The organism is Moritella sp. PE36 (assembly GCF_000170855.1).
Taxonomy (GTDB): Bacteria; Pseudomonadota; Gammaproteobacteria; order Enterobacterales; family Moritellaceae; genus Moritella.
Map to the genome: position 1 here is coordinate 57,672 of NZ_ABCQ01000014.1, position 42,790 is coordinate 100,461.

Genomic DNA, 42,790 nt, shown 5'->3' on the forward strand with positions numbered 1-42,790 from the left:
AGGAAGAGTAACGCCAGCAATTGAAGCCGCAGCGACTGCAGCATTTGCTTTAACAAATGCACGTCTGGTTAATTTCATAGATCATCCTCACATGATGGATCAATAGTTTCAATTTGATGAAAAACAAGAGAAGTACTTAAGACATGTTCGAAATTATTAATTTTATCAATAATATCGGTAACAAATTTCTGATTAGTGGTTTCTAATACAGTGATAATTTTTCCCTCTTCACTATCTCCGTAAATTTCAGCGTCTGGGATCGCTGCGATTTTATTTTTCACGATTTCCAAAAATTCTGGTTTTACGTGAATAATTAAACTCGATATATGAACTTCTTGTTCTGCCATTTTATGACCTTATAATTATTATAAAACATATTCTTAATAACTTGATTTAACGGTTAGCGCTCACTGTAATTGCATTGACAGGGCAACTCGATACACACGCACCACAACCGTTACAATCAGCTAATACAACATCAGGACTCACAAACGTTGTAGTAGTAAAATTAAATGCTAAAGCTTCGGATTCGCATGATTCCGCACAACTTCTGCAATATACTGACTCAATATTTAAGCAGCTATTGGAAACAACGGCTTTATTTGGCCATGCTTGTGTTTGGGTTAAATCAAATAAATCTTCTTTACAGTGATTTACACATTCTTTACAAAAACTGCACTCAGATACGCTAAAATCAATCTCAGGGAATCCACCGTCCCCAACTATTATTATTTGTTCTGGGCAAGCTGTCTGGCAATCACCACAGCGCGTGCACTTATCTGTAAAGTCTAAGTCTGCTTTTAACCAAGGTAGACGTACAGCATTGTCTTGTTCTTTACGACGAAATAACGCACGTCGTGCTAGGTTAATACTCATCAAAACTACCTTATGAAAATAACTTTTCTAATGTGAAAAAATGAAGGCGCACATCAGTCTATAAAGATATTGGATTCATGATGATACAAATAGTGTCAGTCTAAAATACTCACTAATGGGTAAGATGAACAAAACTTAATTTAGATCAATAATTACGGCCGTATTTAAGACAACTTAAGTCAACTTATGACAGCCCAAGCCAGTTTAAGACAACTTAAGTCAAGAAATGCTTAAAATTATAGCTAACAGTTGCAATATTCGCCTTTATTATGGGGATTAAATATAGCGTAAGCTTGTATTACGCTATATTTGAAAAATATTAAGAAAGAAATAAAGAAAGGATGATTTTGTATATATTCGGTTTTTTAGCCACCAATAGACGCAAGATGTGGTGTATTTGCAGTAATACCTTGCTGAAGGAAATGAGTCGACTTCTTATCTGACATATGTTCAACAACACGCGCAATCAGTGCAGATTGTTGACTGTCTTCTTGTAGTAAATCTCGTAATTCAACACCCTCCTCACCAAACAGACATAAATGTAAACGCCCTTTAGTCGAAACGCGTAAGCGGTTGCAAGTTGAACAGAAGTCTTTCTCGTATGGCATAATCAAGCCAATTTCGCCAACATAATCAGGATGTACGAATACTTGTGCGGGGCCGTCCGCCTTGCCTCTTACTTTACCAACCCAGCCTTGTAGCTTTAATTTGTCACGAATACTGACACCGGATACGTGGTGTTTATCAAACAATGCCTGGTTATCACCCGTTTGCATTAATTCAATAAAGCGTAATTGAATTGGTCTCGTTTTGATCCAATTCAAAAAATCACCAAGCTCAATATCATTTAAATTACGCATTAGCACCGTATTGACTTTTACGGTTTCAAACCCGGCAGTAAAAGCGGCATCAAGACCCGCCATTACTTTATGGAACATATTTTTACCGGTAATTTGACGGAACATGCGAGGATCTAAACTATCAATACTGACATTTAATGCGTCTAACCCCGCATCACGCCATTGTTGAGCATATTTCTCGAGGTTGAAACCATTTGTGGTCGTGGCCACTTTATTAATTTTGGGGATCGCGGCGATATCCGAAATTATATCCGTGAAGTCTTTTCTTAACGAGGGCTCACCACCAGTAATACGGACCTTTTCAGTACCCATTTCAGCAAACCCTGTCACGATACGTCGTAATTCATTACGCTCTAGAAATTCAGGTTTGCCTTCGGCTTTATAACCATCCGGTAGGCAGTAGTTACATTTGAAATTACAGACGTCTGTAATTGATAAGCGTAAATAATAAAATTTACGCGAAAACTGATCTTGAAGTTGCATAAACACCTTTCCAAATACGGGAGGCCTAATCATTTCTGATTAAACCCTTATAGCAAATTTAAAATGCTATGAGTCCTTAAGATCATATTTAATTTTATAAATTTAGATCGTTAAGGATCGGAGTTTGATTAATATTAGTTTTAAATGGTCGTTAAACTTAAACTATTTTTTAGTAAATTTAAAGGCATAGGTAGATTAATTATCGTGGTAAATGATAAATCATTGATCGAAATTAAATTGCCCTGTAAATTATAGACCTATTCACGGCTTAATTAATCAAATAGAAAAAACTCAATGATAAAAAATATAATCCCTTCCCATCAGTCTATTATCATTTTAATCGGCCGTGGTATGTTTAGTATATTAGCGCTTGCCTCAATGCTAACCTTTATTTCCTTAGTGGCGTTATCACTCAGCCTTTCAGATGCCTCATCGATCAATAAGGCAGGTGCATTAAGAATGCAAAGCTATCAAATTGCTTATAACTTGTCCCGTGATGAGTCTGAACTCATGCGTCAGGGTCATATTGATACTTTCAATCAATCACTTGCACATATTAAAAATAATATTGTCGATAATTGGGATATCTCATCCAAATTAAAACAAGAGTTCATTATTGTTGAGACCCAATGGCAAAAACAATCAGACATTCTCCATAGTGATAATCCTGAGCAATTTTTATTGTATGTAGATGAATTTGTATCCGAAATTGATACCTTTGTTCAAAACCTACAGAACCACTCTGAATATAAAGTCAAAGTTATCACCCTTATTAAAGGACTGGGAATCGGCCTGATTTTTGCGGTCTGCATTATTACGATTCGCTTGATGCAAGTGCAGGTATTAAAACCATTACAACAGATATTTGCTGCATCTAATCGTATTAGGAAAGGTGAATTTGATGTCTCGTTTGATTTTTTTTATGAGAATGAAATAGGATCATTAGCGAGTAACATTTCGCATATGGCTAATGATTTAAACCAACTATACAGTACGCTAGAACAACAGGTAGATGCTAAAACAAAGCAGTTGAAAGAAGCAAAAGATAAAATTAATTTTTTATATACAACATCACAAAAATTACATGTCACTCACCTCAATGCAGACATGCTCGAGCAAACATTGCAAAGTGTCTCAGAACTTAATGGCCTTAGTTTTTATAACCTTATACTAACGGGCTCAGAAGTAGAGACTATCTACCTCAATGCGGGTGCCGATAACGGTGAGCAAACAATTGATTTAAAATTAGAACTCGAAGAACAATCCTTTGGTACGTTAACCGTGCTAAAACGTGAAGCAAATGATCAAGAACACTTACGCAGTTATTGTCGTATTATTTCGCGAGCACAGCATCGTTCTCAAAGTAATTTAGAAGCACAACGTTCATTATTAATGGAAGAACGCGCCGTTATTGCCCGTGAGTTACACGACTCACTCGCACAAGCCCTCTCGTACTTAAAAATACAAGTTGCCTTATTGAAACGTCATTTAAAAAATCAAGAAGTCACGCCAACCACGAATGAAATAGTGGAAGAAATCGATGTCAACCTAAGAGTCTCTTATACACAACTGAGAGAATTATTAAATACATTTCGTTTGACACTTGATGATGCGAACCTTTCTGAAGCCATTTCCATCATGCTCGCACAACTGCGTCAACGCACAAAATCAAAAATTCATCTAAGCTACGAATTAGAAGAACATTTATTTAAACCCAACCAACACATACATATATTACAAATAATTAGAGAAGCTGTACTAAATTCCATCAAACATGCGAATTCAAACGAAATAATGATTGACTGTGGCACGAATAAAAATGGTACTATTGAAGTATCTATTTCGGATGATGGTGACGGCATACCTGCTGATCCAACTAAATCCAACCATTATGGCTTAACGATAATGGATGAACGCGCTTCAAAACTGGGTGCTAAGCTAGAAATTAAAAACAATATAATAAAAGGCACCTCGGTATTACTTACCTTCGATAGGGAAAACAAACATGCTTGACAATAGTTACACAATTTTAGTTGTTGATGACCATCCACTAATGCGTAAAGGGATCGTTCAACTGCTTACATTAGAAGAGAAATTTAATGTGATTGGTGAAGCCAGCGATGGCGTGGAAGCGATCACGCTTGCCAAACAACATGAACCAGACCTTGTACTACTCGATTTAAACATGAAAGGTATGTCAGGCTTAGATACCTTAAAAGCACTTCGCGCAGAAGAGTTAAGCTCTCGAGTTGTTATTTTAACGGTTTCTGATAACAAACAAGACGTGATTAAATTAATCAATGCGGGCGCAGATGGCTACTTATTAAAAGATTCAGAACCTGATCTGCTACTAGAGCAACTACACGATGTATTATCTGGTCAACAAGCACTTTCTGAAAGCCTGGTAGGCTATTTAGATTGCCTGCATGAAGATAACAACTTTGAAGAAAAGCTAGCTAAGCTAACTAAACGTGAAAACCAAATCTTACTCGAAATTTCAAAAGGCTATAGCAACAAACATGTTGCAAGTAACCTACATATTTCTGAAGGTACAGTAAAAGTTCACGTTAAGAGTTTATTAAAGAAACTAGAAGCAAGTTCACGTGTAGAAGCTGCTGTTATGTATCTTGAATTTAATCAAACTAGCGCATAATCAAATATTAGAAGTAAAAATATAGACGTCCTATATTTTTACTTCTATTTTACTTCTATTTTAAATATTCAATTCAAAATCCATGGTGCAGAGTATTTAAACAAGACTATTATTAGTGATACTTCCAATGACGAATGGTCCACTCTTTGCAATCTACTCAAATCGCACTATTCCCACTGCCCTCTCATATTTTACCTAGCGGTAGGCTTCCTTTACGTATTATTGAAGCTCGTTACATTCGCATGATTAAAGAAAGCGCGAAAGCGATGACTGGATTTGGCATTGTCATGATTGAACCCAATCAAGACGGACCATTTGAACATATATCGCCGATTGGTACTTTCGTTAAAATCATTGATTTTTATACACTAGACGACGGATTTCTCGGCATTAATGTCGAAGGTATCAAACGATTTATTATCGACGATATAATGACTGAGTCTGATGGGTTAAAAACCGCCAACGTTCACTACATTACCAACTGGCCGGATCAACAAATAACACCAAAAGAATATTATTTAGCTGCAAAATTAGAAGAGATATATGTACAACACGCAGATATAAACCAGCTCAATTCATTAAAAGAAATGGAGAATATAAGCTGGGTGTCGCAACGATGGTTAGAATTATTACCTCTATCAGTAACAGAGAAGCAGCTTTTATTGCAACAGCCTGATTGCAACAGCACTGTAGCAATACTTAAAGAGTTAATGCCAATATAAATATACCCAAGCTACTTCAATATGCCCGATCACTCAAAACAGTTCATTCTTTTAAAAGGTTGCTTGTTAAGTAAACAAATCAAGATAACGTCGTACCAAAATATTTATTTTAAAGATATGATGATGTCATCTAATTCACTTAAGTTTGATTCATAGTATGTTACAAAAATCACTTTCAGACCTCGATAAAGTTGTCGCTATTGGCGGTGGTCATGGACTAGGCCGTGTACTTTCTTCACTTTCCTTTTTAGGTCCAAGATTGACTGGTATTGTGACCACAACCGATAATGGCGGCTCGACAGGTAGACTCAGGCACTCAGAAAATTGTATCGCTTGGGGTGATCTTCGCAATTGTATTAATCAGTTAGTCACTAAACCTGATATTGGTTCTTTATTGTTTGAATATCGTTTTCAAAACGAAGGTGAATTAAAAAACCATAACCTAGGCAATCTAATGTTAGTCGCTTTAGATAACCTCTGTGTACGCCCACTAGACGCGGTTAATCTTATTCGTAATATGTTACATGTAGAATGCCAACTTATCCCAATGTCAGAACAGCCTAGTGACTTAATCGCTGTCACACCTTGTGGTCATAACGTCCATGGCGAAGTATCCGTGGATAAAATGCATGAATTCCCCAATCACTTAACCGTTCAACCTAATGTTGCTGCAACATTAGAGGCCGTACAGGCAATTGAGAAAGCTGAATTGATATTATTGGGGCCGGGCTCATTTCTAACCAGTATCATGCCACCACTTTTGCTTCAAGATATACAAAAAGCCTTACGCAGAACAAATGCAAAAGTGATTTACATAGGTAACTTAGAGCATGAGATAGGACCGGCATCCACAATCTCGTTACAAGAGCGCTTACAATGGTGCGAAACTACACTCGGCTTCCCACTCATTCATGCCGTAATACAAGATGTCGATAAACAATCAGCGTTGACTTACCCTACCTATGTTCACGACTTACGTGAACACGTTAATAAAAACTATCACGACCGGGTAAAATTAAAAGAGGCAATTGAATCGGTTGTTAATCGCATCTTAACGCCAGTGCGTTAATCGCATCCTGTAGACTACTTATTAGTAATGGTAATTTCAGTTGCACTTCACCCGTACTATTTGATTTTGCCATTACTTCTAATTCTTCAGCATGCTGTTGTACGATTAACGCACCATATGTTCCCGCACTACTCTTTATGCTGTGGCAACTCTGCGCTACTTTATTATTATCGATATTCACCATTAAATTTTGTAAGTCTGAAATTCGTTCTGTTGTTTCTTCATTAAACACAGCAACTAGCGCTGGTAACATTTCTTCGCCTACATCAACGAGTAATTGAGAGAATACTGATTCATTTATAATTGTGCTTTCCATTTCACTACCTCATATTTTGATATTTACACTTCTAACTTATTTATTATTTAGATCAATGACAATTGCCGTTGCATCGTCATTGAGCTGTTCTGGTGAAAGAGATTCAAATCGTAACCATAACTGATCCAGAATATTCTGAGCTGTTGTTCCTTTAATCCCAGTGAGTATGCAGTCAATACCATCACAATTTCTATCTATATTTTCAAAAATACCATCTGAATAGAAAAAAAGTTTTTCATCTGGTTCTAATTGTATCGTAACAGCTGAATATTCTTCGTCAGGCAAAAGCCCTAATACTGTACCTTTACAATCAATTACCTCATAACCCGTTTTGTGTAACAAGTAGGGTTGAGGATGCCCTGCGGTCGCGATTTCGCATTGGTTGCCAGTTAATTTTACAACAATACACGTCAGCATACTGCTTTCTAGCAGTTGATTTAGAAATAACCTTTTTGACAAACCCGACAGTAATTCAGTGGGCGATTTAGGCGTTGATGTGATCAGACCTTCTAAGTAGCCCATTATCGCAAAGCTATGGAACTTAGCGACAGGACCATGCCCCATAATATCACCTAAAATAAGTAACTTACTATCTCCATAATCATGAAAGAATACAAAATCCCCACCACCTTCACTCGCTGGAGTATGGGCTAATGAAAAGTGCCAATCACCAGCCATTGATGGTAATGAGGGTTTGAATGGCCGACTCAGTGATTCAACAACGCGCTGTTGATAATGTAGTGCAAGCTGGTTAGTTCGCCGTATTACACGAGTACAAACTGCTAATAATGCAGTTTTGGTGATCGGTTTAATTAAATATCCATCAATCGATACCTCAGCGGCCTGCTCTTGTATTGATACGTTATCATCGCCAGTTAAAAATACAAATGGCGTTAAAACTCCCTTATCAAAGGATTCAACTTTAAGCCGAAATTCAAATCCGGACATTTCAGGCATATGAATATCTGCAATAATGAGATCACAGCCTTCGTGTTCAATGAATTTAAGTGCCAGAATAGCCTCCGAAAATATATGCACCACAAAATCATGTTGCAGAAAACTTCGATATGCACACAATAGGATCCGATCATCATCAACAACAACCACAGTTAATTTTTTGGTCTGTTCTGTTAATGGACAAATGAATTTATTAATTCCATCATGACTCGTATAACTACCAGCACGGTTATTCTTTTGAATTAATGCTAACCCCATACCACCGGTGAGTAATTGACCGTTGAATATGTCATTAACATCCACGTTATAGGGATTAAAACTATCACCACTATCAGAAACTGCAAAATACCAATGTCCTTTAACACCTGCCAGCTGAATGCGAAACCAATTAGCAGAACCTTGATTATGGAAATACAAGTTAGAGAGGTACTCTGCTAACACTAATGTAACGCGATCTATTTCAGCTTGTTCCAGAGCGAGTTGGTGGCACAAAGTGGATAACAGGCGCCGAACCTCACTAATTGAATCAAGCTTTAATGGATATTGCTTGGCGAATAGTTGTGTTTTCATCAGCGACCAAGTTTTCCTTTTAGTAAATCAATATTAGAAATGCGATTAAGCAACCATTGTTTAAGCATCGGGAAACGTTTGAGTCGCCTGCGCACTGAGTTTCTTAATTGCATATCGAGCGGTGGGCACTTAACATCATTGATAACTGCTCCAAGTAATTTCACATGATTGTGCTTAAAAATATCAATTGTTTTTAATACGTTACTCTCGAGCGAAATACCGGGTGCGACAACCAGTAAACTTGCATCACAACCCCTAGCAATAACTTCTCCAGGTATGTTCGAAAAATTTGTTCGAGTAATTGCACATGTATCAAATATAATAAAATTATAGTGTTGTAACCAAAATTTGATCGCATTTTTGATCTTTATTTCATCGCGGAAGGTAATATTTTGATCTTGGCCACTTTCTGGGGCAGGTAAAATATCTATATTGGCCGAAAATTCAGTGATGCGGGCCTTTTGTAAATCAGATTCATCAAGGGACCATAACTGCTTTGCTTTAACATATTCATTTGTAATTGCGGGTTTAAATGTATTGAGATCGACAATGAGTACTTTACTGCCTGACACTTTATGACGCCGAGCAAGCGCTAAAACCAACTCAGTAGTGCCCTCCTTTCCTTGAGCGCAATTTACCGCTAAAGACTTAATATTTTCATTCATAATCAACTGATATATTTGTTCTATTTCTATAAATGTTTCCGGTAATATATTCATAATGAAGAGCCTACGATAAAGAGTGTAACGACACTCAGTGCACTCCCTAATATATCCATTAACTGACTCCAATTAGACTCTTTTTCATTCGGAATATAAATGGTATCGCCTGCATGTATAATTGGAATATCACGATAGTCTGGCTGGATAAAATAATGCTTCATATTAAACGTACGTGCCGTGTGTTGCATTTCCCCATGTTTAGTAACAATGACAATGCGATCGATATAAGCTTCTGTAGTTGGACCTCCGGCCATGGTTAATATGCCCACTATATCGAGTGAAGGATCATATTTGTAACGACCAGGGTTATGCACAGCGCCTAATACCTGCACTATATTAGTCGTATTATTTAATACCCCTTGCTGACTCTTCGCGGGAATATAAATCGTATCCCCAGGTAATATTTGTGGTAATAGCGTTTCATCTCCCGTCTCAAAGTACATATCAAGATCGAGTGTTGATGTTTTTGCATATCGTCTATTTCGATGTGTCACTTTAATGTGTTTGATATCAGCATCATTAGTTGGGCCATCAGCAGCAGATAATAAATCAAGGAAGTCTAACCGACTGTTAAAAGCATACCGTCCAGGCGATCCAACCGCGCCGAGAATGTAAATAGAAGATTCAGATTCTTGCTTAATCCATCTCGATTTATTATCAGTTGGATCATCCGGAAGCTCTGTGAACATTACCGTGTCACCCGCCGATAACTGTGGCAGAGTTAAATAGTCACCACCAACTTTCATGAATTGCTCTAAATCAAAAAGCTGGCGCTCACCTAAACCATCATTACCAACAATAATTATTTTTGCTAAGTCTGCCTTTTCAGTTGGGCCTTCAGCGTGTCCTAATAGATCAAGAAATGTCATATCATCATCCCATTGATAACGACCGGGGTTTTTCACTGCACCAATGATTTTAATTGCTTCATTATGTGCTTCAATTAACCATGACTTCTCAATCATGTCCGCCTTTTCAGGTAAGAAAATGACATCCCCCCCGTCAATGTCAGGAAAAGGGTTGTTTGCAGGATCATCAGAATATTTTTTTAAATCAAAACGGAACGTTTCACCATTCAATTTAAGCACTCGAATTTGCTGTGTATCGGCATATCGATTAGGACCACCTGCATTGGCGAGCATATCCATAAAGGTAATACCCTCACGGCCTTCATAAGCCCCCGGCTTGTTGACTTGCCCCATGACGTAAACAACTTGCAAACCAACTTTGATATCTTCGACCTGAATAGGCACAAAAATAGTCGTACCGGGTTTTATTATCGGTAGTTTAGAGACATCCCCAGTATCTAGATAATGTTTTAAGTCGAAGACCTGTGGTTCTTTAGCCCCTATAATCCTGATTTTACCAACGTTGCCATATCGCGTCACACCATTTGCTTTCATCAAACTTTCGATGATAGTCATCCCGGGCACATAGGAAAATGTGCCGGGCGTATTCACCTCACCGAAAACAGTCACCGCTTTCTGAGTATCACTTGCATCTCCACCTAGTTTTAATGACCTGGCATCAAAAATCATCTGCACATTACCTGTCAATGGTGACGAAGGTACAAAGATAATATCCCCAGATCTTAGTGCTGGCAGTAACGTTTCATCGCCTGTTTCCAGATAACGCTTAAAGTTAAATATGATAACTTTACCACCGCGTTGTAACTGCATGTTATCGAGTTGAGCGCCAGCTAACATCCCGCCAGCTTTATTTAACGCCATCTGTACATTCCCAAGTTCGGGCAGCACAACCTCGCGAGGGTCATTTACATAACCTAATACTGTCACTAGTTTTTCTCGTGCTCTAAATTCAATATACAGCTTTGATATATCACGAAATACCACACTTAAAGATTGCTTTAACTCTTCTAATACTGCCGTTAATGTTTTGCCTTTTACATGTATTCGCCCGACTTCGGGGAGTTGTATAGATCCACTTGCATCTACTTGAAACGGTTTTTCAAAATCTTTTTCGCCCGGCATAAAAATAAACAGTTGATCTCCCGAATCGATAATGTCACCTTGGGCAAACGCTATTGATGATGCAGACAAAAAAGTAAAGCACAACATAAGGCAGCAGAATAATTTCATAAAGTGACCCCTTTCGGCAACGCCGCATCACTAAATAATTCACCATTGTTCAACAAAAACCGCCAGTTTTTAACTTTATGGTCTACCTCTTTATTATTCTTTGATTGCCAGATAAGCGTGCTAATTACTGGCGCTAATGGTGGTGTAGCACCAAGTCTTAGTTCTTCATATACCACTTTGTTTTGAGTTGGGTTTGCAGCTAGACCCGAGACATAATTGAGGATCACATCTGTGCGTAAATTAAGTAATTCGACATTACCTAAACTGGTAGCGAACCTCCCCTCGGCATAATTAGTAGGCTTAGTATTAGATATACGAATTTCATGAATTTGAGCTGGGGTATGTTGTTGTTCAATGACTAACTGTGATCGAGATAATTGCTGGACGTTCACGCTTGGTATCTGGTCAAAGAGTAAATACTGACGCATTATGTCATTATAATCTTCATCACTACTCTTAGCTGAAACAGCTATCCCTTCACTCGAGCTATCTATGATGGTATCAACGTTATGAACAACAATATTTTTGCTGTAATTAATTGTTAACGCGTCTATTTTTGGACTTGTGGGATCTTTAAGTAAGTTATATTTAGTATATTCAATAACAATTTTAGGATTATCTAACAGTAAAAAACTGACTTGGCGAAGGCACACTTTGTACAATTCAGTCATAATTGCATTACCGTCTTCAAATTGCGGAGCGCAATATAACAAGAGATCAAGTTGATAAATCAAAGGGTGTACAAAATTAGACGTAAATAATTGAGGGGGCTGTGCACAATTAGTATTACTACTTGTCGTATTTAGATTAACAATTAAATCAGTAATATGTTGTTCTAGGATAGCCATTTCGACTTTTACATGTTCCGGATCTTCAACCGAAATTGATTTCTCCACACGACTATTAATACTTTCTACTTTTTTTACATATGCAGGTATACACGTTTTTGCGCCTCGTAAATTGGCCACTGAAAAATGTAGATTCAAATAATCATAATGTTGTTTAAAATAAATTCGTTCCTCTGTATGTATTGCAACATTGTCAAAATAGCCCTCTTTAGGCCAATTTGTGCATGCCGATAAAGACATGCAAATAGCTATCCATAGCAATAATTTGTTCATTCAATACCTTACGGCATTTAATTATGCCGAGCGATTACTCTCACATTCAGTAATATTTTCGATAAAAGGAATTGCATTTTCAACACGTAACATGGTCATTAATTTATAAGGCTGGCCAGATACTTTGAGTAAGGAGAGCGTACGACGTTGTGAGGTGAGTCTTTTGAATAAAAAAACAATTGCACCAATACCGGTTGAGTCGATAAAGGTCACATTGGTAAAATCTAAAATTATATTTTCAGCATGTTCATCAACTAATGCTTCCAACCTTGGCTGTAAGCTAACAACGTTCTCAGTATCAAGATCGGTAGCTATCTTTAAAATTATGATTCCATTATGAGGTCGTAACATTTCCATCACTAATGCTCCTAGATAATACAGAATTGATCCTGAGGGCGAATTATTAGCGAAGATAAATTTTTAATATTTTCAACCTCATTATTAATAATATAGACAATTAAACTAGAAAATGCACAAATAAAAAAACCACCCGAAGGTGATTTAGTATCACACTTAAGCATTTGAATTTAATATTTTATTATTTACCAGTGTCCACATCTCGACCACATGTACGTTAATAAGCTAAAAATAAGACCTCATTGAGGTCTCTTTATTTACAAGTAGTTACCTATTCTTTAGCTAATTTGGGGTAACTTATTGAATTACCCCTTCTTCGCATATAGCCAAATGTGGTTGTGTATAGTCACCAATTGACCGTCATTTAATCGCCTCTGCTCAGTCTGTCATTATGTTTAATAGAGCTAAGAGATATGAATTAACGCCGCAAACAACAGCGCGTAGGTTGGCGTTGTTTTTGCTGGCTTTTTGTTTTAGCAAAAACGGCGACAACCGTTATGCGTCTGATTGATTTGCTTTGTTAAGCATTGCAGCCTAAGACTCCAACCCTGTGCTCAAACCAACCACTCTTTTCTTGTTCATTAATATACTCGAGAATTACGTTTTGCTTATCACTGGAAACTGATTTCAAATGCCGGTTGAAAGTTTTGATCACACTTTCATGTTCAGTACCCTCACCATTTGCAATTGATACCATAAAATCACCAGCCCAATCAGGAAATGTTTTAATTAGTCTAGGCAACTCTTGTATAAGTGACATGCAGAAATTATCTTCACCAAAAAGCCACGCAGCACGACCAGCCGTTTGGTAAGCACCATAATCATGCTCTGCTTGAATAGATTCAAAAATTGCCAACGCATACTCAGAGCCTTCAGTGCCGTCTAATAAGTCGAGCATTTCGATGTACCTATTAAACCCTTGTTCAGATTCGTCGGGCGAAACGGAATTATCAGAATCTTGTACAATATTCCCGACATGTAACAACTCTTTCCTCCACTCGTCGAAATTACTCATATGACTTCCTCGTAATGCCTAACGTTTGTATAGTAGGACTGCTCAATTCCCCAAATCTGTTCACCCTAGTCAATATTGACTAATCAAATGAAAAATAAGATAAAACGCCAATCTGACATTAAAACCTATTTTGAGAAAGTGTGCATTCCTGTTATTTATTTTTCAAGTCTTGTTAATTATGAAAAAAACTTAATATGCGACTGATTCTATTAGCTATTTTTATTTAATGCAAAGGAAAAAAGACTAACCTCAGACAAACTGTGACTAAACTGAAAAATAAACAAATTATACTGTATAAAATCATAGTTTCTGGTTATAAAACGGCGACAGTATTTAACAACCTTAATTTTTACACAACCTTATACTGTCCAGCCGAGCTACCACCCGGTACCACAACCAACGCATTCGCGGTTATCTCATCAACAACCGCATTAGCGATGGCTTGTGCTAATACCGATGCCTGGGCATGTTCCCCATCAATAACAATTCCGCCCTTAACCATTTCAGCTTCAATTTTACTTTTTAATCCTGACTTACTTAATGCCATATTATTTCCCTGCAAAAACGGTAGTGGAGCCATCAACATGCGGTTTACCAGTAAAAGGACAAATGCTTGCACAGGTGATCACCCCTTTACCGCCATTAAGTTTAATCGTGTCTGCATCTTCGGTTATATTCTTGGCTTTAATGATCAGTGATTTTGCACTGTCTAAATGCATGTCTTCTGTGCTTTGTATTTTAACTTCTTTGTTACTGCCTAAAAGCAGGTTATCCAATGAGGTAATAATCGCCTTTTCACCGACGAGTATTTTTAATGCCCCCATAATTTCATTTACCTGGTTACCGTCTATTTTATTAATGTCGTGCGTAGCAACCTTAGTACTGCGTTCGTGGTAATTCTGTTCGCTGGTTTGGGCATCCACTATCGACTTCTGACAGCTTTGTTTTATTTCACCATCTGTCTGCAGGTGCCAATCACCATTACTACCGACTAACTTACTGCGATGCGATTGCTGTAGACTCACATCGGTTGCGCGGTTATCCGGTACCAACGTATGCCAGGGTAAAAGCGAAGTGATCACCGGCAATGAATCAAGACCATCAATATATTGAATTAAGCACTGCATGCCTGGTGTTGGTTCAACGAACAGACCATGTTCATGTCCCTGCCCTGACGCAATACTCACTTGCTCAAAGACAGGAACGGCTAAGGGCTTACCTGTTACCGCATCTAATAACTGGATATCAGCCGCTTTATAGGCGCGAAATGCACTGCTTACACTGGCGCCACTAACCGGCATATCATAAATTTTCTCTATTCGAGCCAATTGCGGTAAGTGTTTACGCTGTCCTAATTCAGGAAAGTAACGTAATACTAAGCGGCGTATAGCGTTTTTGACCATCTGATAACCTGCTTATTTCCTGTTAATGTCACTTCACTAAGGTAACGGCCATTGAGTTTGAGTCCTGGACGTAATTTAGGGATGGCAATTAATTCACCGGTCGTCGCACTGATCGGTTTGATTGGGTGTTCTGAAAAATCAGTGATAACCGACTTGGCCCAACCCGAATCATGCCAGCTGCCCACGTAGATTTTGCCATCAGGACGTTGTTGAAAAATATAATCCGGTACCTGGTATATTTTCCCCAGCTGACGTAATACCGATATGCCATCACCTTGATGATAAAAACAAGGCACGAGTTGATTGATGTATTCGGCATCTGGATAGATAAATTGAAGACCGGTCAGTGATAACTGGTCCAGTACATCTTTCATCGTCGCAAAACGAATGGCCATGTTAGCCGGCAATGACAACGCGCCAAGTAATTCACGGCAAGTTAGGTACCAACGACCTGATGATTGATACTTAGATTCAATGACGCCCATAAAATAAGGCTGCAGTTTATCGACCCGATAGCCAAGGTGTAATTCCACGATGCCTTTAGGCTCTTGCTCACAGGTAACAATAAAGCTAGCACGACCAGGACTAAACAAATCAAGCTGCACACTGTTATTGATAATATTAACCACGGGTTCACCACCAATGGTTAATACGGTGGTGAGTCGGGCCGAATCGGGCTTATCCATACCTTTAGCCATAAATTAAGGACCCTCTACGTTTTCAAATTGCTGTTGCAGTGAATTATGGCCATCGGTACTTTGCGGGATTGTATTGTTATTGGCTTCGCCATCTAGCTGCAGTTGTTCGCGTTCTGACTTGCTCATAACTTCGAGTAAATTAAAACTAACAACCCAAGACTTCACTTCGTCATCCTCGGTCGCACTCATTTCACCATCAAATTTGGCTTTACGAACCTTGAATGATTCTGCAACATCACAATTCACCGTGCGGATAATTCTGGCGCCGTGTTCGTCGAGCTCTTTAGCTTTCGATATTAACTTGGCTAACGCGGATTTTTCGTTAAAAGGGATCTTGGTGGTGACAGATAATATGGCAGGTTTAACGCCGTTATCCGATGATAGAGTCAACGAACCGTAGCCACTTAAATCTTCGCCGGCTAATTTGAAGCTGCATTTTATTTTGGTTTCATAACCTGGTACCTGCCAACCATCGAGCGCTATCATAAAAACAGTTCCTTCATCGGTTCAAGTTCACTGCTACTGCCCACGAACGCACAAAAAACCCAATACGCTTTGTCATCACCAATACCTTGCAGCTTATCGGCTAAGCCTTTAGCTGTATTGGCGCTGATGTTTATGCAATTTAAACCGGTATTGATGGGGTTGAATTCAGTTGCCGTTAAACGTGTATTACGCAGACGCTTTAACTGCTTACATTCTGCTAATGCGCTATCAATATCACTAATCAAACCTTGCCCTTGGTCATTAACCTGAGCTAATGAATCAGCCTGATATTGCAGCTTAAGCGCTGGTATCGACCGCTTATCACTAAATACCGTCCACTCTATTGATTGCTCATTTCCTTTAGGACGAATGAGTTTGTCTGAATCTAATGTTGCTAGGCTCGTTGCATAACGACCGCATTCAACAAAGCCGGTTAATGGGCAATATTCATTTATCGCCGCCAAACGCTTGGCTAAATCCTTCGAGCTATCACTGCTCACCCACAAGACCAGGGCATTAAAAACCGCAGGTCTAAACTGGCGGCTTTCATCCTTAATAGCGTTTGCCAATAAGACCGCGCCCTCAGCAGCAGTGCAAAAGGTCGCGGTTTGATGGGACGCAAGGCTAATACTCTGCATTAGCTAATAGCGGGCTTCAGTGGCCAAACGATATCATCAACATTTTGAAAGTTTTGAGGAATATCTCTTAACTCTTGGCGATATGCTCTAAATGGCGCTACATCCAATGATAGGTCTAGAGCCTGATTCACTAATCTATCCGCTGTAGACAATAAACGATCACGTTTTTCTATCGCGACAAGCCAGTTTTCATCAACCAATCCACGACGTGTAATAACTTGCATCATATCTATACCTCAAACTTTCTAATGAGTTCTGTTTTAGGATTATATAAATTCCCATGTTTTTTTGATTTCGGAAAATGCCCGACGGTAATTGTAGGAAGCGCTAAATAAAAGATATCGCCGACCTTCGCATTCTGAAAATTAATATCGATATGCGTATAAGAACCTGGGTTATCCGTTGAATGGTGATCGACAATCTGCTGCCATTCATTATTAACCGCCCCTCGCCAACGCATATCACCTACAGATTTGATATAAGCCATAAACGAGGCGTTAGGGCTTCTTTTTACATGCTGTTGAGGGATGAAAAAATCATAACCACCTAAATCCATGAACGAAGCATCCAACACCGTTAATTTTAGAATATTAAAGGCGCTGGAAAAATGAAGTGATGAACCAATCCCCATAAAGGTTAATAGCTCTTTTACGTCAACATCTCTGCTGCTTGGTTCTGAGCCACTGACAACAGAAATCATTTCAGATTTAAAACAGTCATTACGACCGCCACCAACCCCCATGCCTATAGGATAAGTATTCTCAGAACCAAGTGCATTTTCAGCTAGGGTGTGAACATCTAAAAAATCAGAGTTATAATTAAGTGCAACAAAACCCAAATTAGATATCAGCTCATCATTAAGCCCGTTAAATTTCTGTTCTGCAGACGTGACCTTACTATCAATTTCTTGTATTTTTCCATCAACAACCCCGGTGAGGTTATTGCTGGCTTGCACCAATTCTGCAATGTTTTGTTCTATTGTCATGTTCTGTTCCTCTTACCCATAATTAAGCCGATGTAATTTGCTTCACCTGTCGGTACATAGTACTGACTTGTGCGGTTGCCATTTTCGCGAGTGAGGTTTGCACCTCACCATCGCGTTCCTGACGTTGCTTTATCATTACTGATTGTGTGTGCTGTAGTGTTTGCCCTTCTTGCTCTAGGGTTCCAATGTGAACTTGCTGCAGTTCGATAGTATTTCGTAAGCTGGTGACGACGTCTTTTAAGCCTAAATGGCGCGTCATGTTGTCTATTTGCGCCGTGGCATTGGCCACAATGGCCAGTTGCATGCTGTCGAGCCTTGGGCTGTAATCAAACATCCAACTACTGGCTTTTATCTCAATACGGGTAAGCGCTTTGGCGGCAGCGAACTTCAATACAAAACTGCGGTTGTGTACGTTGTTCACGCCCTGGCGTTTACGCTGCAGAGGTAAATAATCCAGCGCTAACAAAATGCCGGTACTGGTCACTAGCCCAATCCAGTTGTAATCAAAGTCACCGATGTCTTGATCTAACACCGTCGCCCAGGCAACAGTATGTTCATCAATAAAACCCGTAATTAACTCATCCGTTTGATAGACAATCTGAGCTTGTGCAGGGATCGCCATATTAGGATCTCGCGCTGCGTTATCACTTAAATTAGGGACATTCGCTAACACCAGTGTTGAGACATTTAGCCCCGTATTTTCAAGTGCACAGGTGGTAATGTGCTGCTTGCCAGCATTAGTAAGAATGCCGGTTACCTGTTGTTCTGACATAGAAACTTACTCCGTTGCAGTACTAATGCTGCTTTCTTTACTCAAGAATCCATAAAGTGGTTGCAGTGTCAGTGGATGTTCTACTGACATATTCAGTGGCAACAATGGCACGTTCTGCACATTGTATTGACCACCGAGAAAACCACTCATGGGGTTAAATTCAATATCACTGCCTTGCGTCAGAGCTAAGCCCAAATCCACATGAACACTGTCCCACTGCACATCAAGCCAACCTGGTGCTAACCCAACATCGACCACGCTGTGCACGGTAAATTCATAACGTCTGCAGGTGCGTCCATAGAGCTGGATCAACTCGGGCATCAGTTCGCCGTATTTCGATACGGTATGACTGCTAAAATCGATAGCAATAATGTCCCAATCTCGGTTATCAATACGTTCGCTCACTTTGATTACATCGATACCAAGTCGATTAAAGATGGCTTCAATCGTGGCTATTTCTCCCGCATCAACGCTGTTAACAAGTGCATGCTGGACCCGTTTTCTAAAAAATTCCGCCGGTTCGAAAGGCAGTCTTTCAGTCAAACGTTCCCAGGCTAATAAACCTAAAAAGGGTTCTTCACTTTGTTGCTCATCTTTTTGTGCAACTGCCCACATCACCCAATCTTTGGTATTACTCCAGTATTGCTGCGCGGCTTTCATTAATTGCTCGGCATGGCCTTTGTTTAACCAGGTCGCAATTTCGGGTTGTGGTGGTTGCGGTTTGTGCTGAGAACTACCCATGTTGCACAACCAACTGCGTGAGTCTCGGCAACCACAAATCCGTTTTAATATCACCACAATCAAAATCGATACTGCGTAATGCAGGGAATTTATTATGTAACTGCGCTTGTAATAGGCTCATGCTAAATGACGAGTTCGGTCGCGTTCGCGTAGGTTGATACGCATCGTTTAACCGAAATGCCGCCTGAATAAAGGTCTTTATATCTGCGCTAATATCGACACTATTTACATGTAGCGAATACGTGGCAGTTATCATTTTGTCTTGTGTTGGCATTGCATACACTTGAAAATCATCACCGTGGCCATGATGACCGTCATCACGAATATGCTGGTTAATGACCTTTAATAATCCGGTTGATACTTGGCCAACATTTAAGTAAATAAACGCATTCGCAGTACCTGGTCCACGCGGCGCCTGATTTACAATTTCAATATTTTCGACCGGTATTGCAAAGTCACTGATTATCGATTTGTACACGGTATTGATGTGCCATTTAGCGGCCGTGCCGAATACGTTTCTTATCCTGTTACGGTATGCTTCTGTGCTTTCTTCGTTAGCACCTGGGATAAGCAACCAGTCTTTTTCATTACGAACAGTCACGCCCTCAATTGGGTTAACCAAGCGGTAATAACTACCTACCGGTAAGTTATATGCCTGCCCTGCAGTCACCGCTTGCGCCAACACCTCAATTACTGGCTCACCTTCTTGAAATACCACAGCGCTAAGCGTACGTAATTGATATACCACGCCGCCAATACTGTCACTTTCCACCAAAGCACCGGCGGCAATACTCAATACACCATCACTGTTAGCGCGTGTTAATGTCAGCATGCCTTTGGCGTTGATTGCATCCACAATAAAGACATTGCGACTCGGGCCATGCAACCCGATTAAGGCGCTGCGACTTGCCGTCATGATAAATAAATCAGGCATCAATACTCGAGCAATCCAATCGAGTAAACTAACCACAGGCTGTGTGATTAATGCTTTAACGGTACGCCAAAATGGACTAAACGGACTGCCATTTTCAATCGTGATTTGCTGGTCAGCGAGTACCTGGTCCCATTGCTGCTTGGCAACTGTTTCATTTACCGGTAACCCAGCATCGGCCATCATTTTTTTAAAGTCAGGCACTATGTCCGGTGTTCTATTTTCATTGCTCATGCTATGCCCCTGCCCACTTCATTACGCCGTATTGCTTTGTTTCAGCTTCAATCGACAAGGTTTTATCACTGTTGTAGGAGATCAAGATTGTCCCTGGTTTAAGTCGGTCGTCTTGCTCCACTTCCAGTTCTAAATCTGTCAGTACCGGCGCGATACCATTGGTGTTGCGCTGCTTCACTAACTTAACCAGTAGGCCACTTTCAAGAATGCGGTGTTTAACGTCTTGGCCAATCACCTTGGCTGCAGATAACTTTTCCACACTGAGTGACGGATTAAACACAAAATCCCCATCGATAATGTTTAAATCAACATGCATATTTATCATTAGCCGGCTAACTCCATTAACTGTTCAAAATCATGCGCGAGGTTGTCACTTTTCATCACTACATTATCGATATACACCCGCTTGCTATTATCGGCGCTGCTATTACTCTGGTTATTCGCGCTTTGTTTGCTTTGCTGAAAATACTGCGTTCGCTGTATCCGCGGGCGACTTACCTTCGCTAGCTGCTGGTTATTTTCTTGATACTGTTGAATACGCTCGCTATGCGCTGTTGTTTCATTAAACGTTTGGCTTTCAACAAGAGAAGCAGCAACTGGCAATAAACCACCAACCTGATTGAACTGCGTATTTGCATTAGCTAAGTTGTTCGTTACATAAGCCTCAGTGCTCAATGCTTGGTTTGTCGCAACCGACGCGAAACTACCAACCTGATTAATACGCGTATTTGCATTCGTTAGATTATTTGCTGCGAACGCCTCAGTATTCAATACCTGGTCTGCAGCAACCGGCGCGAAACCATTAACCTGATTAATACGCGTATTTGTATTCGCGAGATTGTTTGTTGCGAACGCCTCAGTATTTAATACCTGGTTTGTAGCAACCGGCGCGAAACTACTCACCTGATTGAATCGCATATTTGTATTGGCTAGATTGTTTGCTGCGAACGCCTCGGTATTTAATACCTGGTTTGCAGCAACTGGCGCGAAACCGTTAGCCTGGCTAATTCGCGTATTCATGTTCGCTAAATTGTTTGTTGCGAATACTTCAGAGTTCAATACTTGGTTTGCAGCCATCGGTGCTATGCCACTAACCTGATTGATCTGCGTATTCATGTTTGCAACATTCTGTGCTGCAAGTGCCTCAGCGCTAAATACTTGGTTCTCATTTAATGCTGTCGCATTGAGCTTCGTTGATAGTGTGTTTTCAGTTGATAGTGGTGCCGTTGTTTTGGTCACCTCTTCAACTTTTGAGTTAATGGTCATTTCTTTACCGTCCATCAATCCCAGTGCTTCAAGCACCCATTTCACATTATCAATCAGACCACTGAACACCGACATGACACTGTCAAATATGCTAATCAGTGCTTGACCCCAAGATGAATCTTTAAAGGCGGCAACAATGGCATCCCAATAAAAGATAAGTCCCGCAACGGCAGCAACTAAGGCAACAACCCCTGCGATAACGAGCCCAATTGGATTGGCAAGTAAAGCCGCATTGAATAACCAAGTCACGCCCTGCGCCGTTAACATCGCACCACGATAGAGACCAATCGCAGCAAGGTAAGCCCCCATCGCGGCAATATTGCCCAAGAACCCCATCACGCGCAGTGCAACCAAACCAACCTGCCATAGTTTTGTTGAGACAGCGGCGGCATTGCTGACAACACTCAGCCCAATCAATGCAAAACGATAAATACCGATGATCATGTTCATCGCACTGAATGCCATCATTAATGCAATGACGCCAACAGCAGCTGCGCCGAGTACACCCGTTAATGTTGGGAATTCTTGGGTTAGCCATATCACGCCACCTAACATAGCAACCAGCATATCGACAACCGGTTCAATAATCGGTAACACTGCTTGACCCATCGCCGTTGCTGCGCCATTTAACGAACCGCTAAATCGATCCCAAGGACTGGCAATAATATTGGCCATTTCACTGGCCTTGGATGCATCCGTTATATTGGTCAGTTCGCTAATACCCTGTTTTAACTTGGCGGTTTTGGAACTTAAAATATCAACCACCGAGGCGGCATTTTTAGACCCAAAGGCTTTATTTAAAATATCGCCTCTGGCCACACTGCCAATACCCGCCAGCTTTTGGTTAATTCGCGACATGACCACATCAATACCGAGCATATCGCCCTGGCTGTTAGTGAGTTCTATGCCTAATGCTTTTTGCGCTTTACCAATGCCATCAATAAAGGCGGCGTATTGGGTACCCGCGACCGAACCCGACTTAACGACCAGCTGCAGTTCGCCAAGCACCGCGAATTGCTCTGCCGCGTCAATGCCACGATTAGCCGCTTTTGCACCTAACGCACTAAAGGCCGATTGCATTTCTGCGCCGGTGGTTTTATACATTTGCACGGCTTTCGCTGTTTGCCCTGCAATCTGATTCACCCAGTCTGACTTGCCCATTTTGTTGGCGGTTTTTTCAAATATCCCGTACATGGTGCCCATATAACTGGTGATCGTGCTGGCATCCGCTTTAGTCGCAACCGCTAATACATTGGATGCTTTGGTAAAGGAAGATAGCTCATCACCGGTTAACCCGGATATGGCTGATTGGATATCGTAAGCACTGCGCACGAACTCTGCCGAGTTACCGCCGAACTGCGCGGTAAATTCAAACGCTGTTTTGGTGAGTTTGGTTAAGTCTTCGCTTGCCACACCCAGTGTTTGCACTTCACCAAGCGCAGCCACATGATCAATGGCAGGTGACAAACTACTGACCAGCGCCATGGCGCCGCCAGCTGTGCCCATAAAGCCACTCATCATTTGGTTTTGAGCACTGGCAGTTTGGCTGCTAAGTTGGTTTATCTTGTCCATGATCTTATTCACTGGCCCTGTTGCTTTATCAACAACGCCAATGGTGTACATGAGTTTTTCCAACTTGCTTAATGAGCTCATTCATCCCCCTCAACCTGCGACTTAACCACTGTCTAACGCCATGCAAATACCATTGTTGATGGCGATCTGCTGCTTCTCTTGATTATCATTTTCCAAAAACAATGCCTGGGCTAAACTGTCTTCGGTGGTTGCGCTGTGTGGCAGCCATTTTTGCTGATAGGCGAGCAACTGATCTAAGCGATTTTTGCCTATCTCTTTTGCTCGCTGTTCTATTTTTTTACGGTGATATTGAACTCAGGTTGATACTCTTCAACAACACTGCCGACTAAGTGCAGCGCGGCGCCTGGCAAGGCTAGCATTTCTTTTAATGCTGCTTTACATTCACTGTCCACAACCGTCATTAAGAAGTTGGTCGCAGGTTGAATTTTATTAACCTGGTTACTTTGGTTTAAAAACTTGTTGTAAGCCGTCACGTTCACATTGAAACTCAGTTCAATATCATTCACTTCTAGGATGATCTTTTGCTCTAACGCCATGGTCACTCTCACTCTTTATTTGGAATTAAATCAGCTTGGTTTAACAGGGTGTATGTAAAGGTACTGCCCCATTGCTGACTACTTTGATGGCAAAGGGCCATCAGCTTATTAAAATCATTCGGGTTGGCTAATACCTGGCAACCTGCAGACCATTTGTCGACTTGCTTTGACTCATAGTTGGCATTCGCGCGATGGCAATTAATACCGAAATAACCACGTTGTAAGTTATTGTCACAATCGAGTTGATTATCATTGTTGTTGTCTCTGTAAACAGTGACGGGTTTATGCTGCACTAACGCTGGGTATTTTCCCTGGTGATAACCAAAGGTCCATAAACTGCGATGCTGCATGGCGGCAAGTACCGCGGTACCATCCACATTGCACGGGTTTTCACGATAATAAGTGCCGGCGTCGGTGGTGCACTTAAAACTGACTAGCTGCCATTTACCGTCTTGCTGATACAGGACACAAAGCAGATCGTTAAAGCTATTTGCCTTGGTGTCAGTGTTACGAACGCCAATAATGTTCAGGTTTAATTCACCTTCAAATACTTTGTGCTGCTTAGCCTGCATTGCCTTAAGCAAGCTACTTGCAGTCAGGTTTTTAATTGCTGCCATTACAGGTCCCTCACTTCTTCTGCAGTCAGGTATGGAATACCATTGATTTTGACAAAATCAGTCGAGGTAACTAGGCCCTTAATGGTGGTGGTATCTTCTTCACCACCTTCCGCTTTGATATTTAAGATCTCGTCTAATTGCGGTAATACCCCAAAGGCTTCAATGTTCTTGGTGCCGGCGGCAACTTCCGCTAAGAACGAAATATCAAAAGGTTCGATACCTTTCCAACTGCCGGCCGTTTTGGCTACGTCTTGCAGAATAAGAAAGTTTTCGTGATCTAATTTAAACGTAACTTCCGCGTCTACCGGACCATCAATGTAACCTTTGGTGATACCTCGTACTTTTTTTACTTTGCGGCCATCTGTGATCTTGACGCTGGCTTCAATGACATGCACCATTTTGTCACCAATGAAAATATCAAAGTCTTTACCGCCTAATGCTTTTACTGACATGTGTTGTTCCTTATTCGTCTTTGTCTAACATGATGCCGACAAGGATTTCACTTGGTGAGTCAATCGGCTGTATTTTTACTGTGACTCGCAGTTGTCGCGCGTTCATGAAGGTTAAAGTGATTGAATCATCTTTCGGTTCACGAATTTCACCAGGGAATTTATCCGCGCCAATGTTGATGCTTTTTGACATGTCTCGCAGTGGCTTACCCAATACACGTTTGCCAAAACCAATGCCTGTTGAGCTATTATTAAGTCGGCGGTTTTTAATTTGATAAATCGCGATAATGCGGATTTGTCGCGCGGCTTTATCGACGATACGACCGGCTTCAATTTGCTGATAGTCACCGCCTTCTGCATCGAGCATATTGACGTCACCAAAGTAGATGCCATCAAAGTCAGGATAAAACTGCACACAGCTAAAACGAATAGCATCCAGTGCGGCGGTGACTGCATTGGTGATCGGTTGACCGGTACTGTCGTGTGGTGTCGGTTGCAGTGCCATCGACCCTGTTTGCACGCGCATTGGTGAATCAGCAATAGTCACTGAACGTTTACAAAGTCGCCCTGTTACTGCGCCAAGTTCATCACCATAAAGCACAGGAATAACAGCCACACGCGCGGCAACAACCCCATCCGTTAATGGGGTAATAGCGGCAAGATGTTCCGTCCATGTTTGGCTATCACTCAGACCAGGTGCTGACACCAGAAAACGAACACGGCGCGAATACTTGGCTAAGATATCAAGTGCTTTGGCTTGGTATGCTTCAACTTGTGCCTTGCCCGTGACAGGCGTTGTGATCACGATAATTTCAGGGCTGATGTTCTGGTCCATGGCTTTATCGATAAGTGAAAATTCGTCATCACCTTTGTTGATAGGGATAGCCCAACCAGACACCAATGCATCACCATTACGAACCCATGCTGTTAACTGTGTTTTCAATGCAGAATCATTGGGTGAAATCAGTTCATCAAAATCTGACTGTGCATTAATCGGTACTATGCTGTTTATGTTCAACGCACCAACACCGATAAATAATGCTGAACGCTCCACTTCTTTTGTTGCTCCGCTACCCGTATTTAATGCGGTAACTAAAACCTTGCCCTGTGCCATATATTTACCCTTTTAGCGGAGGCGAAATGCCTCGTCCAACATGTAGTTTTTTAATTCTGTTTGTTCATTTCTGTTTTGCCCCATGAACGAACGGGCTGGTAACTTAACGTCCCAACTGGATTTAGCCTTTTTATTACCGCGTAAAATACGCAGTATCAAACCGGCTTGTCCCACAGATATATTTTCGGTTATCCATTTAAGCGACGGTGCTTTCCAGCCTTTACCGCGCTTCTTTCTGATCTTATAACCACTGTCTCGCAATGATTTCGCTTGTCTGCGTGATGCCTTGGCGTTGTAATCAGGTGTGCCATAGGCTTTTTCTGCCTGCTGAGCGGTTTGCGTTAATGTGATCCCTTCTTGATGGGCTCTGGCTATTTGCCCTAACCGTTTATTGCCAAAGGTAATCGTCGCGTTATTGGGTGTGGTGTGTACCTGAATACCTTTACCCAGTCGCTTTAACATGCGTTTTTTACGACCATCAGAGCGGCCTTGCCAATTGGTGCCGGATAATCCTTTCTGCCCTTTTAATCGCGCCTTGGTGTCTCGTCTCACTTGGCGACCTGCACCACGTAAAATACGGCGACGCTTATTAGCATCGAGCGTTAATAGGTTTAATTGCTTTAACGCGTTATCAGTGGAGATACCAAGACTAAGCATGTTCTACCCCGCCACACACTCGGCATCTAATTCAAATGCAGCTGCAATCCAAAGACTCTGTTCACCAAAATCAAAGCGTTTCATTTCACCTTGAAACTCCAATTCAAACGGTCCGTTCATGTCTTCAACCAGCATCACATCTTCTGCGAACCGCTCGATCGTCAACTCGATTTCAGCACTGTTATCGTCATTAATATCCAGGCTAAATTCCACATCATGGCTGTCGTCTTTCTCTGCATTTGTCATTAACCAAAAACTCACATAAGTTGCGATCAATTCAACAGGGGCATTGCATGGGTTAATGCTGATCACCCCACTGTAAAAAAAGCGCGCGGCGAGCAACCCTGTTCCGTTTATTCGTTTACTGGCGTGTTCAATTCGTCCGCCTTCAATCCAACTATCAAACTCGCCAGCCCTGGCTAAATGTCGCCCCTTATAAGTGGTCGATACCAGGTACTGCACTAAACGTTGTAATTTGCTTTGGTTCATATCAATTCAACGCCTGAATTCGTTACCTTCATCATTTGACGTAAGGCGGTGTCACTTTCCAGTAACCAGTATTCTTGATTGTCACTGGCCATCACTTGCTGTGCTGCACGTTGGTCGCGATGCGTTTCACCTAGTCGGCTGATTAATAATTTAGATTTAGCGCGGCAATACACTGCCCGTTGATACATGAGGATTAATGTATTTACGCCATCAATCTCATCAACGCTCACATCTTGTAATAGTTCGACCTGTTGCCAATGACGTAACCGGTATCTTGCCAGTGCTTGGTTAACATCGAGCATGGCGAGCACTAATGTGCGTTTAACCTGTTCGCTGTTGTTGGCGTATTCCGTCGCAATCGCGTAATCAGTGATAAATTCAGCACTGCCAAGATCAGGATAAAAACCGTTGTTGATTACATTTTCATTGCTTACCTGTGCCAGTGGCATACCGGTTAAATTCATCACATTACTCACTTCTAATAGGTCGGCTCTAGCCACTGCGATAAGGAACCCATTTCACTACTGTGAATAAGTCCAACGCAGCCGAGCCGGTGGCGCGAGAGTCGTTACAATTCGTTTTACAAAGTCGGTCAATAAACTAAATTTCGGTTTCTTTGCCGATAACCGTGGCGATTTCTCTGACCATTTTTTTAACGCCCGCTTTATCGTTTAGTGCTGTGGCTTTCACGCCGTAGGTATACGCATTACCGAAGTTAAAAACGACTTGTTCTAGCTTGGCAGTCATGGCGTATAACTTGCCGCCAATCAATTCGCTTAACGACCATTTATACAGGCTTCGCAACTGGATAAACTGGGTGAATAAGTGAATCACTTGGCTACGCTCTACCGCGTCACGGCCTTGGCTTAAGTGTTTAGCTCCTTCGTCATACAACTGGTCTATCAAAAAGGTTGGCCAATCTTGTGTACTGAAACGACCAGGTAATCGTTGATTTTGAGCGACTAACAAAGGCACAAATTCAAAGGCCGTTTGCCAGTGTCCAAGGTCAACAAGCCAAATGACTACCCAAGCAAGCACCATGTTCTGATGGTTGGTGCCTTGCGTTTGATAGCGGCGTAAATAGTCCAGGTATTGATGGTTCTCAATTGCCTGTGCTTTGTATGCAATTTTGTCTTCCATGTGAGAAAACTTTTTAAGTTGAGCAAGGTCGGAATCCATCGCAGCTTTGAAAAAATCAAACTCTTCCATGATGCCCTGAGCGCGACTTGGTTCAGTTGCGACAACCTTGCCATTTTTCACTGTCGAAGTGACCGATTGATCAGGACCACTTGCTAGGTCCACACCGATAATAGAGGCATGGGTTTTACGCTGATTACGTTTTACAATGCTCATTTCAAAAAACTCTCTGCTGGGTAAATAACTGGCTTACCGCAATAAGCCAGTGCTCGATTTAGGTTATTGGTTAAGACCAAACCCAGTGCGCAGGATTATCGGCATCAAAGTCACCGGCATCAACGGCAGGGTCTTTCACCTTATCCAGCTTTATACTGCCAGCTTCGAAAAAGGCGATCTTTTCCATGTCGTTGATGTAATAACAATCGTTACGTGATTGATAATCTTCGACACGTTTCTTCTTGGCATTATTTTCAATCGAGGTGCGCGTTGAACCTGATTGCACGTAATGGCAAAGATTATCGAACGAGGTAATTAAGATGCCACGGTCAGGAAAGAACGGGATCTTATACGCCTTCAAACCACCGAATGTTTCAATGATCTGTTCCAGCTCGATTTTGTCTTTTTCACTGGGGGTATGCGCTTGCTTGGCATAGAGCTTGTTCTTTTCTTTGGATAACAGCTCATCACCAATAATGGCCACTAAGCCAATACGCTTATGGGCCGGAATGGCTTGCAGTAAATCATGTACGGCTTGATCAAGGTTTTCATAATCACCGCCTGCGCCAATACGAATTTCACCGTCTTTTTGCTCACCATCGGCAAATACATTGGCGGCATTGTCACGACGAACCAGCTGTAACCAACCGATGTTCACATCTTCCATCATTGGGTATGTAGCGAGATCGGTAACTTTCGCAGCGCTGGTACCGTTCCAGCCAATTTTAATCATGTCCAATGCAATCGCTTGGCGAACATGGGCACGAAAACGACTGTGAAAATCTGGGAATTTAGCCCACATATCCATGCGCTGCCAGGTAATGTGGGTATCACATTCAACCTCATAGCAACGGTATTCACGGTCAGTTAAACCCAGCGGGTCTTTGGTGCTACGACTTTTAGTTTCATCCGTTTCCACACCAGCGCGACCAGTCACACCGCCACTGATACCAGCCGTAATTGAGCTGCCGACTAAATCATCAACCATTTGCGTATCAATGCGCTGTAAGAATTCAGCACTTTGATATACTTGGTCATACAACGTCTGCTCAATCGACGGCTCGACACTGAACTGTTCAGATACGGAGGCAACCCCGTAATTGACAGCCAATGCAGACACCACCGCGGCAAAAACTTGTGTTGTTTTAAGCTTCATTAATATTGTTCCTATTGCTAAAGAAGGTTGTGGTACTTGCCATTCTCACCGAGGTGTTCTTCTTCACCTTCAGTGGTCGTTGATGCGGGGTCTTTGATTGCATCATTCACGGTTTTAGTCAGCGCTTCAATTTGCTCAACCAAACCATTAACCTTGCCATCAATAGCCGAAAATTCAGCCGTTGGTTTATCAGCACCCGTACTTTCCTGAGTATCTGTATTCCCATCGTCAACCGGTGCAGTGGTCGAGCCTTGTTTAGCCAATAAGGCTTGCGTTGCTTGGGTATTCGCTTCCAGTGCTTGGCTAAATTGCAGCAACGGCGCACCGAGCGCGTCGGTCATTGCGGCGGCAAATTCTTCGCGTTTCATGTCGTCATCATCCTTATTAAAATTAAAGAGTTTTTTAAACAGGCTCTTGGTTGGTTTGGCCGCTTCGTCTAATGCTAATGACACCTTTAATAGGTCAGTATCTGAAGGTGTGTTATTTGCATTTGTGTCCGCTGCATCTGTACTCTCCATCTTGTCTTTGTCCTGTTGGCCAAAGTGAATACGGTCGGTGTAGGTACTCGCGGGATAATCCGTCACGGCTAATCCGGTTAAATAGGTTTGCCCTGACTTCATAAAATCACGATTAATTTCAATACTGAAATACACCGCTTGGTCGGCTTGGTTCAACTGCACAAAGGACGCATTAGGCGATAACACGGCATATAAGACTTTAATGCCTTCATCATTTTTAGCGGTGGTCAGTTCAATCACATCACCCAACATGCCGCCTTGAATATCTACGTTTAAAAGGTTCTTCGCCGCCCAACCAGACCAATTAAATTCGTGGTCTAAATTGATACGAGCGCCGTACTTTTTATAGTTGTAAGTAGTAACAATATCGTCGATATCTTTTTCTGATATTTCGCGACCATCTACCGTTAACCCCATGGCGGCAATGGCAAGTGGAATAGTGCGTAATTGAGCCATGTTGTTTCCTGTTTAATGTCAAAGTGAATCTAAGTGAGACCAATTTTGCCCGCAGAGCAGGCCTTAATCCATCACATTAAATCCGCTAAATTCCGATCTTGGCGAAAGCGGAATAACACGGAAATCTTCTTAAAGAATTACGTGATTTAGGGTTATAAACTTGGCGCTTGTTCTTCTTTACAGGCCAGTTATGAAACCGAGGACTCCCCGATATACAACCGAAATTATTAAAACGGCGCGCGACCATTATGTTTTTGGTGGGCTGACGTTTGATGAAATTTCAGAAATCGACGGTATGCCGAGTGCAAGATCATTACGACGTTGGGCGGATGATGGCAGTTGGAATGAGTTGTGCCCGTCACTTAATGCCGAGACAGCGATTGCACGACGTATTGTTTTATTGGCAGATCGTGACAATAAAGATGACGCGGACTATAAAGAACTGGATTTTCTAACCAAACAGCAATGCGCGTTAAATCAGTCACGCTTGCCCAGTGCCGGCATCACTAAAAAATACGGTAATACGCCTGCAGCTGCTGCGCCCCAACATGAACAAACCAGTGAGCGAACCAGTAAGAGTAAGAAACGTCAGAAGAAGATTAAGAATGATGTGTCTAGTATCACCAAAGAAATGCTGGACGAACTCAAAGACAACCTGCTCTACCCGCACCAATTACACTGGTTTGAACATCAAGATTACCGTAGCCGCTTTATTCTGAAACCACGTCAGATTGGCGCGACTTTCTATTTTGCCTTTGAAGCGTTTTATGATGCGGTGGTGAATGGCCGTAATAAGATCTTCATTTCAGCATCGCGGGACCAGGCGGAGATATTCAAAGCCAATATTATTGCCTTATGTCGTGAACAGTTTGGTATTGAGCTAAGCGGCTCACCACTGACCATGCGTAACAAAGGCAAGACAACAACACTGTATTTCAAATCGACCAATGCCCGCACAGCACAATCGGCATCTGGTGACTTGTATATTGATGAAGTGTTTTGGATCCCGAAGTTTAAAGAGTTACGCAGTCTTGCCCAGGCAATGGCAACCCATAAAGATTTTCGTATTACCTATTTTAGTACCCCATCGGTGACCAGCCATGAAGCTTATGATTTGTGGAATGGTCGCTGGTACCGAAAAACAAAAGCCTGTAATGATCCCGAATTTGCCATCGATGTTAGCCGCAAAACCTTAAAACATGGCTTGCTTTGTGATGATGGTATCTGGCGTCAAAAGCTCAATGTTTATGATGTGGTGGAACAAGGCTTTGACCGCATTGATATCAGCATGCTGGAGAATGAATACTCCAAAGAAGAGTTTGATAATCTCTTTATGTGCAAGTTTATTGATGATGCCCACAGTGCGTTTAGCCTTAAGCAGCTGATGGCTTGCGTGGGTAATAGTAAGAAATGGACCGACTTCGATCCAACTTGGTCACGCCCTTATGCCATGAAGCCGGTTGTTATTGGTTTTGACCCTGCGCGAACGCGAGACATTGCCTCGGTAGTGGTCTTGAGTTTACCGCTTGGCCCTGATGATAAGTTCCGGTTGTTGGAATCACTTAATTTAAGTGGTAACGATTTTGAAACCATGGCCAGTGAAATTAAAGAACTCACCCTTAAATACCATGTTGTACATATTGGTGTTGATACCACCGGTATGGGCTTGGGTGTGTTTGAGTTAATTCAAAAATTCTTCCCGCTGGCGATGCCTATCCATTACAACCCACACAACAAAAACAAGATGGTGATTAAGGCGCTTAATGTCATTGGCAAGAAGCGTTTTGAATTCGATGAAGGCTCAGTAATGGTTGCCAGCAGTTTTATTAATATTCGCAAGAAAGTGGTTGGTGACCAAATCAGCTATGCAACCAACCGCACCGCCGCCACAGGCCATGCTGATATTGCCTGGGCAATCATGCACGCCATGATTTACGAACCATTATCTGGTGACAGCTCGAGCACCAGAACATCAATAGGATTAGATGCCGCATAATGAATTCAACTAAGAGTACGACCACTGAACCGGTTAAAAGCAAATCTATCGACACCTTTAGCTTTGGTGACCCTGAGCCGTGTTTAGATAATCGCATGACCGAATACATCGGGCTTTACGCTGATATGGACGGGTTATATTCACCGCCCGTGAGTTTAGCCGGCTTGATTAAATTGCTACGGGTAAATGCCCAACATGGCCCTATTTTATATTTTAAACGCAATATGATTTTAAAATGGTTTAAGCCTAATGCGCTATTAACCCAGCGCACCTTTAAGAAGTTTGCGTTTGATTATTGTTGGGCTGCGAATGCGTATTTGCAGATCATTAAAAATGCATTCGGTAACGTCATTAAATTAAGGCATTTGCCTGCGCTATCGATGCGCTATACCTCCACGCCTGGTGTTTATGCGCAGCGCTTAAGTAATGGCAAGGTTCTGCGTTTTAAAAAAGGCGAAGTTATCCACTTGAAAGAATACGACCCGAACCAGGGTATCTATGGTATTCCCCAATATTATGGCGGTATTCAGTCTGCGCTGTTAAATGAAGATGCCACCCTATTCCGCCGTAAATATTACAAGAACGGTGCACATATGGGGTTTATCTTTTCGATGGCGGATCCCAATTTATCGACCGAAGATGAAGATGATTTGAAAGCAGCGATCAAAGATTCTCGCGGTGTGGGTAATTTTCGCAGCTTATTTATTAATAATCGCAGTGGCAAGGCTGATGCAGAGAAGGCAATTAAGATTATTCCGGTGGGTGATATATCGACCAAGGATGAATTTGAGCGCATCAAGAAGATGACGTTAAACGATATGTTGAGTATGCATCGTGCCCAAGAAGCATTAAGCGGGCAAACATCCGGTGATAGTCCGGGCTTTGGTGACCTAGATAAAATCACCCGGGCTTATTACAACAATGAAGTGGTGCCGATGCAGCAAGACATGATGGAAATTAACGAGTATTTACCCGCGGCACTGCATATTGAATTTTCAGTGCCTGAGTATTCCGACTTAAACCCGAGGAGTGAAGATTAATGGAAGAATTGATTATTTTTATTCGCCAATGGGGGCAGCTGTGTTTGTTGTCGTTACTGGCCGCGGCAACGCAAATGTATATGTCTGGTACCCGTATTACCTTTTTTCATTATTTTATGTCGGTGCTGATGGCAATTTTGTCTGCGTATATTGCGGAAAGTTTTTGTATTTGGCTTGGTCTGAATGATGATTTAAAAACGGGGATTATTGGTATTGCGGCGTATGTAGCGCCGCATATTTTAACCGGCTTAAATGCATTAGCGAAAGCCGTATCAAAAGACCCTAAACACTTTTTAGATATTATTATGAGGAATAAATCATGAGTTGGATTACTTCGTTATTTAGTTTTATTTCTGCACCAATTGCCGATTTATCGGGTAGCTATCGCGAGCGTAAACGTATTGCGGCAGAAATGGCGGCATCGATTGCAACTGCAGAAGGTAACCTTAAATTGGCCAAGTTAGACGCAGAAGCTAAACGCCTAGCTAACCAAGAAGGTAACGATGCTGATTATGATCTGCAGGTGCTGAAGAACCGGCGCGAATCGATAATGGATGAAATCATTATTACGGTATTTTTAGGATTGTTCATTGCCCATTTTATACCACAGCTGCAGCCGTATATGGCGAATGGTTGGCAAGCGATGGGTTATAAAGGCGCGCCCTGGTACTTTGAATTTGTAATTGTAGGTATTGCGGTTTCAACACTAGGGTTGATGCGATTGTTTAGGGCGTTCTGGGGGAGTAAGGAAATTAAAGGGGCTGGTTAGCCCCTTTAATAAACGTGATCAAGATGATTTAACCTCGCATTAAGCGGGCTAAAACAGTGGGTTGAAGTATGTGGGGAAGCGAAACCTAACAAATGTTATTTGTCCGTTTAATGCCTTGTTAGGTTTGTTCTACATTTGGTCTTGTTACATATGCAATAAAACCTGTAATAACAATCGTCGGCACTGCAATATAAGTAAGGAAAACACCTACATAGCTCACAAAATAAAGGGTTAACGCATAAACAGCTAAAGTTAACCAAAATATTACTGAACACTTATCATGTAACCAATTTTTCATTTGTACCACACCTTAGATATATAGAATCAAAACCTATGCTAACGATTCAAACACTGGTGCAGCTTGCTGCATCCGAATGCTTTGACTTGTTATGTCTTTCAAATAAATTTGGTGGATGAACCTTACACCCAAGGCTTTCAAGACGGTTTTTTTCTTGTTGAAGTTCACTCAAAAGCTTATCAAGAACTTTTTTTGGCACTTTATGTTTGTTAAAAACACCATCAACAATAAATAATGAAGATGTTCCATGCGTTAACAAATGCCCATTAGTGATATATCCAACTACAGAGGCGTTTGGTTCAACCTTAGATCCAACTTCAATGCTGCATGATGGATAAAAAACGTCACCTTTTTCATCAGCACCTTCAAGGCCATTATAAATTGCAGCTTCGCCACCCGTGTTTGATACAAACAAACGTGCACATAAAAAGTTTCCGACACCATCTTCATTTGGCTCAAGTCCGTAGCTCATTCTGAACTTGAATCTAGGTCGTTTTAAAAGAAACTGATAGATATTAAAACCAATACTAAAGACAGCAATTATGGTCATTATGATTTTATAGGTATCCACTCGACCTCTCTTGAGACAACGACTTGCTAAGCGGGAATTAATGGTTGGCTAAAATCGCGAAGCGATGACCAACTGTTAATTTTCCGTTTAAGCAACTTGTTAGGCATTATTATTCATAAGTTTAGAGAATTTGTTATATGAATCACTTAGAATCGCATGTGGAACAGGATGCAAAATCCTTGCCTGCGAACCAAATTGATCATGAAATTCTCGGTTCTTTGAAATATACACAGGAGACACGCCATCAATAAATTGATCGCCTGTGATATCAATAATATAGCTTTCGTATTCTAACCAAGCGTGAGAGGAATCGCCTCTTTTACCTGAAACAGATTCAATATTACGAACGCCCTTAGAAATTAGATATTTACTTAACATATCCGTAGTAAAACCACATGCAGCTTTAGGAAAACGGTCAAAGAATGATTTACCAATAAAGCTTCCATTTTCAACTAATACTTCACGAGCTTTTTCAGCTATTTCGCGGATACTGTCAATTTTCATATTTACTCCGTGAATGCCTACGCCCGTTTAAGCGGACTAAAATTGTTGGCTATAAATGTGGAACGAAGTAGAACTGAGCCAACTGTTTTAGTTCCGTTTAAAGCGCTTGTTAAAGAGATGTACACCTAAAAATATCATATTTATCACTTGTTACCCTAGACTGTGCTAGAACATGTGTAGAGTTAGGGCCAATAAATATTACAGGCTTGCCGTTCAGCCAATCGCCCTTGCAAATATGTGATGAGTTGAAATCTGTTTTCAAGGCAATAGAATTAGTTACTTCATTTTGCACCTGAGGAGACAGCATTTTCACGCCAAACAACGAAGCATAACAACTGAACATAATTATTAATGGAAAAATAGCCAGTCCAACCTTTATTTTTTTACATACAATTTCACCAATGAAATTTTTAATCATAACGAAAGTAGAAATGAAGAAAACAGGAATCATTAGTAAAAAAAACAGTGTGGCTAAGTTAAATACAACCATTGCAGTTAACGTAAAAGGGAAAAAACCAGGGTCAACGTTGAAGACGGAATTTATTTGCCCTGCACTTTTAAAGCCAGCCCAATAAATTAATACCGAACCTATTGCACTTAAAACCCATTTATTTGACAGCCTAGACTCTGAAAAATTATATAAGCCATTTTCTTCAAGGAAGTTGGACAACCCCCAAACCATTAAAGTCCCCCCAAGGATAAACAAAGGTAGAGGGATTAAGGTATCTTTAAAAATAAGAATGAGGAACCAGCAGACTCCTCCAGAAAGAACGAGCCACTGAGTAGTTGTACTTTCCACAAGCACTTTTGGCTTGAATTTATCCCTTAAATAGATTTTTAATTCTGCGTATTCTTTTTCTCTAGCTTTGTTCAAATTTCGAAAAACCAAAAAGAGCAGGAAAAAAATCCCCCCCCAAGAGAAAGATGCTCTTACAGATAATGGAATCTCAAGACTATGTGTTGGCACAAAAACCAGAGTAATGAGCAAAGTCATCCATATTCCTACGAATGAATAATATCGAAATTTCATAAACACCTATAAATCTCTTTAACAGATTGTTATACGGAATTCCGTATAACGTGAATTCCAGTTTAATTTAATTATTATAAACAGTACCAAATATACTATTAATTACAAATAGATAGTGTTAAATAGCGGTTAAAAATCAAATAAAACTGAGGGAAAAACAAGAATTGTATTTATATTGACCTGTATAAATACATTGATAAGAGAATAAATTGTTATATTTCAATCAACTATATTTTCCATAAATGTAAAACAAAGATAATTTGGCAGTATAAATCATATATATTTCGTAAAATAGGCCAAATCCTATTACACCTGTATATAAAACAAGTTCACTGTTCTTCTTGTGAGATTTATCCATAACAACATATGTGGCAAATCTATATGTGTAAATATCATTCAACATGACGGCATCACTTTCTATTAAACGTTTCACTAGATGCTTTGTCATTCTGTGACAAAAGGTGTCACAATTTTGACATTAGCGATCTTTAAATGATCGTTTAGATCCTTTCTAGATAAGGCTTAAGTAATATCAGCATGTCCACCTTTATGTCAAAAACGTCAGAAAATTGCGAAAACGCGGTAGGCGAAGAGGAGTGAAATTTATAGGTACGCCTATAAATTTCATATACAATTCAAATTATTGAAATTAATAACAATCATACAACGAGTTAAATTAAAATGAGTGAAGATAAGCCTGATAACATAAGTGCACAGGAAGTTTATGACTATGCATTTAATCTCTATACTGGTGATGGCATAGAGCAAGACAAGCAGAAAGCGGCTGCCTTATACCAAAAAGCGGCTGACCTAGGCCATCTAGGCGCCACGTGTAATCTTGCTGTCATGTATCACAACGGTGATGGCATAGAGCAAGACAAGCAAAAAGCGGCTGCCTTATACCAAAAAGCGGCTGACCTAGGCCATCTAGGCGCCACGTGTAATCTTGCTGTCATGTATCACAACGGTGATGGCATAGAGCAAGACAAGCAAAAAGCGGCTGCCTTATACCAAAAATCGGCTGACCTAGGCCATCTAGGCGCCACGTGTAATCTTGCTGTCATGTATAACAACGGTGATGGCATAGAGCAAGACAAGCAAAAAGCGGCGGCCTTATACCAAAAAGCGGCTGACTTAGGCCATCTAGGCGCGACGTGTAATCTTGCTGTCATGTATAACAACGGTGATGGCATAGAGCAAGACAAGCAGAAAGCGGCGGCCTTATACCAAAAAGCGGCTAACCTTGATCATCCAGGCGCCACGTGTAATCTTGCTGTCATGTATGACCACGGTGATGGCATAGAGCAAGACAAGCAAAAAGCGGCTGCCTTATACCAAAAAGCGGCTAACCTTGATCATCCAGGCGCCACGTGTAATCTTGCTATCATGTATGATATCGGTGATGGCATAGAGCAAGACAAGCAGAAAGCGGCTGCCTTATACCAAAAAGCAGCTGACCTTGACCATCCAGGCGCCACGTGTAATCTTGCTGTCATGTATGACCACGGTGAAGGCATAGAACAAGACAAGCAAAAAGCGGCTGCCTTATACCAAAAAGCGGTTAACCTAGGCCATCTAGGCGCCACGTGTAATCTTGCAGTCATGTATCACCACGGTGATGGCATAGAGCAAGACAAGCAGAAAGCGGCTGCCTTATACCAAAAAGCGGCTAACCTTGATCATCCAGGCGCCACGTGCAATCTTGCTGTCATGTATGACCACGGTGAAGGCATAGAGCAAGACAAGCAAAAAGCGGCTGCCTTATACCAAAAAGCAGCTGACCTTGACCATCCAGGCGCCACGTGTAATCTTGCTATCATGTATGATATCGGTGATGGTATAGAGCAAGACAAACAAAAAGCGGCGGCCTTATACCAAAAAGCGGCTGACCTTGACCATCCAGGCGCCACGTGTAACCTTGCTATCATGTATGACAACGGTGATGGCATAGAGCAAGACAAACAAAAAGCGGCTGCCTTATACCAAAAAGCGGCTGACCTTGACCATCCAGGCGCCACGAGTAATCTTGCTATCATGTATGACAATGGTGATGGCATAGAGCAAGACAAACAAAAAGCGGCTGCCTTATACCAAAAAGCGGCTAACCTTGACCATCCAGGCTCCACGTATAATCTTGCTATCATGTATGACAGCAGTGATGGCATAGAGCAAGACAAGCAAAAAGCAGCTGCCTTATACCAAAAAGCGGCTGACCTAGGCCATCTAGGCGCCATGTATAATCTTGCTATCATGTATGACATCGGTGATGGCATAGAGCAAGACAAGCAAAAAGCGGCTGCCTTATACCAAAAAGCGGCTGACCTGGGCCATCCTGACGCCACGTGCAATCTCGCTATCATGTATGACAACGGTGATGACATAGAGCAAGACAAGCAAAAAGCGGCTGCCTTATACCAAAAAGCGGCTGACCTAGGCCATTCAGGCGCCACGTTAAATCTTGCGATCATGTATGACAGCGGTGATGGTATAGAGCAAGACAAGCAAAAAGCGGCTGACTTATACCAAAAAGCGGCTGACCTAGGCCATTCAGGCGCCACGTTAAATCTTGCTATCATGTATAACGACGGTGATGGTATAGAGCAAAATATACAAAAATCTATTTCATTATTCGAACGAGCGATTGAACTAGGAAATATAGAATCCATGTATGCACTTGGTTTAATATATAGAAATGGTAAAGTGCAAGACTATAAAAAAGCAGCAGAATTATTCACTAGGGCTGCACAAAAAGGTCATCAGAAATCTACCTTATATATTCCTCATGAGTTAATAGTTCAATTATTTCATAAGTATGAGGGATTAGCTCCTTTAGAAGATTTTTTCACAGAATTAGAAGATGTCATTAGATCTATCAAAGAACGTCACATTTATAACGATGAAAAGCCGTTAGCTCATTTTACTTCATGGACAGCTATTGAAAGTATCCTACCAGATGTTCTACCTGAAGAATCAAACGGTGCTAATGTCCTAAGACTGTATAACGTAGATTATATGAACGACCCAACAGAAGGTCGCTCATTGATAAATCTAGCTAACTCTACATCCGAGTTATCTAGTACGTTTCTAAATAATATTTTTAAAGAAAGTGCACTTGAAAACGAATTAGACACTGTCAATACAGTCCCACCTTCTATCTATTCTCTTTCTTTTACAGAGTCATCCGATCGTCTAGACCTATGGCGGGCATATGGTAATGACGGAGATGGGTTTAGCATTGTTACGACATTCCCCCTTAATGAAGGGAAAGAACTTTACCGCCGACAAGCCTTAGACTCTTTTGTTCAACATAAAGCTAAAAGCATAAAAAGCTCACAAGAAGAGCAAAATAATAAGCAAGAGACTGAACTTAATACTACACCTGTTTTATTTCGCGTTTGTTATAGTGATAAAGAGAAACTAGACACAATCAAAGAATTAAACGTACCACTAAATAAAATTGAAGCTGCAATACAAAAATTGGATAGTAGTATACGAGCTCAGACTGAAAATGAAATAAATTATGTCCTATATGCAACTTTATTAGAGGTCATGTATCTATACAAAGATGAGCAATACTCAACAGAAAGAGAAGTTCGTGCGATTCAAGCAATGTCTTTAGATGATGTAATGCTAGATAAACGTAAACCTGGACGGCTATATTGTGAAACAGCCCCATTTTTATTTAGAAATAAATCAGAAATCGTGATCGGGCCTAAAATTAAAAACCGAAGAGTTGCATTATGGAATTTACGATATCGATTGAATAAAAGTAAATTTGGTGCAACAACAAATGTTGTATTCTCTGACGTTAAATACCGATAAATAATTGTTTGGCATATTACTACCACAGTCATATGCCAAGCAACATCAACTATCTTCACATGACTAGTCAATCAACCTCCTCAACCGTTTCACATCACAATTACCACTTAAAATCCCCATGCGCTTAGTCATTTCTTGCATACGTCGTTACAATTGGTTCATATCACGCACTAACTACCTTGCTACCTCAGCATCAACTAACGACTTACCACTAATATCAATCGGTTGTAATTTAGCACCGTTATCATCAACAGTAATTAAATAGCAAGTCATGCTAGATTCTAAACTTAATTCGGAGATGATGCTGCCAATTGATTGGGATTGGTTAACTTGTTGCGGGCTAGTTTCTTTGTCTAAGATATTCAATACCCAGCGTCGAAAGTCTTTGGCCGCTGCTGTTCGGGCTAACATTGTAAGTGGCGGTTATTTAAACCAGACCAAACAGTTCTCGCTGTATTTCTACTGGCATTTGCCTAACTCTGTCCACCAATAACTGATCAACAATATTAGATGGTGGATTCAACGTATGGCTAAACCCTAAATCCATCACGAACGTGTGGCCGCACTTTGCATCCAAACACTGACAATACAATCGTGTGAACTCGACTGATACTTTATCTGTACTTGAAATACGTGCCTTTCCCTTACAAAACTTACAAGTAACTCGCATCTATATTCCCCTAATAAAATTCTGGTTTAAGTCGTACTTTGCTTCACCTTCTAAGGGGGCTTATCAATTTGTTGTCCTAGGACTGGAATCACCGACTTAATATTCATCGTTATTCTCTGATTTCTGGTTTCAATATCTGGAACACAGGTGTTTTCCAATGGAACTGTACCTAGCGTACAGTTATTGACACTAGTCCAAGGAAAACGGCTCCCGCCGCTTTCAGCAGTGCCTAAAGACTTAAAACCTAAAAAGCCCAAAGACCCTAAAATCCGAGTAACCTTATTATTCTTCTTCGTCGCAATGGCAACCTGTCGAGTGAATGCGCGAACAACATTGGTAACGTTATCTTTTGTGCCCACGTCTTTTTTAACTAATGCCCACTTTTTCTCACGCGTTAACACGGTAATACCAACACCAGTAAGACCTGCTGTCTTTTTAACTAATTCTTGATAGTGGTTTTCTGAACGTTCGTAGAATAGCTTTATCGGGCGATTACGTTGTTTAAGGCGGTGTCCACCCATCCAGTTGAAGTAAGACGCAAAGCAACCGCAGTCGGCAGCAAGGCGTATCTTTTCAAATAGGCAGAACTCTTGCTCTTTCTCAATGCGTCGAAGTTCGCGCCATACGGTAACCGATGGTGTTTTTTGGAATTGGAATTGTCGAAAGCAGAATGCACGTGACCAGGCGGTAACGTTAGTCACGGTTTCAACCAAATCAACTAGATCTGAATCTAAGTCTTTTTTTCCTTCAAGCTTATGTGCATCAATGTTTTTAGAAATGTACTTAGCAATATAGGCAACCGCATCACCTTTACTGCGATCGACCTTTTCAATTTTAACTCGCGCTTCCATTGCTTTTAACTTTGGGTCGCCATCAAGCGTATACAGTTCATCGTTATCACGTTGGTGCTGATATTGAGTTAATAGCTGGGTAAAGTCTTCAACTTGGTTTTCTGGTACGAAGAAAACACCATGCCAATGTGGTGTGCCGTCTACGTGAGGTTCAACAACACGCATACCGTAATAAGTTAGCCCTGCTCTATCGGCAGCTGCACGGAAGCGCTGCCACGATGTTTTCAACCAATCATGCGCAGCAATCGGATCTGCACCATTCCAATTAGGATTTTCAACAAAGTACTTACCGTGTTTCTTTAACCGGTGATAGCGACCTGCAGCGGT

Annotated in this window: 50 protein-coding genes and 1 riboswitch (1 of these 51 running past the window's edge); of the genes, 9 read left to right on the top strand and 41 right to left on the bottom strand. The window is 41.2% G+C overall.

Annotated elements, in window-relative coordinates; translation table 11 throughout:
- From napA to moaA, 4 genes are all read right to left on the bottom strand, one after another.
- On the bottom strand, positions 1-78 hold the beginning of the coding sequence (gene napA, locus PE36_RS10335) for a periplasmic nitrate reductase subunit alpha (protein WP_006031962.1). The gene continues 2,409 nt to the left of window position 1, outside the view; only the first 78 of its 2,487 coding nucleotides appear in the window; the start codon lies at positions 76-78; the stop codon falls past the left edge of the window.
- Positions 75-347, bottom strand: coding sequence for a chaperone NapD (locus PE36_RS10340; protein WP_006031963.1), 273 nt, complete (start codon positions 345-347; stop codon positions 75-77). The genes napA and PE36_RS10340 overlap by 4 nt, the downstream gene beginning before the upstream one ends.
- Positions 348-393: 46 nt before the next feature.
- Complete coding sequence (gene napF / locus PE36_RS10345; protein WP_006031964.1) at positions 394-876, bottom strand: ferredoxin-type protein NapF; 483 nt, start codon at positions 874-876, stop codon at positions 394-396.
- Between the two features lie 365 nt (positions 877-1,241).
- The gene (moaA, locus tag PE36_RS10350) at positions 1,242-2,219 is read right to left on the bottom strand and encodes a GTP 3',8-cyclase MoaA (protein ID WP_006031965.1); all 978 of its coding nucleotides are present in this window, start codon (positions 2,217-2,219) and stop codon (positions 1,242-1,244) included.
- Positions 2,207-2,354, bottom strand: a riboswitch (molybdenum cofactor riboswitch). (Overlaps the previous gene by 13 nt.)
- Positions 2,355-2,513: 159 nt before the next feature.
- Between moaA and narQ the strand changes: the two genes are divergently transcribed.
- The 4 genes from narQ to yvcK all read left to right on the top strand — a co-directional run bounded on the left by narQ (position 2,514) and on the right by yvcK (position 6,663).
- Positions 2,514-4,232: a nitrate/nitrite two-component system sensor histidine kinase NarQ gene (narQ, locus tag PE36_RS10355; RefSeq protein ID WP_006031967.1), complete on the top strand. Its 1,719-nt coding sequence runs from the start codon at positions 2,514-2,516 to the stop codon at positions 4,230-4,232.
- Complete coding sequence (narL, locus tag PE36_RS10360) at positions 4,225-4,872, top strand: two-component system response regulator NarL (RefSeq protein WP_006031968.1); 648 nt, start codon at positions 4,225-4,227, stop codon at positions 4,870-4,872. The genes narQ and narL overlap by 8 nt, the downstream gene beginning before the upstream one ends.
- Positions 4,873-5,018: 146 nt before the next feature.
- A complete protein-coding gene (locus PE36_RS10365) occupies positions 5,019-5,594 on the top strand; it encodes an LON peptidase substrate-binding domain-containing protein (RefSeq protein WP_043994419.1) in 576 nt (191 codons plus the stop codon).
- 157 nt (positions 5,595-5,751) lie between these two features.
- The gene (gene yvcK / locus PE36_RS10370; protein WP_006031970.1) at positions 5,752-6,663 is read left to right on the top strand and encodes a uridine diphosphate-N-acetylglucosamine-binding protein YvcK; all 912 of its coding nucleotides are present in this window, start codon (positions 5,752-5,754) and stop codon (positions 6,661-6,663) included.
- Here the strand turns inward: yvcK and PE36_RS10375 are convergent.
- The 30 genes from PE36_RS10375 to PE36_RS10515 all read right to left on the bottom strand — a co-directional run bounded on the left by PE36_RS10375 (position 6,635) and on the right by PE36_RS10515 (position 30,912).
- Positions 6,635-6,979: an Hpt domain-containing protein gene (locus PE36_RS10375; RefSeq protein WP_006031971.1), complete on the bottom strand. Its 345-nt coding sequence runs from the start codon at positions 6,977-6,979 to the stop codon at positions 6,635-6,637. The genes yvcK and PE36_RS10375 overlap by 29 nt on opposite strands.
- A gap of 36 nt (positions 6,980-7,015) precedes the next feature.
- Positions 7,016-8,506 carry a SpoIIE family protein phosphatase gene (locus tag PE36_RS10380; RefSeq protein WP_006031972.1) on the bottom strand — a complete coding sequence of 497 codons (1,491 nt, stop codon included), beginning with the start codon at positions 8,504-8,506 and terminating at the stop codon, positions 7,016-7,018.
- Complete coding sequence (locus PE36_RS10385; RefSeq protein WP_006031973.1) at positions 8,506-9,225, bottom strand: cellulose synthase operon protein YhjQ/BcsQ; 720 nt, start codon at positions 9,223-9,225, stop codon at positions 8,506-8,508. Before PE36_RS10385 ends, PE36_RS10380 begins: the two co-directional genes overlap by 1 nt.
- A complete protein-coding gene (locus PE36_RS10390) occupies positions 9,222-11,327 on the bottom strand; it encodes an SLBB domain-containing protein (RefSeq protein WP_006031974.1) in 2,106 nt (701 codons plus the stop codon). The genes PE36_RS10385 and PE36_RS10390 overlap by 4 nt, the downstream gene beginning before the upstream one ends.
- The gene (locus PE36_RS10395) at positions 11,324-12,448 is read right to left on the bottom strand and encodes a hypothetical protein (protein ID WP_043994420.1); all 1,125 of its coding nucleotides are present in this window, start codon (positions 12,446-12,448) and stop codon (positions 11,324-11,326) included. The genes PE36_RS10390 and PE36_RS10395 overlap by 4 nt, the downstream gene beginning before the upstream one ends.
- A gap of 21 nt (positions 12,449-12,469) precedes the next feature.
- Positions 12,470-12,805, bottom strand: coding sequence for an STAS domain-containing protein (locus PE36_RS10400; protein WP_006031976.1), 336 nt, complete (start codon positions 12,803-12,805; stop codon positions 12,470-12,472).
- 520 nt (positions 12,806-13,325) lie between these two features.
- Positions 13,326-13,820: a hypothetical protein gene (locus PE36_RS10405; protein WP_043994421.1), complete on the bottom strand. Its 495-nt coding sequence runs from the start codon at positions 13,818-13,820 to the stop codon at positions 13,326-13,328.
- Between the two features lie 349 nt (positions 13,821-14,169).
- Entirely contained in the window at positions 14,170-14,367 is a 198-nt protein-coding gene (locus PE36_RS10410) for a hypothetical protein (protein WP_006031978.1), read from the bottom strand.
- 1 nt (position 14,368) lies between these two features.
- On the bottom strand, positions 14,369-15,223 hold the full coding sequence (locus PE36_RS10415) for a hypothetical protein (RefSeq protein WP_006031979.1): 855 nt from the start codon (positions 15,221-15,223) through the stop codon (positions 14,369-14,371).
- Positions 15,196-15,921: a hypothetical protein gene (locus PE36_RS10420; RefSeq protein ID WP_006031980.1), complete on the bottom strand. Its 726-nt coding sequence runs from the start codon at positions 15,919-15,921 to the stop codon at positions 15,196-15,198. The genes PE36_RS10415 and PE36_RS10420 overlap by 28 nt, the downstream gene beginning before the upstream one ends.
- 3 nt (positions 15,922-15,924) lie before the next feature.
- On the bottom strand, positions 15,925-16,407 hold the full coding sequence (locus PE36_RS10425) for a hypothetical protein (RefSeq protein ID WP_006031981.1): 483 nt from the start codon (positions 16,405-16,407) through the stop codon (positions 15,925-15,927).
- Complete coding sequence (locus tag PE36_RS10430; protein ID WP_232286568.1) at positions 16,404-16,976, bottom strand: hypothetical protein; 573 nt, start codon at positions 16,974-16,976, stop codon at positions 16,404-16,406. The genes PE36_RS10425 and PE36_RS10430 overlap by 4 nt, the downstream gene beginning before the upstream one ends.
- Positions 16,977-17,044: 68 nt before the next feature.
- Positions 17,045-17,272 carry a phage tail assembly chaperone gene (locus PE36_RS10435; RefSeq protein WP_006031983.1) on the bottom strand — a complete coding sequence of 76 codons (228 nt, stop codon included), beginning with the start codon at positions 17,270-17,272 and terminating at the stop codon, positions 17,045-17,047.
- Between the two features lie 2 nt (positions 17,273-17,274).
- On the bottom strand, positions 17,275-18,030 hold the full coding sequence (locus PE36_RS10440) for a hypothetical protein (RefSeq protein ID WP_006031984.1): 756 nt from the start codon (positions 18,028-18,030) through the stop codon (positions 17,275-17,277).
- A 22-nt stretch (positions 18,031-18,052) separates the two neighbouring features.
- Positions 18,053-18,802 carry a phage tail protein gene (locus PE36_RS10445; RefSeq protein ID WP_006031985.1) on the bottom strand — a complete coding sequence of 250 codons (750 nt, stop codon included), beginning with the start codon at positions 18,800-18,802 and terminating at the stop codon, positions 18,053-18,055.
- Between the two features lie 6 nt (positions 18,803-18,808).
- The gene (locus PE36_RS10450; protein WP_006031986.1) at positions 18,809-19,543 is read right to left on the bottom strand and encodes a hypothetical protein; all 735 of its coding nucleotides are present in this window, start codon (positions 19,541-19,543) and stop codon (positions 18,809-18,811) included.
- Positions 19,536-20,708 carry a baseplate J/gp47 family protein gene (locus PE36_RS10455; protein ID WP_006031987.1) on the bottom strand — a complete coding sequence of 391 codons (1,173 nt, stop codon included), beginning with the start codon at positions 20,706-20,708 and terminating at the stop codon, positions 19,536-19,538. The genes PE36_RS10450 and PE36_RS10455 overlap by 8 nt, the downstream gene beginning before the upstream one ends.
- Before the next feature lies 1 nt (position 20,709).
- Positions 20,710-21,033 carry a DUF2590 family protein gene (locus PE36_RS10460; RefSeq protein ID WP_006031988.1) on the bottom strand — a complete coding sequence of 108 codons (324 nt, stop codon included), beginning with the start codon at positions 21,031-21,033 and terminating at the stop codon, positions 20,710-20,712.
- Complete coding sequence (locus tag PE36_RS10465; protein WP_006031989.1) at positions 21,033-23,627, bottom strand: phage tail tape measure protein; 2,595 nt, start codon at positions 23,625-23,627, stop codon at positions 21,033-21,035. Before PE36_RS10465 ends, PE36_RS10460 begins: the two co-directional genes overlap by 1 nt.
- A gap of 21 nt (positions 23,628-23,648) precedes the next feature.
- Positions 23,649-23,795 carry a hypothetical protein gene (locus tag PE36_RS24570; protein ID WP_006031990.1) on the bottom strand — a complete coding sequence of 49 codons (147 nt, stop codon included), beginning with the start codon at positions 23,793-23,795 and terminating at the stop codon, positions 23,649-23,651.
- Positions 23,796-23,836: 41 nt separating this feature from the next.
- Entirely contained in the window at positions 23,837-24,103 is a 267-nt protein-coding gene (locus PE36_RS10470; RefSeq protein ID WP_006031991.1) for a putative phage tail assembly chaperone, read from the bottom strand.
- A gap of 8 nt (positions 24,104-24,111) precedes the next feature.
- Positions 24,112-24,720, bottom strand: a complete 609-nt coding sequence (locus tag PE36_RS10475; RefSeq protein ID WP_006031992.1) for a hypothetical protein — start codon at positions 24,718-24,720, stop codon at positions 24,112-24,114.
- Positions 24,720-25,172: a phage protein gene (locus tag PE36_RS10480; protein ID WP_006031993.1), complete on the bottom strand. Its 453-nt coding sequence runs from the start codon at positions 25,170-25,172 to the stop codon at positions 24,720-24,722. Before PE36_RS10480 ends, PE36_RS10475 begins: the two co-directional genes overlap by 1 nt.
- 10 nt (positions 25,173-25,182) lie before the next feature.
- Positions 25,183-26,283, bottom strand: a complete 1,101-nt coding sequence (locus PE36_RS10485; RefSeq protein WP_006031994.1) for a DUF2586 domain-containing protein — start codon at positions 26,281-26,283, stop codon at positions 25,183-25,185.
- Positions 26,284-26,295: 12 nt separating this feature from the next.
- The gene (locus PE36_RS10490; RefSeq protein WP_006031995.1) at positions 26,296-26,940 is read right to left on the bottom strand and encodes a phage virion morphogenesis protein; all 645 of its coding nucleotides are present in this window, start codon (positions 26,938-26,940) and stop codon (positions 26,296-26,298) included.
- A gap of 3 nt (positions 26,941-26,943) precedes the next feature.
- Entirely contained in the window at positions 26,944-27,429 is a 486-nt protein-coding gene (locus PE36_RS10495) for a phage tail protein (protein ID WP_006031996.1), read from the bottom strand.
- Positions 27,426-27,929, bottom strand: coding sequence for a head completion/stabilization protein (locus tag PE36_RS10500; RefSeq protein WP_043994422.1), 504 nt, complete (start codon positions 27,927-27,929; stop codon positions 27,426-27,428). The genes PE36_RS10495 and PE36_RS10500 overlap by 4 nt, the downstream gene beginning before the upstream one ends.
- A gap of 100 nt (positions 27,930-28,029) precedes the next feature.
- A complete protein-coding gene (gene gpM / locus PE36_RS10505; RefSeq protein ID WP_006031998.1) occupies positions 28,030-28,782 on the bottom strand; it encodes a phage terminase small subunit in 753 nt (250 codons plus the stop codon).
- A 70-nt stretch (positions 28,783-28,852) separates the two neighbouring features.
- A complete protein-coding gene (locus tag PE36_RS10510) occupies positions 28,853-29,938 on the bottom strand; it encodes a phage major capsid protein, P2 family (protein ID WP_006031999.1) in 1,086 nt (361 codons plus the stop codon).
- A 17-nt stretch (positions 29,939-29,955) separates the two neighbouring features.
- A complete protein-coding gene (locus PE36_RS10515; RefSeq protein ID WP_006032000.1) occupies positions 29,956-30,912 on the bottom strand; it encodes a GPO family capsid scaffolding protein in 957 nt (318 codons plus the stop codon).
- Positions 30,913-31,102: 190 nt separating this feature from the next.
- On the opposite strand from PE36_RS10515, the gene PE36_RS10520 reads away from it, so the two are divergent.
- The 4 genes from PE36_RS10520 to PE36_RS10535 are packed head-to-tail and all read left to right on the top strand — an operon-like array spanning position 31,103 to position 34,717.
- Positions 31,103-32,908, top strand: a complete 1,806-nt coding sequence (locus PE36_RS10520; RefSeq protein ID WP_006032001.1) for a terminase large subunit domain-containing protein — start codon at positions 31,103-31,105, stop codon at positions 32,906-32,908.
- Complete coding sequence (locus PE36_RS10525; protein WP_006032002.1) at positions 32,908-33,948, top strand: phage portal protein; 1,041 nt, start codon at positions 32,908-32,910, stop codon at positions 33,946-33,948. The genes PE36_RS10520 and PE36_RS10525 overlap by 1 nt, the downstream gene beginning before the upstream one ends.
- Complete coding sequence (locus PE36_RS10530) at positions 33,948-34,271, top strand: phage holin family protein (protein WP_006032003.1); 324 nt, start codon at positions 33,948-33,950, stop codon at positions 34,269-34,271. The genes PE36_RS10525 and PE36_RS10530 overlap by 1 nt, the downstream gene beginning before the upstream one ends.
- Positions 34,268-34,717: a hypothetical protein gene (locus tag PE36_RS10535; protein WP_006032004.1), complete on the top strand. Its 450-nt coding sequence runs from the start codon at positions 34,268-34,270 to the stop codon at positions 34,715-34,717. Before PE36_RS10530 ends, PE36_RS10535 begins: the two co-directional genes overlap by 4 nt.
- Before the next feature lie 118 nt (positions 34,718-34,835).
- Here the strand turns inward: PE36_RS10535 and PE36_RS10540 are convergent, their stop codons facing one another.
- The 4 genes from PE36_RS10540 to PE36_RS10555 all read right to left on the bottom strand — a co-directional run bounded on the left by PE36_RS10540 (position 34,836) and on the right by PE36_RS10555 (position 37,084).
- The gene (locus PE36_RS10540) at positions 34,836-35,015 is read right to left on the bottom strand and encodes a hypothetical protein (RefSeq protein ID WP_006032005.1); all 180 of its coding nucleotides are present in this window, start codon (positions 35,013-35,015) and stop codon (positions 34,836-34,838) included.
- A gap of 46 nt (positions 35,016-35,061) precedes the next feature.
- Positions 35,062-35,586 (bottom strand): hypothetical protein, encoded by a 525-nt coding sequence (locus PE36_RS10545; RefSeq protein ID WP_043994423.1) that lies wholly within the window; start codon positions 35,584-35,586, stop codon positions 35,062-35,064.
- Between the two features lie 99 nt (positions 35,587-35,685).
- On the bottom strand, positions 35,686-36,090 hold the full coding sequence (locus tag PE36_RS10550; protein ID WP_006032007.1) for a hypothetical protein: 405 nt from the start codon (positions 36,088-36,090) through the stop codon (positions 35,686-35,688).
- A gap of 109 nt (positions 36,091-36,199) precedes the next feature.
- On the bottom strand, positions 36,200-37,084 hold the full coding sequence (locus PE36_RS10555) for a hypothetical protein (protein ID WP_006032008.1): 885 nt from the start codon (positions 37,082-37,084) through the stop codon (positions 36,200-36,202).
- Between the two features lie 717 nt (positions 37,085-37,801).
- On the opposite strand from PE36_RS10555, the gene PE36_RS24390 reads away from it, so the two are divergent.
- Entirely contained in the window at positions 37,802-40,942 is a 3,141-nt protein-coding gene (locus tag PE36_RS24390; protein ID WP_006032010.1) for a DUF2971 domain-containing protein, read from the top strand.
- Between the two features lie 174 nt (positions 40,943-41,116).
- Here the strand turns inward: PE36_RS24390 and PE36_RS10565 are convergent, their stop codons facing one another.
- The 3 genes from PE36_RS10565 to PE36_RS10575 all read right to left on the bottom strand — a co-directional run.
- Entirely contained in the window at positions 41,117-41,353 is a 237-nt protein-coding gene (locus PE36_RS10565) for a hypothetical protein (RefSeq protein ID WP_006032011.1), read from the bottom strand.
- 16 nt (positions 41,354-41,369) lie between these two features.
- Entirely contained in the window at positions 41,370-41,612 is a 243-nt protein-coding gene (locus PE36_RS10570) for an ogr/Delta-like zinc finger family protein (RefSeq protein WP_006032012.1), read from the bottom strand.
- A 50-nt stretch (positions 41,613-41,662) separates the two neighbouring features.
- On the bottom strand, positions 41,663-42,790 hold a 1,128-nt coding region (locus PE36_RS10575; protein ID WP_006032013.1), incomplete at its 5' end, for a replication endonuclease.

Bases quoted from the DNA above. Each gene is read 5' to 3' on its own strand.
- PE36_RS10340 (WP_006031963.1), bottom strand. From the start codon at position 347: ATGGCAGAACAAGAAGTTCATATATCGAGTTTAATTATTCACGTAAAA.
- napF (WP_006031964.1), bottom strand. From the start codon at position 876: ATGAGTATTAACCTAGCACGACGTGCGTTATTTCGTCGTAAAGAACAA.
- moaA (WP_006031965.1), bottom strand. From the start codon at position 2,219: ATGCAACTTCAAGATCAGTTTTCGCGTAAATTTTATTATTTACGCTTA.
- narQ (WP_006031967.1), top strand. From the start codon at position 2,514: ATGATAAAAAATATAATCCCTTCCCATCAGTCTATTATCATTTTAATC.
- narL (WP_006031968.1), top strand. From the start codon at position 4,225: ATGCTTGACAATAGTTACACAATTTTAGTTGTTGATGACCATCCACTA.
- yvcK (WP_006031970.1), top strand. From the start codon at position 5,752: ATGTTACAAAAATCACTTTCAGACCTCGATAAAGTTGTCGCTATTGGC.
- PE36_RS10375 (WP_006031971.1), bottom strand. From the start codon at position 6,979: ATGGAAAGCACAATTATAAATGAATCAGTATTCTCTCAATTACTCGTT.
- PE36_RS10380 (WP_006031972.1), bottom strand. From the start codon at position 8,506: ATGAAAACACAACTATTCGCCAAGCAATATCCATTAAAGCTTGATTCA.
- PE36_RS10385 (WP_006031973.1), bottom strand. From the start codon at position 9,225: ATGAATATATTACCGGAAACATTTATAGAAATAGAACAAATATATCAG.
- PE36_RS10390 (WP_006031974.1), bottom strand. From the start codon at position 11,327: ATGAAATTATTCTGCTGCCTTATGTTGTGCTTTACTTTTTTGTCTGCA.
- PE36_RS10395 (WP_043994420.1), bottom strand. From the start codon at position 12,448: ATGAACAAATTATTGCTATGGATAGCTATTTGCATGTCTTTATCGGCA.
- PE36_RS10400 (WP_006031976.1), bottom strand. From the start codon at position 12,805: ATGGAAATGTTACGACCTCATAATGGAATCATAATTTTAAAGATAGCT.
- PE36_RS10405 (WP_043994421.1), bottom strand. From the start codon at position 13,820: ATGAGTAATTTCGACGAGTGGAGGAAAGAGTTGTTACATGTCGGGAAT.
- PE36_RS10410 (WP_006031978.1), bottom strand. From the start codon at position 14,367: ATGGCATTAAGTAAGTCAGGATTAAAAAGTAAAATTGAAGCTGAAATG.
- PE36_RS10415 (WP_006031979.1), bottom strand. From the start codon at position 15,223: ATGGTCAAAAACGCTATACGCCGCTTAGTATTACGTTACTTTCCTGAA.
- PE36_RS10420 (WP_006031980.1), bottom strand. From the start codon at position 15,921: ATGGCTAAAGGTATGGATAAGCCCGATTCGGCCCGACTCACCACCGTA.
- PE36_RS10425 (WP_006031981.1), bottom strand. From the start codon at position 16,407: ATGATAGCGCTCGATGGTTGGCAGGTACCAGGTTATGAAACCAAAATA.
- PE36_RS10435 (WP_006031983.1), bottom strand. From the start codon at position 17,272: ATGATGCAAGTTATTACACGTCGTGGATTGGTTGATGAAAACTGGCTT.
- PE36_RS10440 (WP_006031984.1), bottom strand. From the start codon at position 18,030: ATGACAATAGAACAAAACATTGCAGAATTGGTGCAAGCCAGCAATAAC.
- PE36_RS10445 (WP_006031985.1), bottom strand. From the start codon at position 18,802: ATGTCAGAACAACAGGTAACCGGCATTCTTACTAATGCTGGCAAGCAG.
- PE36_RS10450 (WP_006031986.1), bottom strand. From the start codon at position 19,543: ATGGGTAGTTCTCAGCACAAACCGCAACCACCACAACCCGAAATTGCG.
- PE36_RS10455 (WP_006031987.1), bottom strand. From the start codon at position 20,708: ATGAGCAATGAAAATAGAACACCGGACATAGTGCCTGACTTTAAAAAA.
- PE36_RS10460 (WP_006031988.1), bottom strand. From the start codon at position 21,033: ATGATAAATATGCATGTTGATTTAAACATTATCGATGGGGATTTTGTG.
- PE36_RS10465 (WP_006031989.1), bottom strand. From the start codon at position 23,627: ATGAGCTCATTAAGCAAGTTGGAAAAACTCATGTACACCATTGGCGTT.
- PE36_RS10470 (WP_006031991.1), bottom strand. From the start codon at position 24,103: ATGGCGTTAGAGCAAAAGATCATCCTAGAAGTGAATGATATTGAACTG.
- PE36_RS10475 (WP_006031992.1), bottom strand. From the start codon at position 24,720: ATGGCAGCAATTAAAAACCTGACTGCAAGTAGCTTGCTTAAGGCAATG.
- PE36_RS10480 (WP_006031993.1), bottom strand. From the start codon at position 25,172: ATGTCAGTAAAAGCATTAGGCGGTAAAGACTTTGATATTTTCATTGGT.
- PE36_RS10485 (WP_006031994.1), bottom strand. From the start codon at position 26,283: ATGGCACAGGGCAAGGTTTTAGTTACCGCATTAAATACGGGTAGCGGA.
- PE36_RS10490 (WP_006031995.1), bottom strand. From the start codon at position 26,940: ATGCTTAGTCTTGGTATCTCCACTGATAACGCGTTAAAGCAATTAAAC.
- PE36_RS10495 (WP_006031996.1), bottom strand. From the start codon at position 27,429: ATGAACCAAAGCAAATTACAACGTTTAGTGCAGTACCTGGTATCGACC.
- gpM (WP_006031998.1), bottom strand. From the start codon at position 28,782: ATGAGCATTGTAAAACGTAATCAGCGTAAAACCCATGCCTCTATTATC.
- PE36_RS10510 (WP_006031999.1), bottom strand. From the start codon at position 29,938: ATGAAGCTTAAAACAACACAAGTTTTTGCCGCGGTGGTGTCTGCATTG.
- PE36_RS10515 (WP_006032000.1), bottom strand. From the start codon at position 30,912: ATGGCTCAATTACGCACTATTCCACTTGCCATTGCCGCCATGGGGTTA.
- PE36_RS10520 (WP_006032001.1), top strand. From the start codon at position 31,103: ATGAAACCGAGGACTCCCCGATATACAACCGAAATTATTAAAACGGCG.
- PE36_RS10525 (WP_006032002.1), top strand. From the start codon at position 32,908: ATGAATTCAACTAAGAGTACGACCACTGAACCGGTTAAAAGCAAATCT.
- PE36_RS10530 (WP_006032003.1), top strand. From the start codon at position 33,948: ATGGAAGAATTGATTATTTTTATTCGCCAATGGGGGCAGCTGTGTTTG.
- PE36_RS10535 (WP_006032004.1), top strand. From the start codon at position 34,268: ATGAGTTGGATTACTTCGTTATTTAGTTTTATTTCTGCACCAATTGCC.
- PE36_RS10540 (WP_006032005.1), bottom strand. From the start codon at position 35,015: ATGAAAAATTGGTTACATGATAAGTGTTCAGTAATATTTTGGTTAACT.
- PE36_RS10550 (WP_006032007.1), bottom strand. From the start codon at position 36,090: ATGAAAATTGACAGTATCCGCGAAATAGCTGAAAAAGCTCGTGAAGTA.
- PE36_RS10555 (WP_006032008.1), bottom strand. From the start codon at position 37,084: ATGACTTTGCTCATTACTCTGGTTTTTGTGCCAACACATAGTCTTGAG.
- PE36_RS24390 (WP_006032010.1), top strand. From the start codon at position 37,802: ATGAGTGAAGATAAGCCTGATAACATAAGTGCACAGGAAGTTTATGAC.
- PE36_RS10565 (WP_006032011.1), bottom strand. From the start codon at position 41,353: ATGTTAGCCCGAACAGCAGCGGCCAAAGACTTTCGACGCTGGGTATTG.
- PE36_RS10570 (WP_006032012.1), bottom strand. From the start codon at position 41,612: ATGCGAGTTACTTGTAAGTTTTGTAAGGGAAAGGCACGTATTTCAAGT.